At 50.2% G+C, this 57,671-nt stretch carries 51 protein-coding genes and 2 pseudogenes; 18 read left to right on the top strand and 35 right to left on the bottom strand.

The genetic code is table 11. The features are described 5' to 3' along the window. Positions 1-94: 94 nt before the first annotated feature. Entirely contained in the window at positions 95-973 is an 879-nt protein-coding gene (locus KCG43_RS15395; RefSeq protein ID WP_218386026.1) for an MBL fold metallo-hydrolase, read from the bottom strand. Between the two features lie 105 nt (positions 974-1,078). Between KCG43_RS15395 and KCG43_RS15400 the strand changes: the two genes are divergently transcribed. Beyond that, a complete protein-coding gene (locus KCG43_RS15400; RefSeq protein WP_218386028.1) occupies positions 1,079-1,912 on the top strand; it encodes a LysR family transcriptional regulator in 834 nt (277 codons plus the stop codon). A 37-nt stretch (positions 1,913-1,949) separates the two neighbouring features. Here KCG43_RS15400 and KCG43_RS15405 read toward each other — a convergent pair whose 3' ends face one another. Then, positions 1,950-2,192 (bottom strand): DUF1127 domain-containing protein, encoded by a 243-nt coding sequence (locus tag KCG43_RS15405; protein WP_192017676.1) that lies wholly within the window; start codon positions 2,190-2,192, stop codon positions 1,950-1,952. A 102-nt stretch (positions 2,193-2,294) separates the two neighbouring features. Here KCG43_RS15405 and KCG43_RS15415 point away from each other — a divergent pair, with 102 nt between their 5' ends. Beyond that, positions 2,295-3,233: a LysR substrate-binding domain-containing protein gene (locus KCG43_RS15415; protein WP_192017677.1), complete on the top strand. Its 939-nt coding sequence runs from the start codon at positions 2,295-2,297 to the stop codon at positions 3,231-3,233. A 109-nt stretch (positions 3,234-3,342) separates the two neighbouring features. On the opposite strand, the gene KCG43_RS15420 is transcribed toward KCG43_RS15415, so the two are convergent. From KCG43_RS15420 to KCG43_RS15465, 10 genes are all read right to left on the bottom strand, one after another. Next, complete coding sequence (locus KCG43_RS15420; protein ID WP_218386030.1) at positions 3,343-3,918, bottom strand: flavoprotein; 576 nt, start codon at positions 3,916-3,918, stop codon at positions 3,343-3,345. A gap of 77 nt (positions 3,919-3,995) precedes the next feature. Further along, a complete protein-coding gene (locus KCG43_RS15425) occupies positions 3,996-4,820 on the bottom strand; it encodes a metallophosphoesterase (protein WP_218386032.1) in 825 nt (274 codons plus the stop codon). A gap of 10 nt (positions 4,821-4,830) precedes the next feature. Further along, positions 4,831-5,373: a group II truncated hemoglobin gene (locus KCG43_RS15430; protein ID WP_218386034.1), complete on the bottom strand. Its 543-nt coding sequence runs from the start codon at positions 5,371-5,373 to the stop codon at positions 4,831-4,833. A gap of 2 nt (positions 5,374-5,375) precedes the next feature. Continuing rightward, on the bottom strand, positions 5,376-6,260 hold the full coding sequence (locus KCG43_RS15435) for a GNAT family N-acetyltransferase (protein WP_218386036.1): 885 nt from the start codon (positions 6,258-6,260) through the stop codon (positions 5,376-5,378). Positions 6,261-6,267: 7 nt separating this feature from the next. After that, entirely contained in the window at positions 6,268-7,404 is a 1,137-nt protein-coding gene (locus KCG43_RS15440) for an acyl-CoA dehydrogenase family protein (protein ID WP_218386038.1), read from the bottom strand. Next, positions 7,401-8,177: a thioesterase II family protein gene (locus tag KCG43_RS15445; protein ID WP_218386041.1), complete on the bottom strand. Its 777-nt coding sequence runs from the start codon at positions 8,175-8,177 to the stop codon at positions 7,401-7,403. Before KCG43_RS15445 ends, KCG43_RS15440 begins: the two co-directional genes overlap by 4 nt. Then, complete coding sequence (locus tag KCG43_RS15450; RefSeq protein ID WP_218386043.1) at positions 8,164-9,798, bottom strand: GMC family oxidoreductase; 1,635 nt, start codon at positions 9,796-9,798, stop codon at positions 8,164-8,166. Before KCG43_RS15450 ends, KCG43_RS15445 begins: the two co-directional genes overlap by 14 nt. Beyond that, on the bottom strand, positions 9,795-13,256 hold the full coding sequence (locus KCG43_RS15455) for a non-ribosomal peptide synthetase (RefSeq protein WP_218386045.1): 3,462 nt from the start codon (positions 13,254-13,256) through the stop codon (positions 9,795-9,797). Before KCG43_RS15455 ends, KCG43_RS15450 begins: the two co-directional genes overlap by 4 nt. A 251-nt stretch (positions 13,257-13,507) precedes the next feature. Continuing rightward, positions 13,508-14,953: an MFS transporter gene (locus tag KCG43_RS15460; protein ID WP_218386047.1), complete on the bottom strand. Its 1,446-nt coding sequence runs from the start codon at positions 14,951-14,953 to the stop codon at positions 13,508-13,510. Positions 14,954-15,208: 255 nt separating this feature from the next. Next, positions 15,209-15,871 (bottom strand): metalloregulator ArsR/SmtB family transcription factor, encoded by a 663-nt coding sequence (locus tag KCG43_RS15465; RefSeq protein ID WP_192017685.1) that lies wholly within the window; start codon positions 15,869-15,871, stop codon positions 15,209-15,211. Positions 15,872-16,016: 145 nt separating this feature from the next. On the opposite strand from KCG43_RS15465, the gene KCG43_RS15470 reads away from it, so the two are divergent. Continuing rightward, a complete protein-coding gene (locus KCG43_RS15470) occupies positions 16,017-16,505 on the top strand; it encodes a DUF2938 domain-containing protein (RefSeq protein WP_218386049.1) in 489 nt (162 codons plus the stop codon). Between the two features lie 152 nt (positions 16,506-16,657). Here the strand turns inward: KCG43_RS15470 and KCG43_RS15475 are convergent. Together KCG43_RS15475 and KCG43_RS15480 are read right to left on the bottom strand one after the other, a co-directional pair. After that, a pseudogene (locus KCG43_RS15475) lies at positions 16,658-16,855 on the bottom strand (hypothetical protein); the annotation flags it as partial. 117 nt (positions 16,856-16,972) lie between these two features. Continuing rightward, positions 16,973-17,287 (bottom strand): hypothetical protein, encoded by a 315-nt coding sequence (locus tag KCG43_RS15480; protein WP_218386051.1) that lies wholly within the window; start codon positions 17,285-17,287, stop codon positions 16,973-16,975. A 452-nt stretch (positions 17,288-17,739) separates the two neighbouring features. Here KCG43_RS15480 and KCG43_RS21445 point away from each other — a divergent pair. Continuing rightward, positions 17,740-17,892 (top strand): annotated as a pseudogene (locus KCG43_RS21445) (IS110 family transposase); the annotation flags it as partial. A gap of 139 nt (positions 17,893-18,031) precedes the next feature. Here the strand turns inward: KCG43_RS21445 and KCG43_RS15485 are convergent. The 12 genes from KCG43_RS15485 to KCG43_RS15540 all read right to left on the bottom strand — a co-directional run bounded on the left by KCG43_RS15485 (position 18,032) and on the right by KCG43_RS15540 (position 34,391). Beyond that, on the bottom strand, positions 18,032-18,928 hold the full coding sequence (locus KCG43_RS15485; RefSeq protein ID WP_218386054.1) for a helix-turn-helix transcriptional regulator: 897 nt from the start codon (positions 18,926-18,928) through the stop codon (positions 18,032-18,034). A 1,338-nt stretch (positions 18,929-20,266) separates the two neighbouring features. Further along, entirely contained in the window at positions 20,267-21,901 is a 1,635-nt protein-coding gene (locus tag KCG43_RS15490) for a methyl-accepting chemotaxis protein (protein WP_218386056.1), read from the bottom strand. Between the two features lie 23 nt (positions 21,902-21,924). Continuing rightward, entirely contained in the window at positions 21,925-22,185 is a 261-nt protein-coding gene (locus KCG43_RS15495; RefSeq protein ID WP_218386058.1) for a hypothetical protein, read from the bottom strand. Positions 22,186-22,605: 420 nt separating this feature from the next. Continuing rightward, the gene (gene nirD / locus KCG43_RS15500; protein WP_192017693.1) at positions 22,606-22,938 is read right to left on the bottom strand and encodes a nitrite reductase small subunit NirD; all 333 of its coding nucleotides are present in this window, start codon (positions 22,936-22,938) and stop codon (positions 22,606-22,608) included. After that, complete coding sequence (gene nirB / locus KCG43_RS15505; RefSeq protein WP_218386216.1) at positions 22,935-25,463, bottom strand: nitrite reductase large subunit NirB; 2,529 nt, start codon at positions 25,461-25,463, stop codon at positions 22,935-22,937. The genes nirD and nirB overlap by 4 nt, the downstream gene beginning before the upstream one ends. Positions 25,464-25,510: 47 nt before the next feature. Then, entirely contained in the window at positions 25,511-26,335 is an 825-nt protein-coding gene (locus tag KCG43_RS15510; protein WP_192017694.1) for an ABC transporter ATP-binding protein, read from the bottom strand. Between the two features lie 25 nt (positions 26,336-26,360). Next, a complete protein-coding gene (locus tag KCG43_RS15515) occupies positions 26,361-27,332 on the bottom strand; it encodes an ABC transporter permease (RefSeq protein WP_218386061.1) in 972 nt (323 codons plus the stop codon). Positions 27,333-27,344: 12 nt separating this feature from the next. After that, positions 27,345-28,688, bottom strand: a complete 1,344-nt coding sequence (locus tag KCG43_RS15520; RefSeq protein ID WP_370630702.1) for a CmpA/NrtA family ABC transporter substrate-binding protein — start codon at positions 28,686-28,688, stop codon at positions 27,345-27,347. A gap of 295 nt (positions 28,689-28,983) precedes the next feature. Next, positions 28,984-29,598: an ANTAR domain-containing response regulator gene (locus KCG43_RS15525; RefSeq protein ID WP_218386066.1), complete on the bottom strand. Its 615-nt coding sequence runs from the start codon at positions 29,596-29,598 to the stop codon at positions 28,984-28,986. Positions 29,599-29,676: 78 nt separating this feature from the next. Next, positions 29,677-30,528, bottom strand: a complete 852-nt coding sequence (cobA, locus tag KCG43_RS15530; protein ID WP_192017698.1) for a uroporphyrinogen-III C-methyltransferase — start codon at positions 30,526-30,528, stop codon at positions 29,677-29,679. Then, on the bottom strand, positions 30,525-33,197 hold the full coding sequence (locus tag KCG43_RS15535; protein WP_218386068.1) for a nitrate reductase: 2,673 nt from the start codon (positions 33,195-33,197) through the stop codon (positions 30,525-30,527). Before KCG43_RS15535 ends, cobA begins: the two co-directional genes overlap by 4 nt. 273 nt (positions 33,198-33,470) lie before the next feature. Next, positions 33,471-34,391: a DMT family transporter gene (locus KCG43_RS15540; protein WP_218386071.1), complete on the bottom strand. Its 921-nt coding sequence runs from the start codon at positions 34,389-34,391 to the stop codon at positions 33,471-33,473. Between the two features lie 91 nt (positions 34,392-34,482). Between KCG43_RS15540 and KCG43_RS15545 the strand changes: the two genes are divergently transcribed. Next, positions 34,483-35,382 (top strand): LysR substrate-binding domain-containing protein, encoded by a 900-nt coding sequence (locus KCG43_RS15545; protein WP_218386073.1) that lies wholly within the window; start codon positions 34,483-34,485, stop codon positions 35,380-35,382. Positions 35,383-35,396: 14 nt separating this feature from the next. Here KCG43_RS15545 and KCG43_RS15550 read toward each other — a convergent pair whose 3' ends face one another. Further along, entirely contained in the window at positions 35,397-36,389 is a 993-nt protein-coding gene (locus tag KCG43_RS15550; protein WP_218386075.1) for a hypothetical protein, read from the bottom strand. Between the two features lie 368 nt (positions 36,390-36,757). Between KCG43_RS15550 and KCG43_RS15555 the strand changes: the two genes are divergently transcribed. The 7 genes from KCG43_RS15555 to KCG43_RS15585 all read left to right on the top strand — a co-directional run bounded on the left by KCG43_RS15555 (position 36,758) and on the right by KCG43_RS15585 (position 43,043). Beyond that, on the top strand, positions 36,758-37,156 hold the full coding sequence (locus KCG43_RS15555; protein ID WP_192017703.1) for a DUF2170 family protein: 399 nt from the start codon (positions 36,758-36,760) through the stop codon (positions 37,154-37,156). Next, positions 37,153-37,839 carry a PspA/IM30 family protein gene (locus KCG43_RS15560; protein ID WP_218386079.1) on the top strand — a complete coding sequence of 229 codons (687 nt, stop codon included), beginning with the start codon at positions 37,153-37,155 and terminating at the stop codon, positions 37,837-37,839. Before KCG43_RS15555 ends, KCG43_RS15560 begins: the two co-directional genes overlap by 4 nt. Positions 37,840-37,907: 68 nt before the next feature. Next, positions 37,908-38,936 (top strand): potassium channel protein, encoded by a 1,029-nt coding sequence (locus KCG43_RS15565; RefSeq protein WP_218386082.1) that lies wholly within the window; start codon positions 37,908-37,910, stop codon positions 38,934-38,936. Positions 38,937-38,953: 17 nt separating this feature from the next. Next, a complete protein-coding gene (locus tag KCG43_RS15570) occupies positions 38,954-39,589 on the top strand; it encodes a YjfK family protein (protein WP_192017706.1) in 636 nt (211 codons plus the stop codon). A 43-nt stretch (positions 39,590-39,632) separates the two neighbouring features. Beyond that, entirely contained in the window at positions 39,633-40,049 is a 417-nt protein-coding gene (locus KCG43_RS15575) for a DUF350 domain-containing protein (protein ID WP_192017707.1), read from the top strand. A gap of 11 nt (positions 40,050-40,060) precedes the next feature. Next, complete coding sequence (locus tag KCG43_RS15580; RefSeq protein WP_192017708.1) at positions 40,061-40,672, top strand: DUF1190 family protein; 612 nt, start codon at positions 40,061-40,063, stop codon at positions 40,670-40,672. Positions 40,673-41,066: 394 nt separating this feature from the next. Further along, complete coding sequence (locus KCG43_RS15585) at positions 41,067-43,043, top strand: BCCT family transporter (RefSeq protein WP_218386083.1); 1,977 nt, start codon at positions 41,067-41,069, stop codon at positions 43,041-43,043. 292 nt (positions 43,044-43,335) lie between these two features. Here KCG43_RS15585 and KCG43_RS15590 read toward each other — a convergent pair whose 3' ends face one another. The 6 genes from KCG43_RS15590 to KCG43_RS15615 all read right to left on the bottom strand — a co-directional run bounded on the left by KCG43_RS15590 (position 43,336) and on the right by KCG43_RS15615 (position 49,977). Then, complete coding sequence (locus KCG43_RS15590) at positions 43,336-44,085, bottom strand: sulfite exporter TauE/SafE family protein (protein WP_218386085.1); 750 nt, start codon at positions 44,083-44,085, stop codon at positions 43,336-43,338. Then, entirely contained in the window at positions 44,085-44,609 is a 525-nt protein-coding gene (locus KCG43_RS15595; protein WP_218386087.1) for a cupin domain-containing protein, read from the bottom strand. Before KCG43_RS15595 ends, KCG43_RS15590 begins: the two co-directional genes overlap by 1 nt. A gap of 24 nt (positions 44,610-44,633) precedes the next feature. Continuing rightward, positions 44,634-46,376 (bottom strand): FAD/NAD(P)-binding protein, encoded by a 1,743-nt coding sequence (locus tag KCG43_RS15600; RefSeq protein ID WP_218386088.1) that lies wholly within the window; start codon positions 46,374-46,376, stop codon positions 44,634-44,636. A gap of 66 nt (positions 46,377-46,442) precedes the next feature. Then, positions 46,443-47,720, bottom strand: a complete 1,278-nt coding sequence (locus KCG43_RS15605; RefSeq protein ID WP_218386091.1) for a pyridoxal phosphate-dependent aminotransferase — start codon at positions 47,718-47,720, stop codon at positions 46,443-46,445. Continuing rightward, positions 47,713-48,507 (bottom strand): iron-containing redox enzyme family protein, encoded by a 795-nt coding sequence (locus tag KCG43_RS15610; RefSeq protein ID WP_218386093.1) that lies wholly within the window; start codon positions 48,505-48,507, stop codon positions 47,713-47,715. The genes KCG43_RS15605 and KCG43_RS15610 overlap by 8 nt, the downstream gene beginning before the upstream one ends. A gap of 573 nt (positions 48,508-49,080) precedes the next feature. Continuing rightward, on the bottom strand, positions 49,081-49,977 hold the full coding sequence (locus tag KCG43_RS15615; RefSeq protein WP_192017813.1) for a LysR family transcriptional regulator: 897 nt from the start codon (positions 49,975-49,977) through the stop codon (positions 49,081-49,083). Between the two features lie 118 nt (positions 49,978-50,095). Here KCG43_RS15615 and KCG43_RS15620 point away from each other — a divergent pair, with 118 nt between their 5' ends. The 4 genes from KCG43_RS15620 (at position 50,096) to KCG43_RS15635 (ending at position 54,735) form a co-directional block, all read left to right on the top strand. Continuing rightward, complete coding sequence (locus tag KCG43_RS15620; protein ID WP_218386095.1) at positions 50,096-51,331, top strand: MFS transporter; 1,236 nt, start codon at positions 50,096-50,098, stop codon at positions 51,329-51,331. A 230-nt stretch (positions 51,332-51,561) separates the two neighbouring features. After that, the gene (locus tag KCG43_RS15625) at positions 51,562-52,629 is read left to right on the top strand and encodes a poly(3-hydroxybutyrate) depolymerase (protein ID WP_218386098.1); all 1,068 of its coding nucleotides are present in this window, start codon (positions 51,562-51,564) and stop codon (positions 52,627-52,629) included. A gap of 330 nt (positions 52,630-52,959) precedes the next feature. Further along, positions 52,960-54,144 (top strand): acyltransferase, encoded by a 1,185-nt coding sequence (locus KCG43_RS15630; protein WP_218386101.1) that lies wholly within the window; start codon positions 52,960-52,962, stop codon positions 54,142-54,144. Between the two features lie 159 nt (positions 54,145-54,303). After that, the gene (locus KCG43_RS15635) at positions 54,304-54,735 is read left to right on the top strand and encodes a hypothetical protein (RefSeq protein WP_218386105.1); all 432 of its coding nucleotides are present in this window, start codon (positions 54,304-54,306) and stop codon (positions 54,733-54,735) included. Positions 54,736-54,944: 209 nt separating this feature from the next. Here the strand turns inward: KCG43_RS15635 and KCG43_RS15640 are convergent, their stop codons facing one another. After that, complete coding sequence (locus tag KCG43_RS15640) at positions 54,945-55,811, bottom strand: LysR family transcriptional regulator (protein WP_218386109.1); 867 nt, start codon at positions 55,809-55,811, stop codon at positions 54,945-54,947. A 104-nt stretch (positions 55,812-55,915) separates the two neighbouring features. Between KCG43_RS15640 and KCG43_RS15645 the strand changes: the two genes are divergently transcribed. Further along, a complete protein-coding gene (locus KCG43_RS15645) occupies positions 55,916-56,629 on the top strand; it encodes an AzlC family ABC transporter permease (RefSeq protein ID WP_218386217.1) in 714 nt (237 codons plus the stop codon). After that, on the top strand, positions 56,619-56,927 hold the full coding sequence (locus tag KCG43_RS15650) for an AzlD family protein (protein ID WP_218386112.1): 309 nt from the start codon (positions 56,619-56,621) through the stop codon (positions 56,925-56,927). The genes KCG43_RS15645 and KCG43_RS15650 overlap by 11 nt, the downstream gene beginning before the upstream one ends. A 72-nt stretch (positions 56,928-56,999) precedes the next feature. Here KCG43_RS15650 and KCG43_RS15655 read toward each other — a convergent pair whose 3' ends face one another. Beyond that, positions 57,000-57,428 (bottom strand): N-acetyltransferase, encoded by a 429-nt coding sequence (locus KCG43_RS15655; RefSeq protein WP_218386115.1) that lies wholly within the window; start codon positions 57,426-57,428, stop codon positions 57,000-57,002. Between the last annotated feature and the right edge of the window lie 243 nt (positions 57,429-57,671).

A 57,671-nucleotide genomic window follows, 5' to 3' on the forward strand; every position in this document is an offset into this window, starting at 1 on the left:
TTTCACCACTGAAAACGTGGTCAGCACAGCGAAAGAGCTGCTGGCGTAAGTTAACCAGACACGCACCCAAAGCCAGTCTGCGGACTGGCTTTTTTTATCTGTAGGTCAATACACCACCTTCGGATACCACATCTACTGGTAATTGACTCTGGTTTGCTAATTCTACTAATACGCTGACAGGTTCAAGATACAGCGCATAGGTAGAGTGATGAATCGGCAACGTTCTTCCCGGCTGCAACTGCAAAATTGCCTCCCTAACTTCCTGAGCACCCATTGATATCATTCCCAGCGGTCCGGTTGTCCCTACCCTGCCGACATGAGGCACAAATACATCTGGCTGACCCAATTTACGTACCGTACTGATCAATTCTGGAGTCATGAAACTGTCGCCACTCCAGTAAAGTGATTTTCGCCAGTCGCCCTGCTCAAAAGTCATCCAGTAACCATTACCATGGCCCAGCAACGATTCCATTGCTGGTGCTAGCGTATGATAAGCAGGTATAGCCGTTATCGTAACTTTATGGCTGCCATCTTCTAATCGCCAAGTATCACCCCAGATTAACGCCTGACTGTTGCTGAACTTCAGCGAAGACATTAAAGCAATATCAGACTCAGGTATCACCACAGGTAAGGATTTAGGCAAAATCTCACGCGCCACCTGATCAAAATGGTCTTCATGCGTATGACTGATCAGTACAGCATCGACCTGCTGGAGATCGAAATCAGGCAATGGGGCTAATCGAGCATGATCCTTCACATTTGGGCCTTGTTTAAGATCAAACGCTTCATTAGGATCCGCCATTCGGTAAGCTTTCTCTCCTTCACCCAACATAGGATCTGTCAGTAATTGTATGTTTCCAAACTCAATCAGCATCGTTGGTCCACCCAACCACTGTATATTCAACTCATTTGCTTGAGCTATGGGCAAGCTCATAACCATAGCAGCAGCAATCGCAACCCGTTCAAATCTCATTTTTATTCCTTTTTACTGTTCATCGACAATAAGTGAAGAATACGCTGAGATTTAGTGGTAAAAAATATGAGATATTCGATACAACTTGGCTGATTATTTTAGACAATGAACTTACTCGCCCCTTTTAACAGCTTTATACTGGTCGCTGAATGTTTAAACTTCTCAGAAGCAGCGAGGCGCCTGAACGTACCCAGAGCAACAATCAGCGCACGGATAAACGAACTGGAAAAACAATTAGGTGTCCGGTTATTTCTGAGAAATACACGGCATGTCTCTTTAACGCCAGAAGGCGAACAATACCTGCTGGCCTGCAAAACAGCTTTAAATACATTAGAGGCGGCAGGGGCACAATTTACGCAGGCAGCAACACTGGCAGGAGACATCCGTTTATCCGTACCGGCAAGTTTACCAAATGCACACTTTCTCTCATTGTTACAGTCTTTTCACCACAAATACCCGCTAATTCGCATCGAATTAGTATCAAAAGATGATGTACTGGATTTGGCTGAACACCGGATTGATATTGCCATCAGAGGCAAAGATCCTGTCAATACTGAACTTATAGCCAGACCGCTGCCACCGGCCGAGATGCTACTGGTTGCCAGCCCTGAGTGGCTGGCAAAACATGCGCCAATCAGTGAATGGCATAACGTCGAACTGCATGACCCGCTTGGCCTTAGCCCGTTCAGCGGCCAAAACCCAGCCATTCGTTCTTCCAATCTGGAACAGTCGTTATCCTTATGTCTGTCTGGTACTGGTATCGCACTACTGCCATTGCCGCTTTGCCAAAGCAGCTTGCAATCATCTGCCTTGAAAGCCGTTCCTCCGCCTGTACCTTTACCCTCCTTACCGCTGTTTCTGATTTATCAGCAACGTCGGCTACTGCCTCAAAGAGTTAAAGTGCTCATCGACTTTCTGCTTTCAGCGATGAGACCCTAACCAACCAGACACTGGTGATTCAGCCCAGTATTCTGGGCTACCCGCCACTGCGCCTGAAAACCTGTCGCCGTATCTCTTTTCCATCAGTCAAAGATTTTCGCAGTTCTGCGTCGACAATATTCTGATCCAGCCCTATATCATCCAGTAAATAGTCAGGTAATTCACTTAAGTGGCGTAAGTCACGCTCCCGCTGACGCCAGCGTCGATAATAAGAAAAGCCAGACTTAATCATATTCACCACTTCTCTGCTCGCGGTAAACGCAAGCTTATATGTTGTCATCCCCATATCAACCACCTATCATCATCGAAAGATAGATTTATCTTCGACCAGAGTCAGCCGTTCCTCAAACGATAGATCCTGACAGTCAGTTAAGGAAAACTAATGTCATCGCCAAATGAACTCCGACACCGTATGCCACCATTACAGGGTTTATATTATTTTTATCAGGCGGCACATTACGGCAGTTTTAAAGCCGCTGCCGAGCACCTGCATGTCACTGCGGCTGCCATCAGCCAGCAAATCCGGTTATTGGAGGACTGGCTGGGTACCGCCTTGTTTTACCGCCAGCACCGGCGAGTGGTGCTGACCCCGGAAGGTCAGACTCTGTTTGAGCACAGTCAGGAAGGCTTCAAACACATTCAGAATGGCGTTTGGCTGATCAACAATGACCCGGAACCCCAGCGTTTATCCCTGTCGACACTGCCCTCTTTTTCCGTCCATTGGCTGGTACCTCGCATGACAGCATTTCGTTCGGATCATCCAGACATCTCTGTGTTAGTTGAGTCGAAAAATGAACTGGTGGATTTTGAGCAATCTTCGTTAGATCTCTGCATCCGATACGGTGAAGGCTGCTATCCGAATTTAACCTGTCAGTGGCTGATGGATGACTTGCTCTACCCCGTCTGCCATCCGATTTATCAGAAAGAACATCAGATTTTTGCGGTTGAGGACTTACAAGATGCTCATCTGATTGGTGATCTTTTACCGGATATGGATTGGGAACGCTGGATGTCGATTGTTGGCGTTAAAGGTGGTTCCACCTCATTGGTATACGATGGTGCCAGCTATGTGCTTGAAGGGGCCTTGTCTGTACAGGGTGTTGCGCTGGCTCGGCACAGCCTGGCTCACCGATTTGTCGAAGATGGCACCCTGGTACGTATCGGTAACATTGCGGTACGGCCCAATTACAGTTATTTTCTGTGTGCACCGGAAGGTTATTTTAAACGTGAAAAGATCCGGTTATTCAGTGACTGGATTCGCCGGCAGGCAGAAGCGTTTCAGCACACTCGGCCTGCCGATCTGGTTATCAAAGAAGCATGAAGGCAGTAAACAAGGGGGGGGATAACAAGTACTGTTCGCTATATCTATCCCTGTCACTGTCTCTGCCTCTGCCTCTGCCTCTGCCTCTGCCTGAACATTTTACTACCTGCTATTTTTTTAGCGCCGCCTGTAACAGGGCAATGACAGCTTCAGGAGCAGGTAACGAGGGATGACCAACCATACGACTGAGCGACGCATCAAAATTCTCATGCCAAACCGGTTCAACCACGTCATAACCGTCTTCTCGCAGTTGCTGGACATTGCGCTGAACCGCCGGCTTCTTCCACATTACTGCTCCCATCACGGGCAAAAAGCACACGGGCAAATCCGCTGCCAGGATCACGGTCGTCAACCGATTGGTCGCACCGCCCTGTGCCGCAGTCGCAAGTGTATTTGCTGTGGCTGGCATCACAAACAGCACATCATGATCGGCGACGATCCGGGAAGGTTTATCCGTCGGCCAGTCCCGGGGCTGCTCACCCGCGATCACCCGGTCACAATACAATGCCATGCTGGATGCGGGTATGAATGTTTCTGCCGTCGGTGTCATCAGAACGGTCAGTTCACAATCAATTCCCCCTTTGATCGCCTGTAAATATTTTGGCAACAACATAATATCCACAGAACCTGATGCTCCGATCAGTATCTTAGGCTTTGCTGTTGGTTGGTTCTGGAGCTTGTCCATATTTGATTTCCTTATTTATTGCCGAATCTGTCCCTGACACAGCTCAACATTTCTGTAGTGCTGTTCGATCTGAAGCCTTACATCAAGAGCGTGTCGAGTACCGTTAACATGCCGGATGCATCACGGCCATGCCTGTCTTTCGGGTAACCTAAAGACACTTCAACATGCGGTATTCCTTCCAGTACCGTGGAACCATGCATATGAAGATGCCCGTACACGACTAGGCAGACCGGATAACGGCTTAACCAGGATGCAACCTGTTGTGTGCCGCACCAGATTGAAAACTCCTGCGGTTGCACAGACTGAGTCAGGACCTGCAGCATTGGAAAATGATTGATAAATATCATGGGAAGCTGTCCCGATACTGCATTCAGTCGGGCTTCTGTGTACTGAACACGCTCGGTACACCAGCTTCGGATATCCGGATAGGGATACGTTTTGAGAAAAAACGCGTCTGAGCAAACCGCACCTGCCCGTCTTGCTCTCTCCAACCCCTGCTCTGGCGTGAAGTCAGAAGGGTGGCGAAACGAGTAGTCATACAAGGTGAAAATAGGGGCAATCAAAAATGATTGCCCATTCTCAGCGGTATAAACCGGATAGTCATCCTCCGGGGTCAGGACGCCATATTGGTGGCAAATCTCGATAAGCTGGCGATATCGCATTTCACCGGGTAACGCCATCGGCTCTTTGGGTGTACACCAAAGCTCATGATTACCGGGCACCCAGATGACCCGGTAAAACCGCTCGGCGACCAATCGAATAACCCACTCAAAATCGGTGAGATCGTCGGCCACATCACCACCCAGAATAAGCCAATCCTCGCAATGTCCAGCGCACAGTGCTTCTACAGCCCGCCTGTTTTCCGGGTGAGAGACATGCAAATCACTGACAGCCACCAACATAGCTTTGCTCCTAAAGTGTGCCCGGAGGCGCTTCTCCCCATCCCCATCTGGGCACGGTATCTCGCTTCGAAGGCTTAGCGCCCGGTTGTGAATTAGCCATTGCCCTGCGAGATCCCCACTCTATGTATGCCGTAAACGCTGACCGGAATTCCGGATCACTTGGCAGTTCAATTTCATCCGCACTTTGCATCATCAAAGATACCCAACGATCACGCTGTTCCGCCTGAATCGAACGCCCCCTGTGCTTGCGGATCATATTTTTGAACCCTCCTCTGTCATTGGTATACAGGGGCTCACCGCCAAAGACTTCTTCAAACCACATAGCAACATGGACATGGTGATCTGGTGGCATATGCTGAAAAAGGGGCTGAAGTAAGTCATCTTTTTCGACTTTTGCGTAAAACACTTGCAGCAAGTGACGGATCGCGTCGCGTCCCCCCATCCACTCCAGCAATGTGGGTGTTGATGTACTCATCGCTTGGCCTTGTTCAGCTGTCTCAACGTTCTCAGCCATGGTTTCTGTCATAGTTTCTGTCATAGTGTTTTCACTCATGATTAACCAAGCTCCAATGACGCAATGCACCAAACCTTGTGCTCCTGCTCTTTCGGCGGCTCGCCGCGATACATACGAAGTGTATGGAAGATGGATTCAAATCCATGCTTTTCTGCCAGCTTGATCAACGTTGGATCTGCTTTTTCAGGGACATCTAATGTGACTTGTCTCCCCTGCGGTACAGCGGATAATGCCGCGACGAACAGAGGTTCCACCAGATCGGGAGTATTGGCGAACAGCGGACCAACCCGGTAACCGTCTTGCGACTGACGGACTCCAACAATGCCTGTCACTTCCTGACCGGTTCTGCAAATGAAACCGTAACGTGTTTCACCGATAAACCAGTGTTTCAGTAAGGCACTGCGGTCGATACCAGTACAGCTTTTATCGTATGCAACGATATCGTCGATATCCGCAGCCTGTACCAACTCAATATAATCGGGACAATGGTAATCCTGCTGTACCTGGCCCACCATGCGCAGGTTATTCCGGCCCCCTGCAAACCCCCATTTTGCATAGTTATCAACCTGGGCCGGCATTCCATCCAGTCCCATGCAACGATCCCCACCGTGGGCGAATGCACTTTGGCATAGCTTAAGACCATAGCCTTGCCCACGGTACGTTGGGGAAACCAAATAGTGCCCGAGGAAACTAAAGCTGGACGAATAATTAACGATTGACATCGCAGCAACAGGCTCTTTACCCAAATAACCGATAAAAAAGCCCTGATCATCAACCTCAAAAAAGGCGTTGGCATCACCAAGGCCCATGTCCCAGCCTTCATCTTTTGCCCACGCCATCACCGCTTGCCATTCCGCCAGAGTAGCGTGCTCTACATGCCAGACGCTGTTGGATGTTTCCGTTTTGTTTTTTACGATATCCATCATTTCCTCTCTAAAGCCCCATGGATTTACTGACGACTTCCAGCATGATTTCACTGGTGCCGCCATAAATTTTCTGAACCCGGCTGTTGACCCACAATTTGCCGATCGACGAATCGCTCATATAAGCACTGCCGCCATGCAGTTGCAGACACTCATCCGCCACTTTGTTCTGCACTTCTGTTGCCCACCATTTCAGTCGCGCCGCATCTTCCAGACTTAGCGATCCCGCATTAAAACGTTCAATGGCGTCATTGAGATAGCTGCGGGTGACTTTGATTTGGGTATCCAGTTGCGCCAGTAGAAAGCGGTTGTACTGAAACGCTCCGATCGGCTGACCAAACGCCTTGCGCTGTTTCACGTAAGCCAGCGTCTCTGCCATCATGATTTCCGCGCTCGCCACCGCCACGGTACTGATACTTAAGCGTTCGCGTGTCATGCCTGTCATAAAGTAATAGCTGCCAAGATTTTCACGCCCAAGCAGGTTACTTTTGGGTACGACACAATGATCAAACGCTAAATTCGCCGTATCACTGGCATGCCATCCCAACTTTTTCAGCGCTTCACCCTGAGAAAATCCGGCCATGCCTTTTTCCACCACTATCAGGCTGATTCCCTGTCCCCGCGGCCCGGCGTCAGTCTTCACCGCGACGATAAACAGATCCGCATTCACGCCATTGGTGATAAACGCTTTACGGCCATTGAGCACATAGTTATCGCCGTCTGCTATCGCTTCCATGCGCATCCCGGCCGAATCTGAGCCTCCGCCTGGCTCTGTTATGGCAATAGCGGCTATCCGTCGGCCACTGCACAAATCCGGTAACCAGCGCTGTTTCTGCTCTTCGGAAGCAAACTGGTTGAGATAACTGGCAATCACATCGTTATGGGAAATCACAATCGGCGCTGTCATTCCAATTGCCAGCATTTCTTCAGTGAGTGCCAGCGCGTAGCGATAATCTGATTTATCTTTTCCTCCCAGATCCTGGCTGACGCCCATCCCCAGCAAGCCATGTGCTCCCATGGTTTGCCAGAAATCGCGGTCAACCAGGCCCTGCATCTCCCATTTTTCAAGATGGGGCTTCGCGTAATGGTCAAAACACTCCCGGCAAGACAGCCGGAATTCCTTTAGCTCATCTGTGGTTGTACTCACTGAAACACACTCCAACTGTCCATTTTGTTTTCCGCCGCCAGCCTTAATGAGGCTTCGGTATCCATTGCCTGCTGAATCACAGGCCAGTGCCGGTAAACCGCAAAATGATCGCCATCCACCCGGATCATGCTTGTACGTTCCGAGGTATGCTGCCGCCACTTCTGAAGCTGCTCCTCAGTAACGTGCGGATCGTCCGATGCGGCCACCAGCAGCAGGGGCTGCACGACTCGAAGATCCCTGAGCGAAGGAAACTGACTGCGCACCAGAAAATCACTGCGTAACTGAGCCACATAGCGCCTGGCCAGCGCCGGTTCACTCAGCACAGTGTTCGGTGTTCCCTGATCCTCACGCATTTTTTGCAGCAGCGATTCATCCGACCATAAGTGCAAATCATCGATATCTTGCTCACTGGGCGGGACTGATCCCGACACCATGCTGTACACAGGCTTGATCCCATACTTTTTATGCATAACGTCTGTGACTGCTACACTGAGCACACCGCCGAAGCTGTGGCCAAATGTCGCCCAGCCCTGAATCCCCTGCTGCTGCTTTTGCTGAAAATCGCTAAACAGGGTATCCGCCAGTTTTTCAGCCAGCGTATGCAGGCATGTCACCTCAGGTTCACGACCCAGCATCCCACGTCCGGGTATTTCAACCGGATGTAAAACAGCCGTCCCCTTGTCCTGATGAAGCTGGCAGAAAGGGCGGTAGACATTGGCACTGGCTCCGGCATGGGGGAAGGCATACACAACCATATTTTTATTTGCTGACATCCAGGCCTCCTGTTTTCAATGCATGCGCGATACGCTCTGCCACCATGATGGTGGTTAAATTGGTCGGCATGGAGGGAATCACAGGAAACAGTGAGGCGTCGGCAACAGTCAGACCACTGACCCCGTACACTCTGCCGTTCTGATCTGCCGCGCAATCCGGGTGATGTTCTGGCCCCATCCGAACCGTTCCGGATGCGTGCCAGCCCGGGTTGAGCATGTTTTTTACCGCGCTGTGCATCACACGATCACTGTTAATCATGGCGTCAGACCAGAACTGAATCCCATCCAGAAAGCGGGCAACATCCGGGTCATGCAGTGCGCGCCACATTTGCCGTACAGCACCTACCATGCGGTGAACGTCCTGCTCGTTTTCACGTAACGGGAGCTGGATAGATGGCAGCACTTCTGCCTCGCGGCTGGTGATAAAAACCTGTCCCCGCGCAGCAGGCTGCATCAGCATGGCAGAAGCGCCAACGATCATGGGATACTCAAGCCTGTGCCTGAATTTGGGAACGGTATGACTTTCGACATTGTTGAGCAGACCAATCTGGACATCGGTTTCCTCACCTGCACCACTGCAAATACGGGCGGCAATCTGGCGCCACGGCAAGCCACGACGGCAGACACCGGCTTTGGGAAGCGCCCAGATCACCAGAGAGGCATGATCCTGCAAATTGCGGCCAACGGCTGGCCGGTCAACCCGCACAGGAATGTTCAGGGAATCCAGGTGGGCCGGATCACCAATTCCGGAACGCTGTAACAGAGCAGGGGTGCCTATTGCTCCTGCTGCCAGTACAACTTCACTGGCTTCAAAGCTATGGCAGCGCCCCTGATAAATCGCTTCAATGCCTGACACCGCCGTCCCGCTGAACCTGATGGCAGAGACAAGAACGTCTGTCAGTACCGTTAAGTTCGGTCTGTCCTGAACCGGTGCCAGATAAGCCTGATAGGCATCCAAACGCTTGGCCTGCTGTTTAACGTTGGAAGGTACAGGACCGATACCGGGTGCTTCGCCAGCATTCAAATCTTCTACATAAGGAACGCCTTGCTTCTGGCAGGCGACAGAGAAAGCCAGATCTAACGGATGCAAGCTGTCTGTGTCGGGACGACGCAGTACCATAGGCCCCTGATCGCCATGCAGGTCATCACCAGAAAAATCCGTATCGGTTTCCAGACGGCGATACCAGGGTAGTACGTGTTGCCACGACCACTGCGGACATCCCATCTCTGCCCAACGCGCAAAGTCACGAGGAAAAGTCCGCAGTGCAACGGCGCCATTCACTGCTGATGATCCGCCCAGCACTTTCCCCACTCTGTAGTCAAAGGGAGGCGGATATGTCTCCTTCTGTTGACCACGAACCCGGTCACAGGCCGGGCTAAGGCTGCCTTTTAATTGCGCTTGATACGACCAGTTGTAACCTTCGAGCACCAAACGTGATGCATCAGCAAGCGGACTGTCAGCAAGGTGAGCATCTGACTCGGGTCCGGCTTCGAGCAACAACACCCGTTTATTGCTGTCTTCCGTCAGGCGGGCTGCGAGCACACAGCCCGCAGACCCTCCACCGACAATGATGAAATCAAACTGGCTCTGAGCCAGTGGTTCTTCGGCTAGAGCACTCATCCCAGACTGACTCCATCCAGTTGTTTCATTGATTCAATAATCTGGGCAAACTGACGGATGCTGGTGTTCATGAAGAGGCCTTCGATCAGATCCTGTTCCTGTACAGCCGTGACCTTGAACTCTTCGCGCAGCGTGCTTAACAGCGCCACGGCAATCAGCGAGTCTCCGCCAACATCAAAGAAACCGGCATTCACATCCAGATCATCATGTTGAAGCAGATCCCGCCAGAGATTGAGCAACCGGCTTTCCGTAGCAGAAACGGGGGTGCTCTCTGCTGGCTGTGCATGCTCTTCCGGCCAGGGTGCCGGCAATGCTTTTCGATCTATCTTTCCGTTTGCGGTGAGTGGCATGTAAGGCAGAATAACGAAGTAAGTGGGCACCATATAGGGTGGCAAGGTGCTTTGTACCTGCTCCCTGCAGCGCTGTTTCAGGGTTTCATGGTCATAAGAATCCGCGCTCTCATGCAGTACCAGATAGGCGACCAACTGCCGTTGTCCCGATTTAGGGTGAGCCGGCGCATCAATCACAACATGGTTGACAGCTTGCAAACCCAGCAAAGCAAATTCCACTTCACCCAGCTCAACCCGGTAGCCATTGATTTTCACCTGGTTATCTTCCCTGCCCAGAATTTCTATCAAGCCATCCTGGATATAGCGCCCCAAATCCCCTGTTTTATACAGACGCTCTCCGGTTTTCGGATGGGTGAAAAATCGCTGCGCCGTTTTCTCCGGATCGGCCCAGTAGCCTTGAGCAACCCCTTCACCCGCGATATACAGCTCACCAATCCCCCATTTGGGACAATCTTCCAGCCACTCGTTAAGCACATGAAAGCGCTGGTTGGCCAGTGGCTTACCATACGGAATGCTGACCCAGTCTTGCTCAACATGCTCAATGGGATAGCAGATAGACCAGATGGAGCCTTCCGTTGCACCGCCAAGGCTGATTACCTGAGCGTCCGGCAGTGCGTTGCGGATCGCATCCGGTAAATCCACCGGAATCCAGTCTCCGCTCATTAAAATCAGTCGCAACTTGCTGCTGGCTAGCAGATCACTGGCCCTGTCAACCATCACTTTGACCGGAGCAGGAACGCTGTTCCAGATTGTGATGCCGTGATGAATCAGAGTCTCACACCAGATTTTGGGATCGTTCTGGGCATCTGCAGCCTGGAACACCAAACGGCCACCTGCACCCAACACCCCGAAATAGTCATACACAGATAAATCAAACCCTGCCGGTGCAATAGAAAGGACGGCATCGTCGGCTGTAACCTGGAAGCGACGGTTAATGTCCTCAAGGGTATTGACGGCATTGTTGTGACTAATCATGACGCCTTTCGGCTCGCCGGTAGAGCCGGAAGTGAAAATCACATAGGCCAGATCATCAGCGCACTGAATGGGTGACACAGTTGCCAAAGGTGTGTCGTCCGGCAGGGTATCCAGATCTACTCTTAAAAAAGACTGATATTCGTCAGGGTTGGTGAAAACCTCTGTGCTGGTCACGACCGCTTTGGCCTGACAACGGTTCAGCAATTGCAGTCGCCTTTGTTGCGGTAAAGCAGGATCTATCGAGACATAGGCGCCGCCTGACTGCAAGATCCCCAAAATACCGACGATCAGTTCAGGCCCTTGCGGCAAGGACACCGCTATGATGTCTCCGGCTTCAATAAGCGCAGATTCCCGTAAGGTCGCTGCCAGTTGCGTTGATTTGTCAACCAATTCGCCATAAGTGAGATGGTTATCACCTTGCTCTATGGCAACAGCATTCGGACGATTTTTCGCCGCATCCAGCAGCCCGTCCTGCAGTAGCCTGAGGCTTACATCAACAAAAGTGTCATTCGCCGCCTGGCGTTCTGCCCTGTCTGTTTCAGGAATGCTCACCACAGCGCCGGTTTTCTGCCAGATTGTTTGCTCTGAGAGCGCTTGATCTGAGACAGCTTCATCTGAAAGAGCCTGATGCAGCAATTCCAGATAAGCGTCCATCATGTCTTCGGCCAGGTTGGGCGGGAACAAGCCATCCACATAATTAAAGTGAATTCCCAGACCTTGCTGTTCGAGGGTGATCTGGTTTTCCAGCCAGATCTGCGGTGTTTGATTGCTGGCATACACCTGCTTGCTGTCTGGTCCCCGCCAGTCAGGCACCCACTCTGCTAATTCAGGGGTCAATGTATTACTGAATACTACTGGCATTGAGATTGCGCGATTTTCCTGTTTACGACTGGTCAGCTCGCGCAACACTTGAATACCATTAAATGAGGCATGCAACTTTCCCTGATAAAGCAAGGTTTGCACTTCTAGCATCCGCTCTGAAAAAGTCCTTTCCGCAACACAAGAGACTGGCAATAGTTGGGGCTGAAGAAAATTTCCTACCGTTTGGTCAATCGCATCTTCGTAAGGCCTGCGTCCCATCTGGGTCAGTGTCAGGGTGAAATTCTGGCGTTTTGACCACTGACGAATGACCTCGGTATAACACCCCAGTAACAAGGCTTCCGCTGTCAGGCCATGCTTATCAGCCGCTTGTTTTAATGACGCTAAGGTCTGCATAGGTAACAGTCTGGAAAGGCGTTGAATATTGGGTTGTTCAATTTGTTGCGGGGAAATCTTGAGTGGCAGTTCAGGCGCTGGGGGAAGATGGTTTATGCGTTCAAGCCAGAATTGCTGGTCGTTCCGGCCCTGCGCCTCCCCCTGAAGTATGCGCTCTGCGGCGACATAATTCAGGAAATCCGGTAACTTTACCGGTGTGGCATCTCCCTTCTGCTGATATTCACTCCAGATATCTTTCAGCACTAGCCTTACACTGATCACATCAAGAAACATGAGATCAAAATGGCAATGCAAACGCCATGCCTTTTCCGTTAACCGGGTGATTCGTATTTCAAATGATGGCGCCTCGTCTAGCGTAAGCCGTTGCTTTTCCATGCTTTGGCGCAGTGTGGTGAGATAGGTGTCCTGCTCTGAAGCTTCCCAGGCACTAATATCTTTTGATTTAATGCAATACAGGCTGCAAGCCGGCACAATTTTTTGTTTGCCGCCAGATACAGCAACGGCCCTTAGCATGGCATGCCTGCCGATGATCTGATTCACGGCATACTTGAAACGCTCCTCATCCAGAGCGTCGACATCCAGTTCCAGATAGTAACTGCTGGATAATCCTCCGAGATCCAGGCCTGTATTCCGTCCAATCAGATACGCATACTGGATGTCTGTTAATGGCTGTTCCTGTGGTTCAGAAACAGCGGTTGTTTGCTCGGCCAGTGGCTGATGCAAGGGCAGTTGCCCGCGGTACAGGGCATCAAGATATTCATCTTCCCGGTCTGCTTCGTGCGACGCTTGCCCGTCCTGCCTGAATGACAGACGGCCGTGATTTTTAACTATCTGTTTATTAACAACCTGTTTATTAACGACCTGTTTATTAACTACCTGTTTTTTAAGGGTTAGTTTGCCAACTTGATCAACGTTCATAATGGGTCATGTGTCCTTAGTTTGTATTTCAATATTTGCATTTAATAAAATTGTTATTATCTAAAACGCAAAAACCTATCTACTCGTTACTATGCAACAAGTAGATAGGTTACAAACTAGAAGGCGATATGTTATTCGGTCAAATAATCAATTGATTGTTTTTTATGCGCCTGTGACATATGTGATCAAAGACAATACTTACAGCAACTAGAGATGTCGCTCTTTAAGCACTTTATTGCTTCATATCACGGCTAACCTGATTGCTCACTCGCTGTTTGCACTGTCGATTGATATCGACGCCTGGTGATCAACCATGCCAGCAAGGCTGCCGCTACATAAATGCCCGCAGCTGTAGCAAACGCCAAACTATATCCCCCGACCACATCAGAGGCTATGCCCGTAATTGCCATCAAAGAAGCCAATCCGAATGTGGGGCCTAATTCCATAGAAGTATTCATCACACCTCCCGCCAGACCGGCCTGATGCTGAGGGACATTCATGGTGGACAACACAGCTGATCCCGAAAACATGAGCGATGTGCCCAAAGTCAGAATAACGATGCCCGGCAGTAATCCTGACACATAGGTGACTTCCTGATGAATGCCCGCCAGCAGGCTTAACCCGACAGCACCAATCACTAAACCGCTGATTGTTACTTTCAGTGCCCCCAGACGCCCGACAATGCGGCTTGCCGCCTGATTCATGATCAGTAAGGTTAAGGTATAAGGCACAAAGGCGCCTGCTGTTTCAAGCGGAGTCCAGCTTTGCTGAATCTGGAGGAACAGGGACAACAGGAAAGTGACCAGACCCATACTGGCGGCAGCCAGAAGAATACCCACCAGCCCCACGATACGGTTTGGCTCACCGATAAACCCTTTTGGCAGCAACGGATCATTGACACGCCGTTCAGCAACCAGAAACAGGGCGATAAGACAGAGGCCCACCAGTACGGGGACAAAAACGACAGGGGTTGACCAGCCCAGTTCGCCGCTGGCTATCAGACCATAGCTACCAATGGAAATACCCAGTGTAGCCAGCAAGGCGCCGAGAGGATCAAGCCCGATCTTATGTTTAACTGTCTGGCTATCCTCGTCTTTCGGTAATACCCATTTCACAGCCATTAATCCGATAATGGCGATAATCACAGGAACAACAAACATCCAACGCCAGGAAACCCAGGTCGTTACCACGCCTGAGGCCAGAAAACCCACGCCACCACCAAGCACAGACACGCCTCCCCATGTTGCCATTGCTCTCATAAAAGCGCTCGGATCCGGAAACAGTGTGCGCAAAACAGCAACAGCAGCAGGTGCTGTCAAAGCGGCACCCACTCCTTGCAAAAAGCGCATAGCAACCATCATGTTGAAGTGGGTTGAAAAAGCCGCAACCGCAGAAGCCAGACCAAAGACACAAAGGCCAACTGTGAATAGTTTCAATCCGCCAAATCTGTCGGTCAACCGGCCTCCGAACAACAACAATCCGCTGAAAGGCAACCCATATGCAGTGCTGACCAGAAGCAAATCTGAAGCCTGCAGCCCGAATTCACGCCCTATATCCGGCAATGGAATGCCTATCATAACAATGGTGAAAATCAGTGTCGCCTGCACCACAGCCAGCAGGGGGAAAGCCAGTTTAGAAGCAGACGACAGGTCCGTATCCATTGCCACCTGTGCATCCTGTTGTTCCTTGAGAGTCATCCCGGAATCCTTATGTAAATAGCCAACGAACGTCTGTTGAACCTTAAAACATCATTCAATTGAATTATTGATTGATGTTCAGCATAGGATACGGATGACCTATGTGTCAACGTTCAACTGATATTCTGGATGTTTATTCGGGGGGCTTGCTCTGGATGCTTAGAAAGACAGGTTTCTCACCGAACCCTCTCAGTGTGAAACCTGTCTCAATAGGAAACCCATGTCATTATAAACCATTAAAACACTCAGTTTTGATCAGGTAGCATCGACTTTAAAGCCGGCCGCTTTCCATTCAGGTACACCATCGTTTAAACGGCGGGCAGATAAACCTTTTTCTTTGAGCGCATTAACCGCAGTAATAGATAACGAACAATAAGGGCCACGGCAATAGGCCACAATTTCCTGCTCTTTCGGCAGCTCTGACAGTCGCACTTCGAGCTCGCCAAGGGGAATATTGATAGCGCCGGGCAAGTGCCCCTGTTCGAATTCTTCTTCAGGGCGTACATCCAGTAAAGTCACACTGTTTTCCTGCATTCGGACCAGTAACTCTTCCCGCGAAATGGCTTCCACATCCTGCTGATGATGCAAAGTGCCTTTAACCAGCATTCTGATCTCTGAGTGATTAAACTCGGCAAACTGACGCAATGCCATCAAGAGTTCAACAACAGGCGCATCAGCGAGACGATAAAACACATGCTTGCCTTCACGGCGGGTCTGGACATAACCATTTCGCTTGAGCTGCTGCAAGTGCTGGGACGTGTTTGCCACAGTCAGATCCGCCAGTTCTGCCAACTTTTCAACGGACTTTTCCCCTTGGGCGATATGTTCCAGCAGTATGAGCCGGTGGGCGTTTCCTAATGGCCGGGCGAGGTCAGCCAACTCTGAATAAATATGATACTGATTGTTTATTATTGACATAGAAGATTAACTGCCCCATCATTCAATCGATTTATTGAATTATATAGCATTATCAGTGGATTGATACCGCCGCTGCCTCATTTGCTGACATTTTTATAGTTAACCGCGCAGCAGCCTGCGATAAACCAACAAGGAGAGAACCAAGATGGAACCTGATTTCATTCTACGCGCCATCGCTCTGGGTATAGGCGCCACCCTGGTCATGGACCTGTGGGCACTTTTCCTGAAAGTCTGTTTTAAGATCCCTTCTCTGAACTATTCCATGGTTGGCCGTTGGATCGGACACTTCCCTAAAGGGCAATTCACCCACGCCAATATCGGTAAGGCAGAACCCGTCGCAGGTGAAACACTGCTTGGCTGGACAGCACATTATGCGATAGGCATTTGCTTCGCCGCCGTGCTGCTGTGGGGCTGGGGACTGGAATGGGCGGCCTCTCCGACCTTACTGCCGGCGTTAATTGTGGGTGTGCTGACTGTAGTTGCGCCATTTTTCCTGATGCAACCGGGTATGGGAGCTGGTGTGGCTGCCTCCAAAACACCACAGCCCAATACCGCCCGATTACGCAGCCTGCTGGCTCATACCTCATTCGGTGTGGGGTTATATTTAACGGGGATAATATTGTCAGTTTATTGAATGCCATTTCAGGACGGGACAGACAGAGTCAGCAAAAAGCCCCCGAACCATTCGGGGGCTTCATCAATTTGAATCAAACTGTTTCTGCATCATAACTGGTTGAGATTTTCACGGCCGCCGAGTGATTCAGCTTGGCGCGAGGCCAATGTCACTCACAGCGAAAACATCGGAGAAATACCAGTATCCTGCCCGTTCATGAGCAATGCGCCGATCACCATCAGCAACACGCCACCAAGTAACTGAAGAGCATAACCGGCCAGTTGCCACCCTGCCTTCCTGTGACTGTTGCCAGTCATCAGATACCGCTGAACCAATTGTTTCCCTGTGAGTGTCATGATTGCAATCATGTTGATATCGGACTCGACTGCCCGGATCACCACGACGCCAGGCGAGATCCTTGTATGGCAAAAACGTCATCACAATCTTTCAGTCAACTTCTTAAGAAAGATAACAGATGCCTTGGTTTGTTATATGCAACTTGCTAATAGTTGCTTTTGAAGCTTTGTATTTTCACAGCCAATAATATCTAGGCCAATGACAACCTCATTAGACGAATAGACCAACATGACCGTATACACTTTGTCTCCCGTAGGGAACGAATCTTCAATATTTTCGCCATCTGCTGAAGTGAACGCTATGGTGAATGCTGAGTCATCAGATGCAAATGATTCGCAAGTTTTAATCTTAAGTTTGTTAAGTTGGCGGGCGAATTTATCCAAACCGTCCGCTACCAAAGACGCGTGAACCTCAGCATAAAGATCTGGAAGGTAATCCTTAAACACTAAATCCTCCGTTGTATATAACGAATGACATGGACTCCCCCTCATCAGGCTCTGCCACACTAGGTAAGTCTGACTACGAAATTACCGGAGGCCACCATGTCACATTCTATTTATGGCATTGATTTCGCCAAACATAGCTTCAGTATCCACGGTGAAGATCATCAAGGCAAGGTGTTGATCCACAGACCACTTTAAAAAGACATCAATTCTTGCTGATCATATGTCGCGCTTGAGTTCGGTGCTTCTCTCATCATTGTCTGACGCGCGCCAGTTACTCTTTGCTGGCACAAACAGTAACCAGAAATGCCTTTGTTTCTCTGATGTTGGCCGGGGCGGTTGTAGGCGCTCCCGGCGCCGACAACCTAAAAATACATCCATGTATTTTTCCCCTGATCTGTGAATACATCTAAGTTTTAAAATCGATAGTAGAAATTTGCTACAGGGCACAATAACTGGCTAAGCTCGGCCATACGCCAAAGATCATGGCGTCGAAGTATGTGGCACCTTTCAGAACGGGTGCCAAAAACGATCTCAATGACGCCGTTGCCATTTGCACAGCTGTCATCCGTCCTTCAACGCGCTTCGTCCGGATCAAATCGGCCGACCATTGACGAAACCCTCGGGCGCAATCCCCACCGAATCCCAATCGAGCAATTTGCTTATTAAGGCTGTCCGGGCTTGTTCAACACCCGGATAGAAGTGTCGGCTGCGCGACACGTATCCTTATTTGTTAACTGGCTTATGTTAGTTATCTTGTAGTTTCCACTTGATAATTTCTTGAGCTTTCAGAAAGCTTTTTCCATGACAATCTCCATAATTGGCAGAGATCGGATAACTATGATTAATATCTGTTAAATCATCCCACCATGGATCTTCTGATCGACCCAGCTCTGTATATACACCAGGATACTTATCTCCGCGGAATAACTCTTTGAAATCATCTTCATCCAGAGTTAGACCACCGCACTTCGAATAATAACCTTTTTCATCGCGAAGTGCCTTAACTAGCTCATAAAAGCTAACCAGCTGTCGCTGACCTCCAGCCCCTACTTCATCACTTATATGCCATGTTCTGTGAAATATTTTAAATTTGTAATCATTTAATTTCACCATTATAAATGCTGGCGCTTCTTTTGAGTTTTTACGAACAAAGAACACTAGCTTCGGATTAAGATTTTCGATAACCTCTAGATACCACAGTGGTTCTCCAAGCGTCTGTTCATCATTAGAAAATGGTGCTCTCTTACCCTCTATAACCCAAGTTTTGTTAACACCAAAGACATCACAAAACCGCTCAATAAACTCAAATGTAGGCTCTTCCTTGCCTCGGAAAATATCTTCAAGTTCACTGACTTTATGTAGCTTCATGATTTGAGCTAATTGTGCAATAGTAAACTTCGAATACTCTCTTTTCTCGTTCATTAGTTCTAAAACTAAAACTAGCCGTTGGGAAATTTGACTGACTTCTGTTTCTGGTTCGGTTTGTTCCATTACAGGAGCTTCTATCTCGATCACTTGATCCTTTTTTTGTCCTGATTCTATCGGCTTGTTATTGAAAAAGTGGGTATAAAATGCAGTAACAACCACTACTCCAACTCCGGAAAACAACCACTCTTTGTTCTCGACAATGATTTCAAACACGTTCAACCTTTAATCCACTAATAAATATAAATTACTCGCAATTCTACGCATTCACACATTATTGGACAATGAGTTGAATAAAAGATATCGATCTCGGGTTGCTTCCTTGCCAGTTAACATTTTATTCAACGACACCATGTCGTATAACTCTGTCATATAACTCTTTCAATCAGAAATAACTTAAGATATTGATTATATTTAATTAAATACGCTTAACCAGATAAATCCATCAGTAAGATACACGACATCATGTCGTATATCCTACTCAATCCACTTCTTCTAACCAACTGATATTTAATACTTTTCTTGTATTTCATGACTTACCGCAAAAAATCAGCGACACATAAGCTAATGAAAAAAGCGACATCGGTCACTTACCCAGTACAGAGAAGCCATAGAATTGCACTTGCCGCATGGATTCCCGCCTGCGCGGGAATGACAGTAAGATATTGAATTATAATTAATTTAAATAGATTTTGGCGTGTACTATAAAAGTAGAAATGAAAAGTTCGAGGCTTGCCTCTCCCCCAGGGAAAAATTCAGGACGAATTTTTAGGTTGTCGGCGCCGGGAGCGCCTACAACCGACCCGGACCACACCAAAGAACAACAAGGCATTTCTGGGTACTCTTTTTGCCTCAAAAGAGTACCTGGCGCGCATCCGGAAATGGTGAGATTGTCACTAAACGTAAGCGCGACATACCCGCAAAATCCTCAGAATTACCCCAAACCACGCTACCGCCAAAGCGCTCTATCAAGACCCCCTAAACATCCCGTTTCCAAGACTAGAGCACGGCTTCAGGGTTGCTGTATTAAATCAACCACAGTGTGATTTCAGGCAACAAATCAGTACAACGGCCTTGTTTTGCAATGTCTTCACCGCAGACGAGCAACCTGAAAGTACGCTCGTCTGGGTTAACTCAACCTGAAAGGTTTGCCCGCTTTGCCGGGCAACAAAAAAATGCCCGGACAAGCACTGCACTGCCCCTCTAACCAACAATGGGGCAAAAGCCTGTCACACATTCCTTCACCAACACAACTCTTGAAATTCATAGCCCTGGCTATCGCACCCCAACAAAATACATTTCTAATTTATTATCATATGGTTAAGTCGTCATTCCCGCGAAGGCGGGAATCCATATCGCACGGTATCAGAAGCAAATGAAGATCGGATGCATTCATTTAACCCTAGGTTATATTCTCCACCGTCACTGGCTCCCCGCCTTCGCGGGGATGACAGGGAGAGGCGGGGATGACATTTTCTACCTTTATATCGATGAGTTAATCAAAAAGTCACCGCAAAAACGAATTCCATATATTTCACAATCCAAAGCTGGCGATTAGGCCAGCTTAAACCGGTTGATCATCGTCATGAGATCAGCAGAGACATGGATTAACTCATCGCTTGCCTGCGCCATTTGGTTTGACTCTGTCGCCACCGACAGGGACATATCCTTCAGGCTGACCACATTGCAGTTAATGTCGTTCAGGGTCAGGGTTTGTTGCTCTGTGGCGGTGGCGACATGCTGGTTCATCGCCTGAATGGTCTGGACTTCGCCATTGATGATGTTCAGGGCTTCACCGGCTTCGATGGAGATTTTCGACGCGTTACTGGCTTTTTCTGTGCCTGTTGCCATCACTTTCACCGCATTTTCTGCGCCGTGCTGAAGTTGCTCGACGATTTTCTGGATTTCCAGCGTCGATTCCTGAGTGCGCTGCGACAGGGTTCTGACTTCATCGGCAACCACGGCAAAACCGCGTCCGGCTTCCCCGGCACGGGCGGCTTCAATCGCGGCATTTAATGCCAGCAGGTTGGTTTGCTCGGCAATCCCGCGAATTACTTCCAGTACGGTATCCACATTGCGGCTGTTGGCGGCCAGTTGCTCTACCACCTTGCTGGCCTGGTCAATATTATCCGCCAGCAGATTGGCTTCTTCGACATTTCTGTCAACAATGGTTTTTCCATTCAAGGTGCCTTTGGCCGCTGACAAACTGGCGTCGTTAGCTTCGACCGTGCGGCGGCTGACTTCTTCTACCGTCGCCAGCATTTCGTTCATGGCGGTTGCCAATTGTTCAACATCGTTTTGCTGCTGGTTTAAATTGCCATCGACGGTATGAATTGATGACGACACCTGATTGGCAGCCGTCGCAACCTGAGTGCCCGCCGTACTGATCTGCACCATGATCTGCTGAACCGATGCGACAAACTGATTGAAATACCGTGACAGATCCACCAATTCCCGCGCGCCTTCTTCTCTGAGGCGCTGGGTTAAATCGCCTTCACCACGGGACAGGGCTTTCATCGCACCCACGGTCTGTTTCAGTGGCTTGGTAATTGAACGGATCATCAGCGCAATCAGAACAGACAGCACGACCAGCATGATACCGACATTCGTCAGTGAGATAATTTCAGCTTTCTGTACATCCGTCTGCAGCGCCTGCATATTCATACCACTGCCAACCAGCCATTGCCACGGGGCGAATTCCAGCACATAACTGGTTTTAGCCTCAGACGCATTGGTACTCTGGCCACTGTGCCAAGCATAATCGACAAAACCCCCGCCGTTTCTGGCTTCGACATATAACTGACGCACAAACTGAAAGCCTTCCGCATCTTCCAGACCCATTGTATTGGTGCCAATCAGGGACTTCACGCCCGCCAGTTGAATCCCGTTTCGGTCGTTCACAAAGATATAATTGCCCTGATCAAACCGCATGGCTGCAATGGCCGCAATGGCGTCAGACTTCGCCTGAGGTTCACTCAGAACACCGGACTGACTGAGCCCGTGGTAGTACTCAATCACGCTGATAGCACTCTCGACCAGATTCACCACTCCCCGTTCATAATTGTCTCGCATAAATTCACGCGATTTGCTGGCATTCACAAAGGTATTCACCACTAATCCTACGGCAAACAAAGCCAGCAGCATCCATATTCGTGCAGCAATACTTAATCCAGAAAACCAGCTTTTCATTCTGTCCTCTCCTTTGCCCGTACTCACTGACTATCATGCGGTGCAGCCAATCCCTGACCTTCCGGACAGAGAGGATGCTGCCGATGCAATTCACGCATTTTGTCCTGATTCATTGCCAAGTCCTCACCGCTATGCGCAACAAAGTGATTCACAGCATCTTCGAGTGTGGTCAGTAAAATGTGCGACCGAGCTTGCTGTTGCTCAACCGTTTCTTTTTCTGCTTCTGCGTTATTAGTGGCTTGTTGAATGTGCTTATCCCTGGCCTTCTGAAATACCTGATTCATACGGTTTCCTTATTGTCATGAGGTTCAAAACAATCAATACCGACACTGTGCAGCCTACAGCCCGAATGCATCCGCAATGATCAATAGCCATTTCCCGCCAGCGTATTTTGAGAACATTTCCAAAATGTCTTTTGAGAGTCTTCCTGTATGAATAGATGAGCATAGAAGTAATGGGAAAAACGCTGTTGTGAAATTTGATAACGCTCAAAATTCACACAAAAGGTACAGATTGACTGACAATAAAATTGGTAATTCCCAGAATGATGTTTTTTACCAGCGTCAATTTTTCGACAATGTAAGCCATTGAATGAAAAAGCCAGCCATGAGGATCCTCTGGCTGGCTCGTACCGCGTCACGCAATGATGCGGGCTTTTTTTATTCTCTGAGTGAGGTGCAATTTGTCGTATTAACCGGGTGCGTTTATGAAGTTGTGTCTATCCACACCTCCCCTTTCTCTACTTTCACTGGCCAGACAGGCACACTGACGTCGGGCTGTTCCAGGCACTGGCCGGTTTGCAGGCTAAAATGCTGTTTATACAGGGGTGAGGCCACACACACTTCCCCTTTGATGTCTCCCACTATGCCTCTGGCAATCACAAACGCCTTACCGATGGGGTCCCAGTTATCCAGCGCAAAGACCGCTGGCTCTTGGGTTGGCAGGTAAAAAAGGGCCAGTTGCCGCCCTCCCACTATTGCGCCCATACCTGAATTGGTAATCAGGGCATCCAGATCGCAGACTTTATCCCAGCTCATGCGCCCTCCTGTTCTGTTTGCTGAATTAACTCCGCCTTAGGATCGACCATCCGGACCGGAATACGCTGACCGCGTTCGCGTCGGTAATCCGGTGTTGCAGCGGCGTCACCTTCATTGACAAAGCGGCGGAAGCGGGCCAGTTTTTCCGGCGTTGACAAGGTGGTTTTCCATTCACATTGGTAGGTATCCACCACATGATTCATTTGCGCTTCAAGCTCGGCGTTGAGGCCCAGGCTGTCTTCCACCACTACACTGCGCAGGTAGTCCAGACCGCCTTCCAGATTTTGCAGCCACACTGAGGTGCGCTGCAGCTTATCGGCCGTGCGGACATAAAACATCAGCACCCTGTCTATCATGGTCACCAGCTCATCGGTAGACAGATCAGACACCAGCAGATCCGCATGGCGCGGGCGCATCCCGCCGTTGCCGCAGACATACAGGTTCCAGCCATTTTCTGTCGCAATCACACCGATATCTTTACTCTGTGCTTCGGCACATTCCCGGGTACAACCGGACACGGCAAACTTGAGTTTGTGCGGTGAGCGGAGGCCCTTGTAACGGTTCTCCAGCATAATGGCCAGGCCCATTGAGTCATCCACACCATAGCGGCACCAGGTGGAACCAACGCAGGATTTGACAGTTCTCAATGACTTGCCGTAGGCATGACCGGTTTCAAATCCGGCGTCAATCAGCGCCTGCCAGATATCCGGTAACTGTTCGAGCTGAGCGCCAAACAGATCGACACGCTGGCCTCCGGTGATCTTGGTGTACAAATCATATTGTTTAGCCACTTCCCCTAACACAATCAGTTTTTCCGGCGTGATCTCGCCGGCCGGTATCCGAGGCACGACAGAATAACTGCCGTCTTTTTGCATGTTAGCCAGGAAGGCATCATTGGTGTCCTGTAGCGGCTGATGCTTGGCATCCAGAACATGTTCATTCCACAAAGAGGCAAAAATCGAGGCGGCGGCGGGTTTACAAACATCACAACCCATCCCCTGACCATGGCGGGCGATCAGCTCGTCAAAACTGCGGATTTGCTCGACTCGGGCAAGATGAAACAGCTCCTGACGGGTATAAGCGAAGTGTTCGCAGATATGGTTATTAACTTCCATGCCCAGGGCGGCCAGCTCTTCATCGAGTATGGCTTTCACCATAGTGCTGCAGCCGCCGCAGCCTGTGCCGGCCTTGGTGCAGCTTTTTAATTCAGACAGCTCGTGCGTCCCGGCCTGAACCGCGTCGGCAATGTCACCGCGTGTCACATTGTGGCAGGAACAAATAATGGCACCGGCGTCTTTGCTGCCCTGCAAAGAAGAGCAATCAAACAGCAGCTCGGCCGGATGAGCAGGCAGCGGCATGCCATTGAGGTAGCATTGCAGCAAGGCATCATAGTCCTGATTATCACCAATCAGGATCGCCCCCAGCAGTTTGTCGCCGGCATCATTCACCACCAGCTTCTTGTAGACACCGGCGCGCATGTCCTGCAGCACCATCTCCTGGCAACCTTCGCCCTGACCCAGCGAGTTGCCTATGGCAGACACATCGACGCCCATCAGTTTCAGCTTGGTGCTCATATCCGCTCCGCTGAACCGGCTGTCACCGCCAAGAATCTGGTCTGCCGTAATACGTGCCATGCTGTAACCCGGTGCCACCAGCCCAAAGATTCGCTGCTGCCACAGGGCGCATTCTCCGATGGCGTAAATATCCGGATCGCTGGTCTGGCAGGCATCGTTGATCACAATGCCGCCGCGCTCGCCGATCTCCAGACCACACTGGCGCGCCAGCGTATCCTGCGGCCGGATACCGGCAGAGAAGACGATCACATCCACTTCCAGCGGCTCATGGTCGCTGAAGTTCATTCTGTGAAAAGCGGTTTCACCATCAGTGATCGCCGTAGTAGCACGCTGAGTGTGGACCTGCACACCCAACTCAGACACTTTGCTTTTCAGCAGCGCACTGCCTGCATCATCAATCTGCACCGGCATCAGCCGGGGCGCAAATTCCACCACATGGGTTTCCAGACCCAATAAACGCAATGCGTTTGCCGCTTCCAGCCCGAGCAGGCCACCGCCCACTACGGCACCGGTTCTGGCACCGGCACAGGCGGTTTTGATGGACGACAAATCATCCAGGGTACGGTAGACAAAGCAGTTGTCCCGGTCGCTGCCCTGCACAGGCGGCACAAAGGGGAATGAACCGGTTGCCAGCACCAGCTTGTCATAGGCCAGCTGGGTATCGCTGGCGAGTGTCACTCTTTGCTTGTCGCGATCGATAGCCACAACCTGCTCACCGAGCAGCAACTCAATGCCATTGTCCTGATACCACTGCTCACTGCTGAGCAGCAGATCCTGATGTTCGCTGCCGGAAAACAACGATGACAGATGCACCCTGTCGTAAGCGACAAAGCGCTCTTCACCCAACACAATGATCTGATAACGCTGATGAGCGTTCTTCGCCACCAGTTGTTCAATAAGGTGATGGCCGACCATGCCGTTGCCCACCACCAGTAATTTTTCTCTTTGCATCAACATAATACTCTCCTGCACATTCGCGATGTCACTGCTGCGCCCGATCAGGCCACTTTCTTGTTGCTTTTCTTGTCCGGGATCGGCTCCACTTTGCGTTGTTTCTCATAAAGGAAACGCAGCACGCTTTGTCTCAGCCGCTGATAAACCGGATCATCGGCCAGCGCGACCCTGTCCCTTGGTCGCGGTAAATCGATATCCAGCACCTCACCGATCGTCGCCGCCGGGCCGTTGCTCATCATCACGATGCGGTCTGACAGCAGCACCGCCTCATCAACGTCATGGGTGATCATAATGACGGTGTTATTCAGCTCGGCCTGAATTGCCATCAAAGCATCCTGCAGATGCGCCCGCGTCAGCGCATCCAGCGCGCCGAAGGGCTCGTCCATCAGCAGCACTTTAGGCTGCATGGCCAACGCCCTGGCAATGCCGACCCGTTGTTTCATCCCACCGGAAATTTCATCCGGCCGCTTGTCGTGGGCGTGATCCATCTGCACCAGTTGCAGGTAATGCATCACTTCATCACGGATCGCGGCCGACGCTTTGCCTTTGCAGGCCTGCTTCACCGCCAGTTCGACGTTCTGGTACACCGTCAGCCAGGGCAGCAAAGCATGATTCTGAAACACCACAGCCCGCTCAGGGCCCGGACCGTCAATTTCACGGCCTTCCAGGATCACCCCGCCGTCAGTTGCATCGAGCAAGCCCGCAACCAGATTAAGCACAGTGGATTTACCACACCCTGAGTGACCAATCAGAGAAATGAACTCTCCTTTATTGATGGTGAAGTTGACGTCTTTCAGCGCCACAAACTCGCCGTTTGGCGTCGGAAATCGCATTCCCAGATAACTGAGCAATAAATATTCGCGTGACATGGTTCTCTCCTTGTCTTCAGCTGACTCAGCGCAGGCTCAGCTGTTTATTCCATGAAAAATGTCGTTGCAGGCTGAGCATGCCGCGATCGAGCAGCAAACCAATAAAACCTATGGTCACAACGGCCACCATGATTCTGCCCAGTGATGCTGAGCTGCCGTTTTGAAACTCATCCCAGACGAACTTGCCCAGCCCCGGGTTTTGCGCCAGCATTTCAGCGGCGATCAGTACCATCCATGCCACACCGAGTGACAAGCGCAGACCGGTGAAAATCATGGGCACAGCAGACGGCAGCACTATGGTTCTGACATGCTGCCAGCGCGACAGCTTGAGCACCCGGCTGACGTTGAGCAGATCGTTATCGACCGCTGTGACGCCCACAGCCGTATTGATCAAGGTCGGCCACAGGCTGCACATCGCAACGGTAAACAGTGAATTGAGAAAAGACTTAGATACCAGCGGATCGTCACTGACATAGAGCGCACTCACCACCATAGTGACGATGGGCAGCCAGGCCAGCGGCGACACCGGTTTTAACAGCTGAATCACAGGGTTAAAGGCCGCGTACAGGCTCTTGTTCAGCCCCAGCACGATCCCGGCAGGAATGGCTAAAGCAGAAGCCAGCAGGAAACCGGCGGCCACTGTCAGCAAACTGGTGCCAATCTGATCAAAGAAAGTCGGTTTACCTGTGTACTCACGGGTTTTCACCTCTGCCTGCGGATTTTGCGCCAGCGTGGCCGCATTGCGTTTTTCCTGACGCTCGTAGAACGCGGCTTCGCGGCTGCGTTCACGCTGATGTTCGTCCACCAGACCGCTAAATTGCTGCCAGGTCTGCGCGGGACCAGGTAAGGTTCCCAGCGAGGTATTGACCTGACTGGCCGCCAGATGCCAGATCACCAGAAAGACAAGCAGTCCCAGTGCTGGAAAAGCCAGTCCGCGACTGAAATGAATCACCTTGGCCGGTTTCGGGATAGCCGGTAATGTGAGAATCGATGCCATGAGCGGTACTCCTTACAGTGTGTCGTCGCCTTTCAGACCAATCGCGAACTTGTTGAGGTAGGCATTGGGCTGTTGGCCATCAAAAGTGATCTGATCGATAAAACCTTGCTGCGGAGGACGGAAACCGTCTTCCTGATCAAAGTCAGGAAAATCGGCCGCAGTCAGCTTGCCTTCTTCGATTAAGGCTTCAGCGGCCTGACGGTAGATATCCGGGCGGTAGACTTGTCTGGCGATCGACATATACCAGTCATCAGATTTCGCTTCAGGGATCTGCCCCCAGCGACGCATCTGGGTCAGAGTCCAGACGGCATCACTGTAATACGGATAGGTGGCGTGGTAGCGGAAGAACACATTGAAATCCGGCGCCGGGCGGATATCGCCTTTTTCATATTCGAAGGTGCCCGTCATACTGTTGGCAATCACCTTGGCATCTGCCCCCACATACTGGCTGCGGGCGAGTAAGGCCACCGCTTCTTGCCGGTTGGCATTGTTTTTTTCGTCAAGCCAGTGAGCAGCCCGGATCAGGGCTTTCACCACACGAATATGGGTATTGGGATAGGCATCTGCCCAGGCTTTGCTGACCCCGAACACTTTCTCCGGGTTGTTACGCCAGATGTCGTAATCGGTAATCACCGGCACGCCTATACCTTTGGATACGGCCTGCTGATTCCAGGGTTCGCCGACGCTGTACCCCTGAATGGTCGCGGCCTCCAGCGTCGCGGGCATTTGCGGCGGTGGAGTGACGCTCAGCAGCACATCAGCCTGACGCTGGCCGCTGTTATCGCCGTGGGCCGGATCGTAATACCCCGGATGTATTCCCCCGGCAGCTAACCAGTAACGCAGCTCATAGTTGTGTGTGGAGACAGGAAACACCATGCCCATGTTGAACGACTTACCTTGCGCCTGATACGAGGCAATCACAGGTTTAAGCACGCTGGCACTGATTGGGTGCCGGGGGGTGCCGTTGTCTGTTTTCGCTATGTTCGGCTTGATCGCGTCCCAGACGTTATTGGCAACCGTAATGGCATTGCCGTTGAGATCCATGCTGAACGCCGTGATCACTTCCGCTTTGGTCCCTATACCTACGGTGGCGCCAATCGGCTGTCCGGCCAGCATGTGGGCGCCATCCAGCTCGCCGTCAATCACTCTGTCCAGCAGCACTTTCCAGTTGGCCTGAGCTTCCAGTGACACGTACAGGCCTTCGTCTTCGAAGAAGAAGTTTTCATACGCCACGGCCAACGGGGCCATATCGGTCAGCTTGATAAAGCCGAACTTCAATTCATCTTTTTCCGGCGGACCTACCTGGGCCTGTGCCGACAGCGATATCAGACTGGCACTTGCGATGCCGGCTATCATCCATCGATTGATCGATTCCATATCCAAACCTCTTCCATAGATAAAAAACAAAGCGTTAAAAACAAAAAACGCCGCTCTCCCCGAAAGGAGCAGCGACGTTGCTGTATTGATCAATTTTTTCAGTGGCGCGTGACGTTAGCGCGGGTTTATACCGGCTAGACCACCTTACCTTTAATTCACCAGTCTCTGCTCTGTAGATCCCCGCCTACGCGGGGATGACAGGCTAATGCCACCGGCATTCTCTCGCTCTCTCGTCATTCCCGCGCAGGCGGGAATCCATTAGCGTATTACCGGGTCATAAACGGTTCAGGCTCAGCAGCAGGTTTTTCGCAATCTGGCCTAAACTCTGGCTGTTGTGCATGGCGGCCTCACGAAGCAGGCGATAGGCTTCTGCCTCATCCAGCCCCTGATGCTTCATCAGCAGTCCTTTGGCCTGCTCCACCAGCCGCCTGTCCTCAAGGCGGCGATTCAGCGTCGCCAGCGCATTTTCCATCTGACTCTGGCTGTCCCTGACCTGGCATGCCCTTTCTACCCATACACTCAGCGCCGTTGCTGAGTCCGCCGGTAAAAGCACATAGCCATTAGGTGCAGGGAGCCGGTCGATATCCTGATGCTCAAGCTGCCGGAGCAGTACCACCAGCGGCCACCGTTGGCTGTCTGCATGGTCTACCAGCATCCTCAGCTCGGCATCAGCTCTGGCCCAGTTGATCACCAGTGCACTGCCCTGCGTCTGTGCCGTCAGTGCCGCAAGCTGGCTGAAGCGACAACCGATAACATTGTCATATCTGGCCGCCAGTTCGCCGGTCAGCTTTGCCTGTTCCCGGGTACAGTCGCTGCAAACCAGTATCTGACTGATGTCTTTATGGCTGGCGGCAACTTGCTTTCGATCTGACTTTTCTGGCTTGGCCATTGGCCTGTCTTCCTTGTACACAATGGTTCAACACGCATTCATACATAAAGAAGCAAGCAATCAGCCACTTAGTCAAAATCAGCCGTAAAATACCTCTTTAGGGTTAGTCTCAGCGGCATCGTTGCAGTTAAGTGCTTGATTCAGGGTTGCACGCAGTTCAACCACATCGCCGATAATGAGTAATGCCGGAGACTGTCCTTTTAACTCCTGCCCCAGTTTGGTGAGCTTGCCCAATGACGACACATGGACTTTCTCCTCCGGCGTGCAGCCTTTAATGACCACAGCCAGCGGGGTGTCCTTGCTGAGGCCACCCAGTGTCAGGCCGCTTTGGATCTCTCTGGCCTGCTCAAGCCCCATATAAAAGACTATGGTTTGCCCCGCGCCGATTAACTGCGCCCAGGCAGGTAACGCGCCGGACACCACATGGCCGGTGACCAGAGTGACTGAACGGGACATTTCTCTGTGCGTCAGCGGGATAGAGGTGGATGCCGCGCAGCCAATGGCAGCGGTAATGCCGGGCACGAAATCAAACGGGATTGCCTCTGCCGCCAGCGCCAGCCCTTCTTCCCCGCCTCGGCCGAAGATCAGCGGGTCGCCGCCTTTCAGGCGCACCACATAGCGGCCTTGTCTGGCCTGCTCTATCAGTACCTGATTAATGGCTTCCTGCTTCATGCTGGGCTGGCCGCAACGCTTACCCACATAGATACGCTCAGCATCCGGGTTCGCCATCGCCAGAATGGCATCGCTGACCAGGCGGTCATACACCAGCACTTCTGCCTGCTGGATGGCCTTGAGGGCTTTTAAGGTCAGCAGTTCAGGATCGCCCGGCCCCGCTCCCACCAGACTGACGGAAGGGCGACGCGGCACTGACTGGAGCCGGGTTACCGTCGCTGCGCTGTGTGTCGATATCATTGGTTTTACTGTACTCATACCTGTTCTCCTTCCGTCACTGCTTCTTCCGTGTTCACTTGCGTCTGTCTGAGCAGCGCCTTTACTTCGCCAAGGCAAGACCCGCAGTTAGAGCCGCATTTCAGTTGCGCCTGCAATCCCGCCAGGCTGGTCAGTCCATTGCGCTCAATGGCTTGTACAATCTGTCTGTCCGTTACCCTGAAGCAGCTGCACACCAGTTTTGAGGGGGCCTGTCCCTGCATCGCCAGTGCCAGAAAAGCACTGACCGAAAACGCCTTATCAAACAAGCCGGTATAGGGCTGGGGATCAGACCGGAGTGGCTGCTCGCTCACTAGGCACATGGCGGTTAACCGGCTGTCGGCTGTCATCAGAGCCGTCCAGTCGCCGTTACCTGTACCGTCCATCACCAATGCCTGCGGCGTGATGCCATACAGATGGGATTTAGACAGCGGCGTGCGGCAGGCAAAGCGCCAGATATTGATCGTTTCTCCGGTCTGGAAACTGAGGAAATCTGTCTCAAACGGCGGTGGCAGCGCGCCCATCCAGATCCCGTAACTGGCTGCCCGGGCCGGTGACAGCGTCACAGCCGCCGATTTAAAGGCAGGCTGGCCCGACACGGGATCAACCTCAGGCGCAACCATCTGATTGACCCGGCTGGCAAAACCAAATTCCCCTGCCCAGTGCATCGACATGTAGAGCTGGTTTGACGACAGGCCATCATCGACCGCCAGCTTGGCCAGCATGCTGTTGCCGTCATAACCCAGTGACACCAGCTGTCCTTCGCTGAGCTGATATTTACTGGCCGAGAGCGGATGAATATACACAGTCGGCTCCGTTTCGCTTTCGGCCAGCCTGGCTATGTGCCCGGTGCGCGTCATGGTGTGCCATTGGTCGCGCTGGCGTCCGGTATTGAGCCACCAGACGCCGGGCTGGACCTCTTTTTCGCTATGATGAACAGTGATCAGATTGGCGCGGCCGCTGGCAGTCGGAAAGACCCCGTCACTGAACAGGTGTGACTCTCTGCCCAGCGGCCAGCGCTGCGGCTGCCAGTTGGCATATTCGGCATCTGTCATTGACGCTAACGCTGAAATATCAAACAGATAAGGCGAATTTTGGTTAATGCGGCTCAAGGCCGCGTATTCGCGATACACATCCGCCACAGTGGCGAAATCAAACCCGCTGAAGCCCATTTCTTTAGCCACTTCACAGATAGCCCACCAGTCGGCTTTGGCCTCGCCGGGAGGAGGCAAAAACGCCCGCTGACGGGAGATCATTCTTTCAGAGTTTGTCACCATGCCGTCTTTCTCGCCCCAGCCGGCCGCCGGCAGCAGCACATCGGCAAATGCCGTCGTGTCCGCTTCCGGTGAAATATCAGACACCACCACGCACTCACAGCGCGCCAAGGCTTCCGCCACTTTGCAGCTGTCAGGCAAAGACACCACAGGATTGGTCGCAATAACCCAGACAAACTTGATCTTGCCCTGATGAATAGCCTCAAACAGCTCAACCGCTTTAAGCCCGGGTTGAGTGGCCATATTCGGCGCCTGCCAAAAATCGCCGACTGCTGAGACAGATTGCGGATCAAAGCCTCTGTGAACCGCCAGCTGATTTGCCAGCCCGCCGACTTCACGGCCGCCCATGGCGTTGGGTTGCCCGGTCAGCGAGAATGGTCCGGCCCCCGGTTTACCGATTCGCCCGGTGGCCAGATGGCAGTTAATAATCGCGTTGGCTTTGTCGGTGCCGTTGGCCGACTGATTAATACCCTGACAAAACAGGGTCAGGGTACGCGGGGAATCTTTGAACATCGCATAAAAAGCGTTGAGCTGCTCCCGGCTCAGTCCCAGCGTCTCAGCGCAGCGAGCCAGACTGTAAAGGTCACGGCTGATTTCAGCTTTCAGCGACGCAAAGCCCTCACAATGCCTCGCGATAAAATCGTCATCCAGCGCATGATGATCAGACAAATAACGCAACAGGCCGTTAAACAACAGCACATCGCCGTCGTTCGCAATCGGCAGATGGAGATCGGCCTGCTCCGCCGTTGTCGTGCGCCTGGGGTCGATCACGACCAAACGCAGATCCGGGTTTGCTTCACGGGCCTGCTGAATACGGCGAAACAGTACCGGGTGCGTCCAGGCGGTATTGGCACCGACGATGACGATAAGATCCGCTTTTGCGATATCGTCATAATGAACCGGTACCAGATCTTCACCGAATGCCCGGTTATGCGCCGCTACCGCCGAGGACATACAGAGCCGTGAATTGGTGTCGATATTGGCTGTACCAATAAAGCCTTTCATCAGCTTGTTGGCGACATAGTAATCTTCTGTCAGCAACTGACCGGAGACATACATAGCCACACTGTCCGGGCCGTATTTGGCAACCGTCTCCTTCAGCTTCTGTGCGATAGCGCCGGTGGCAGCAGACCAGCTGACTTCCTTGTCCCCCAGGCGCGGATACAGCAGGCGATTGGGTATGTTCAGGCTTTCTTTCAGCGCAGATCCTTTGACGCAGAGCGCCCCATGATTGGCAGGGTGAGAGACATCACCAACTATTTCAGGCTGCTTGGTCAGGCTGCCGGGCTGAAACTTGCCTTTCACCGCCACACCACAGCCTACACCACAATAGGGACAGGCAGATTTCACTGCTTCACCTTGCTTACATCCTGCAACCTGACCGGCTGTGTTGCTCATATTCTTCTCCTTCGCGTCCCGCTTAGCGCCGGTTTCAGGCATAAAAAAAGCCACGCCCCCGGGAGAGGACGTGGCTGCAATGCCTAAAACCAAAGTATCAAGTGTTGAATGTCGTGTACTTTGGTTGTATTGCATCTTGTGTGCCAGTTTTCATCAAACAGCCAAAGTTGTTTTATTTCAGATGATTACCGCTGATAACACCACCACCACATGATGTCGCGCAGGTTAAGACAGCCAATCTTAGTGCACAACTGCACTGAGTTGGGGAGCCCCTTAGCCAAGCCGCGCCTGCCGCTGCCTGAACCACACCGGGCCGAACGTGTTGAACAGGGTCGCCAGTACAATCAGGCTGACACCCACCACTTTGTTCCACACCAAAGTCTGCTCAAAGAAGCTGATCTGCCAGATGAAAGCAAACAGCAGGTTGGTCAGAATAAGGGGCGCCAGGCTGGAGCCGGATTCCACCAGGCGGTAGGCTTTGACCCGAAAGACCTGAGTATTAACGATGCAAACGGCCAGCAACAGCAACGAGGGTAACAGCAGCGATTGCAGATCGGTTAACTGCTGCCAGCTGGCTGCCAGCCTGTCAGTGCTGTGGGTAAAGAGAACCAGCGGCAGCAACATCAGACTGGCGAGCGTAAAGCACCAGGCATTTAAGCCAAAGGCCGACATGCTCCCTTTACTCACCCGGTACAGGCTGACCTGGGATCCGGCATTGAACACCCCCGCCGCTACCCCGATGATCAACTCCGGCCGCAGGGCATAACCGCCGGCATTACCTGCCATTAACACCACCCCTAAAAAGGTGATCATCAGATTCATGACTGTCATCGGCGGAATCCGGGTGTGAAATAACAGTTTTTCTAACACAGGAATAAACAGCGGACCGGTACTGAACAGCACCACAGTTTCCACCAGACTCAAATGGCTCAGTGAAAAGAGGAAACATAGCTGAGCGGCAGCAACGCAAAAGGCTCGGATCCCCAGTGACTGCCAGAGCTTTTTGCTGTCGGGTACGGCCCACTGAGTCAGCGACATCAGCCACATCAGTAACACGGCTGGTATTGAGAATCGCAGAAAACTGAGCATTTCTATGCTGATCTGATCACTTAACAGTTTGGACACCAAACCGTTTACCGACAGACTGAAGGTGGAAGCCAGCATGAAAAAAAGAGGGCGCAAATCTGTTGTCATTAAGTACTCCTTAGCTGGTGAGGAGTCTAACGAGGTTACAAATGATAAAAAAGCGAATAATATTAACCAAAACTGTTAGAAAAACTTACAGATGAGAAAACTCGTAGCACTGAAATCACTCTATGCTTTTGTAGCAGTGGCAGAAACGGGCAGCATGACTGACGCCGCTGAAGTCCTGCATGTCAGTCATTCGGCTATCAGCCAGGCGATAAAGTCACTGGAAAACCAGCTTGGCCTGCCGTTGTTCCAGCGGGTGGGCCGCCGGGTGGAGCTGAACCGAAATGGCCGCAAATATTACCGCCAGGTGGCTCCGGCACTCGAACAGATAGTGTCAGCCGGTGAAGCCTTGCAGCAGCAGAACCCGCACCGGCTGACACTGAACATGGTGAACTCGCTGGCGCTGCACTGGTGGATCCCCAGAGTGCCCGATTTTCAGGCTCTGGCGCCTCAGATTGATATTCGTATTTCTACCCTGACCCATGTGTTTGATCTCGACAAAGAGGGGGTAGACGTTGCTTTGATCCACGGCCGTTCGGATGACTGGCAAGGCTATCATTGCGAAAAACTCGGTGACGACCAATTGATCCTGGTTTGCGCGCCGTCACTCATCGATACCGGCAGTGCTCTCAGCGCAGACGCCATGCTGTCGGCCCATCACCCCATTTTTGTCACCAACCCAAGGCGTGAGAACGACTGGCAAATCTGGTGTCAGGCCAATCAGTTGCCGGTGCCGGCACAGCGCCACAACCTTTGCTTTACCGCTTCGATCCAGGCGGTGCAGGCAACGCTGAGGGGATTGGGTATTTTGGTCACTCATCGCCTGTTTGTCAGAGATGAAATCAGGCAGGGACTGCTGACAGAAATCGGCCCGTCGGTGCGCAATCCATACCAGTCCTACTATTTTGTCTGCCAGAAAGATAAGCTTGTTCAGGAAAGCGTATTGACGCTGCGGGCCTGGCTGCATCATGAATTCCGGCTGGCCAGTGCATAAAACACTGGCACCGATTACTCTTCTTCCGCCAGCAGCAGGTAATCTGAGAACAGGAAGTTGCCTAACAGCATTGACTGATTTTCAGCGCCATCGAAATAATCCAGATAAAAGCGCACCAGTACATAGCCGGGAGAATCCCCCTGACCGAGATCTAAAATGTTGAGGGGGATTTCCAGCGCTTTGTCCTGCTGATGCTGAAGTACGACAGGCTCGGCCAGAATCACAGTCTCATCATTCTCCGGCCCCAGGCTCATCCCTTGTGCGGGAACCGTGAGCCTTGGCGGTACATGCTCGCCGGGATAACCCGTCTGGGCCGGGGACGTGACAACAAATACCCGCTCACTGCGCACACCATTCAGGGTCGCCTCCCTTGCCCCGTTGTTGGTAAAGCTGAAACGCAGTGTGGGCTGCAACCCGGCATTCACCTCATCTTCTATATAAGCCACAGGTTGGGGTAAATCACTCAAAGGCAGGTTGGATAACTTTCCCAGTTCGTCGTAGCGGTAGTAATGCTGCTCACCGTCATCATGGATATAAATATCCAGCCGTGACAGCAAACTGCCTTTGGCGTCCGGATCGCGTTTGATATGGTATATGTACAGCGCATTCTGGCGCGTATTCGCCTGTAGCAGCCCTTCAACCACCAACTGAGAGGGCGAGGCAAACTGCTTCATCTGATCCGTATGCTGAAGATAACCGGGATCGCCGCATAATAACCAGGGAGGCATGATGGCTGACCAGCGCTGGCACTCACCAGACATGGGATCTTGTTCAGTCGACGTCTCTCGCTCAGCAATCAGGGCGTTATACTCTTTCTGACTCATGATGATCAGTTCGGGCAAAAGGAACACCGACTTTTCGCCCGAAAACGGCGCCAGTTCAATGCCGGAAAGGTGCAACTCAGCCGGGCGGGTGTTATGTGTGTAAATATTAAGTACAACAGCACCCAGGATCATAGCGAGCAACAGCGGCAGTATGAACCTTAACAACAGATTTTTTTTGGTCATGGCGACAACTCAGCAATCAGCACCAGGAGATTGTGCTAAGTATAGCCTTCATGCGGGTACTATTATTTGCGGCTCTGACCGTTACGCTCGCTGAACCAGTGCCGCGATAGATTCGCCGGAATAAATAACACCTTGTTTCTTCAGGTACGTATCACAAAATCACACGATAAAAGGCAAAACCCGCATTCAATTATGAGCAGAAGGGCATACTCAGTCGCTCATTTAACCTATATTAGAGCACTCAACGGCACCTTTATGTTCCTGTCCTGTATCATCACCAGTCAGGAACTTCATCAGGTGGCAACAGTCGAATGCTTTTGTGCGACTGTATAACAGATGTATTTTTTCTAAATCTAAGGATGCTGACTATGTGGCAACTCTCCGATCTGGCTCCCCTGCTGTCTGACCATGACGGTTGGGAGGTCGACGTACAGGGTCAGGCGTTACTGATCCATAATGAAGACAACATTGAAGCTTTTCTGGCGGTTTCAGGTGAGCAGATTCTGGTTGAAGTCTTATTATTTGACGCCGGACAGGTGAAAGACACCGATGCACTGAACCGTGAAATACTGCGTACACATAAAATGTTCCCGCTGTCGACCATAGGTATCAACGCGATCAACGGCAATGACTATTACGTTGCCTTTGGTTCACTGTCTTCCCAGTCAAAAGCAGAAAGCGTTGTGATTGAAGTCGCCACGCTTTTCCGTAATGTTGAAGCCTTTATTGATTTGTACCAGGACTTCCTCAAGGAGCAAACGGCATGAGTGTCTGGAAAAAACTCTTCACCGCAATGAAAGGCGGTGCCAACGAAGCCGCAGAAGCCGTCGCAGACAGCCAGGCGCTGCGTATTCTCGATCAGGAAATCCGTGAAGCCAAAGCGGAACTGCGCCGCTCTGATGAGGCACTGGTTGGCATAGTAGCCAAACGTAAACTGTCTCAGCAAAAAGTGGAAAGCTTTAATCTGGGGATCACCGAATACGAAGCCTATGCCCGTAACGCGATGGAAAAAGGCCAGCAGGACTTAGCGCTGGAATGTGCACAGAAAGTCGCCAACCTGCGCAATGAACAGCAGGCAGAACAGACGTATCTGGATCAGTTCACTCAATCCGAGCAGACACTGAGAACCAACATTGCCCAGGCCAAAGATAAACTTCGTCAGCTAGAGCAACAAGTGGATGTTGTAAAAGCCAATGAAGCGGTGCAAAAAGCGCAGTCTGCGGTGTCATCCGGTCATGTTGGTGCCAATGCCAAAATGCATACCGCAGCTTCGTCGCTGGAGCGTCTCAAGCAGCGTCAGGCAGAAAAAGCCGCTCAGCTGGAAGCTTCTGCGGAAATGGCAGCCGAACAATCAGGCAGTGCGCTGGACAAGAAACTGGCCGACGCCGGAATCAAGAGCGGGGGCACAGCCTCTGCCGAAGATGAACTGGCACGCATTCTTGGTCGATAATAAGCGGTAACTCCGGGGGCTGAGGTCATTGCTGTGGCTGCTCAGCCCTTAGGATTGAGGAGAAATGCATGTCTATCTGGTTGTTGGTCCGCCGTTGGGCCCATCAACAATTCAATCAACTCAATGGCCGAAATCTGCTCATTACGCTGCTGTGCTATGTCGGCTTATCCTGGCTACTTCTTGAACTTGCGGGTGAGCAGGCGCTTACACACTCATTGACTCACTTTTTCTACTATCTTGTCGTGACGGCTTCTACCGTCGGCTACGGTGATTATTCCCCGGCAACTCAAGCCGGAAAGTGGGTGGTCGCCCTGTTCGTCATTCCGGGCGGTTTGGGTCTGTTCGCCATCGGGATTGGCCGCCTGGCTACGCACTTTATTAGCTATTGGAAAAGTGGCTTGCTCGGAAAACGGAGAATTAACGTGGAGAACCATATTCTGGTACTCGGCTGGAATAACCAGCGAACCTTGCACCTGATTAAAATGCTGCAGCACGAAGAACGACAGCGTCGCCATATTGTGCTGTGCGTGCGCCCTGAAATGGAAAACCCGTTGCCGGGTGAGATTGATTTTGTACGTGTTGTCAGCTTTACTGACACCGCTGACATGGACAAAGCCGGTGTCAGCACAGCAAGCTGTATCATCATAGATAACGAGCAAGACGATGTGACGCTGGCGGCGGCACTGTATTGTTCAAGCCGCAATCCCGATGCGCATTTGCTCGCCTACTTCACGGATGAAGGACTGAGCGACTTGCTGAAATCACATTGCCCCAAAGCCGAATGTATTCCGTCCGTGGCGGTGGAAATGCTGGCCAAGGCCGCTGTCGATCCGGGTTCCAGCGAACTGCACCATGAACTGCTGAGTACCCATCACGGCATGACCCAGTATGCGGTACGCTTTCCTGAGACCGCTTCCCCGACACAAGTCAGCCGACTGTTTACCCTGTTCAAAGAAGAACACGAGGCCACTCTGATAGCCATTGATCGCGGGCTGGGTGTGGAATTGAATCCGCCGCTGGATCTGGCCGTATTACCCGGTGCCAACCTGTTCTATATCGCCGATGAACGTGTCAATGATTTCAACTGGCCGTCTTAAACCGGCAAGGAGTAGCTATGTTCGACTGGTTAAAAAAACGCAAGCAAGCCGCAACCACTGAGCCGACAGCCCCCGAGCTCATCGGTCTTCGTTTAGGCGGTGCCTTTGAGCTGGATGATTTGAAACTGCGTCTTACCGAACCGTCTCTGATGATTGAAGGGGCTGCGCGTACCCAGCTCATCCAGGCTGTTGGGGAAGTCTGGCTGGACGAACAAACACGCCTGGTACGCTATTACACCGATGACGAAGGCTTTGTTCAGGTGCTGACCCACGGTGCCGGTGATGCTGATGTCAGCGAGGTAAAACTGTTTTACTTCTATGACAGCAAACCTGTCGATACAGACAGTGAATGGCAGCATTTACTGGACAAAGGGATAGTCAAAGGCCAGTGGCAACTGGAAGACTTCACTTATCAACAAGTGTGGGAAAACAGTCGCCCTGTTGCTATGACAGAGAAAACCTGGCTGCAGAACGGGACGGCCAGCTCTACCGATCAGTTTGTCATGGTGTACGAGCGAGACGCAGAAGCCGGGATGAAAGAAGTGCTTCTGGTGTCTGCAGAAGAGAAAATATTCAACAACAGAGCTGAACGCAGCCTGGTGTTGAGCACAGGATTTGACCTCAGCCCGACAGATTTTAAACTTATTGGCTGAGTCAGATAATAACCACTAAACATTTATAATTTCAGGGATTTCCATGGATCTTTTGACACAATCACTCGCCGGGCTAGGCTCATTTGTCGCTTATTTTGCTATCTCTATCGTGTTCTTAATGCTGTTCAAAGTCATCTTTGTCCGCATTACTCCTTATGACGAATGGAAACTGGTCAAAGAAGAAAAAAACACCGCAGCAGCCATTACCCTTGCCGGTTCAATTCTGGGTTACGCACTGGCGATTTCTGGTGCTGCCAGCAACTCAGTGAACTTCATTGACTTTGCTATCTGGGGTGTCGTGGCATTACTGGCGCAGATGCTTGCCTATGTGATTGTCCGGGTTGGTTTCATGCCCCGTATTGCCGAGCGCATTGAAGCGGGAGAAATTCCTGCCGGCCTGCTGATGGCTGCCACCTCAGTGTCAGTTGGCCTGCTCAATGCGGCCTGCATGACCTATTAAGGGGGACTGTCATGAAACGGACTAAAGACGTCAATCTTTCCGGCATGCGAAAACAATGGCGTCCCTTTGCCATTGCGCCTGTTACCGCTGCCATTACAGCGGGATTGCTGACAGGTTGCAGCGATCCGCAGGAAGATGCCGTGATCTACCATACGGTCAATGACTGTAAAGATGACAACCCGGGCTATTCCGAACAGTGTGAAGCGGCCTATCAGAATGCACTCAAGGAAGCTGAGCGCACGGCACCGAAATACAAAAACTTGCAAGAGTGTACCACTGAGTTCGGAACGAACTCTTGCATGAAATCAACGGAAAACAACTGGTTCATGCCTGCAATGGCCGGCTTTATGTTTGCCCGATTGCTGGACAGTAACCGCGGTTACTACAGCCAGCCAATGTTCAGCTCCTACTATCCGGGCAGCCGTTATTACGGCCGCTGGACCACTTCCGACGGCTACGACTACGGTTCATACCGCTATAAAAAGTCAAAGATCAAAGTCGGCCCGGAGCAGATGAAACCCAAGCCTACCGTCAGCCGCACCATCTCGCGCGGGGGCTTTGGCTCCAGTGCTGCAGCAAAATCCAGTTGGGGCAGCTCTTCCAGCCGGAGCTGGGGGGGATAATAGGTTCCGACTTGATCCAGAGCGCCGACAGGCGCTCTTTTCATTAAAACTTACAGCTCAAAACAATCGTCCACGAATTTTTATCAGCCACCCCCAAACTGATATATTTTCCTTAATAAACAACAATATATATTAACACTTAGAGCATAAACGCAAAAACAGACCAAGATCACACTTTGAACACTAAGCAAAATATTGATAATATCCTCACGTTTTTCATAAGCAGAAAATCTGAAATACCTGCTTTACATGAGGTCTAGACGCAGTATTTTGCGTCCAACATGGCCTATTTCACTGTCCGTTAAATTGATCTACATCAATTTTCACTAAGGCCTCTGCCACTATCATGGCGCTCCCCTAATCGGACATAGCAACCGTAAGATTTGAAGGATTTATGGAAATTAAGTCAGATTTAAATAAACCGGTATTTTTTACCTCGGCAATTTTCATTGCCGCGCTCTCTTTTATAGGTGTGATGTGGCCGCAAGCCATGGAATCCTATTTTAAAAACATTCAAGGCTGGATCATCACACAGGCTAGCTGGATCTACATCCTGGCTGTAGCCATCTTTTTGATTTTCCTCATTCTGGTCATGTTCAGCCGCCTGGGTGATATCAAACTGGGGCCCGATCACTCCGAGCCTGATTACAGCTACAGCTCCTGGCTGGCGATGCTGTTTTCCGCTGGCATGGGCATTGGCCTGATGTTCTTTGGCGTCGCAGAGCCAGTCATGCACTTCACATCTCCCCCGGTCGGTGATCCGCAATCGGTAGAAGCGGCACGTGAAGCCATGAAGATTACTTTTTTCCACTGGGGACTGCATGCCTGGGGGATCTACGCGCTGGTGGCACTGGCGATGGCCTACTTTGCGTACCGCCATAAACTGCCACTGCTGCCACGCTCTGCCCTGTACCCTATCCTTGGCGACAAAATCTATGGCCCTATCGGTCATGTGATCGACATTTTTGCCGTGATCGGTACGCTGTTTGGTGTGGCTACCTCTTTAGGCTTTGGTGTGGTGCAGGTCAACGCAGGTTTCAACTATCTGTTTGATATGCCACAGAACACCACAGTCCAGGTGCTCCTGATTGCCGCCATCACCCTGATTGCCACCGTCTCCGTTGTCATGGGCCTGGACGGCGGTATCAAGCGTCTGTCGAACATCAATATGTTCCTGGCCGTTCTGCTGCTGGCCGTTGTCATCATTGCGGGTCCAACCGCTCTGATCATGAAGTCTTTTGTACAGAACACCGGGGCCTACCTGAGCGATATAGTCAATAAAACCTTCAATCTCTATGCATACGAGCCGAAGGAAGACTGGATCGGTGGCTGGACCTTACTGTACTGGGGCTGGTGGGTGTCCTGGTCACCGTTTGTGGGTATGTTCATCGCCCGTATTTCACGTGGCCGTACAATCCGCGAATTCCTGGTGGGCGTACTGCTGATCCCATCGCTGTTCGGTTTCCTGTGGTTCACCGCCTTTGGTAACACAGCGATCGATGCCATCATGAATCACGGTGCAACTTATCTGAGTCAGGCGGTGAGTGAAAATGTGCCCGTTGCCCTGTTTAAGTTCTTCGAGCACATGCCTATGTCGACGGTACTGTCAGTCATAGGTGTAGCACTGGTGATCACTTTCTTTGTGAGTTCCTCCGACTCAGGCTCGCTGGTTATCGATACCCTGACCTCAGGCGGTGCGGCTGAGCCACCGGTCTGGCAGCGTATCTTCTGGGCCGTGATTGAAGGTGTGGTGGCCGCTGCGCTGCTGGCTGCCGGTGGTCTGTCTGCCCTGCAAACCATGACCATTGCCAGTGCCTTCCCTATCATGATTCTGATGCTGCTGTTCTGTTACTGCCTGTTCAAAGCACTGCGCAATGACTACATGCTGCAAAACAGTATCCAGACACACAACACCAGCGTGCAGTACACTCAGGCCAGTGTGAGCTGGAAGTCCCGCATTTCGGCCATGGTGAACCATCCGAAGCAGGATGAAGCTGAGAATTTCATGACCTCAACGGCCATACCGGCTTTGAAAAACCTGGTCGAAGAAATGAAACTTCAAGGTCTGGCTGTCAAGCTTCAGGTTTTAGATGAGTCTCGTGTCCGGTTAGTGGTTGAGAAAGAAGATGTGGAAGATTTTGCCTATGGCATTCGCCTGCGCCACTTCGCACTGCCGACCTATGCTAACGAATCGTATGACAATTACTACCGTGCAGAAGTCTTCCTGCTACAGGGCGGCCAGCAATATGATGTGATGGGTTACAACCAGGAACAGATCATTGCTGATGCGTTAACCCAGTACGAACGCCACATGCACTTCCTGCATCTGGCAACGTCGGAAAACATTCAGGAAGAGCCGGCCCTGTCATAAGGTTTCAGCTTTCTGAAAATACTGAAAAAGCCAGCATCGCAACACGGTGCTGGCTTTTTTATATGGGATGTCACTTGATAATAACGTGGTCAGGAGCTTCTTACTTTTTCTTCGCCAAACAAATATTTTTCTTAATTCAGTACCACCAAAGTCTATCGACCAGTCTTAACAAAAAATCCTTTTCCACTTTTTCATTAGTGTGTATTGCTTTCGGCTAACCATGCGATTGCAGAAAGCAGAAAGCTCAGATTAAGATGCGTGAATCTCGATAAGCGGTACACAAAATACGCCGTCAGAGCTTAAGTTGACTAATAATGATGTAGACACCTAAAAGAAGCAGTGAGGAAAAAAATATGCGCTGGAAAACAATGACAGATAAGCGTTGACGTATCCTTCCGCCCATTGCCATTCCGATGAACGCTGGTAGTAAAGCCAATAAAGAAAGGCCGCTGGCAGCAAATGTCAGTATATTTTGCAAAAACAAACCCAGCATCAGCCCGGCAGAGGAAAAGGTGAATAAGATACCCATTGCCTGAACCAATTTTTCTTTGGGTAACCCTGCTGACTGCAGGTAGAACACCCCGGGCACAGCAGAAGAACCCGTGAGGCCGGTAAATATGCCATTACAGGTTCCCATTGCCAGACCAAAAGCATTTTGCCACTTAGCCCGCACAGACAGACGCACATTGAATAAGCCGGTTACAGCGTACAAGCTCAACAAAACACCTAAACAAAAAGACATATAGGCGGTATCAACCATCAGTGCCAGCCAGCAACCGACACCCACTGAAACCGTGGCGGACATGAAAAACAGCCAGTGTTCGCGGCTAAGTGACCGGGCGTGCTTACCGGTAACAGCCTGATAGATATTGGTCAAAAATGCAGGTAATGCGACCATCGACATGGCAGAATGAATGCCAATGACAGTGGTCAGCAAACCCAAAACCACAGGGGGCAGGCCGAGGCCCACCACTCCTTTAATCATGCCAGCAAGCGTAAATACCAGCATGATGATAACGATCGTTGTTGTGTCATACCCCATCAAGCGATCTCTTCTGGCATCAATGGATATACCGATTCAACCCCATACCTGGCAAAATATTCCAGTGCCTCGATCACATCACTGTTTTCCTCCTCGGTAAGCTCCTCAGGTCTGTTCTGCGCAAAGCGGCGAGCCAATCCAAGGATGTCTTGCTTACGATCCTCAATGTAAACCTGCGTATTATCAGCACTTTGTAGCAGCGTATCGAATAATAAAGCCTGCATTTCCTGTGTGTCTTTCACGAATTCAATATCAAAATTGCCAAGCTGTACGAGCACATACCGGCTTTTTTCGCCTTCAGGAGCACCATTGGCAAACCTGTGCTTAACTTGTGACGGTATCTGAAATGCTTTCCCTTTAGGAACCGTAAATAGCTTTCCCAGTTCAGGCAGTTCAATACGGATCATCCCTGCTGAGCAAAAAATCATATCTGAAACCGTCTGATGAAAGTGATAAGGTACCGCTTCATGATCCAGATTAAACAGGCTAACGCGTATCTCGTCCTGATAGTAAAACTCTTTCATTTCCATAATTCCATTTTCCTATATTTATTTTTGGCTTGCTGATTCAGCAACCACAAGTGCCGATTGACCAGTACAAAATACAGACCATTCCTCTGACAACCACATCGCCGCTTCAACAAACGCTGCTGAAAAGTTCCTTTCGTTCTGCCAATATCGAGTCAGCACCCCATAAGACGCAATAAAGGGGGAAGGGATAATCTTTCCCGTTTCCGGATCACGGCACATCACACCATAAGACTCATCACTGTCGAGCATGATCCCCCCAGTGGAATAATGACCTTCCATGTTGGCAAGCAATTCTTCACGCTCTGCTAACGCAGCGACAAGTCTTGACGGATGCAGTGAGAGACGAAAGTCTTGCCCGGATGCACGAATCACAGTATCGACATGCCTTGAAACGTCATGATCATCTTCAATAAACGTTAATTTGTAGTGGTTGTCATGAATGGCAGGGTTAGCAGACGCCTGATAGCCCATTTTTACTGACTCCAACTTTCCGGATTCAAATAAAGCGATAAGCTTTTCTGCATTCGACTGAGGAATAGGTACAGCAATTCGAATAAAGTGGGTATCAAGCTCTTTGTCGTAGATTTCTTTTTCAAACTCATTCAGATGACGATAGAACTTCATTCTGCGAGCCTTAAGAAGAATCGTATGAATCAGGTTATTTTCATGCGGGCACATCACATCAAACCTGAGTTTTTCGTAAGCACTTTTGAACTTTGGTTCTATAATATCCTGCCAACCGATCTTACCGGATGTGGCATCTCTCAGTTCACAATCGATCATGGATAAAATATCAGTCAGACCCAACTTTCTGCCGAGAATCCGTTCAAGCTCACTGAACGAATCTTCCGTAAGGTACTGAAACTGATAATCAACTGATTCCCCCCGCACAGCAGGAAAAAATCCACATCGACTACCAGCCACAATAGTTACAGATGCTTCGTCAGATGCCGGCGTGTAAGCAGTCACATGAGCGCTGTCGGAGTAATGAAACTGCCCTGACTCCGCGAGTGACATTATGGCATCAATCCCACTCGGCCCCATCCCTTTCACAAAACATGTCAGTGTTTTGCCTCGAACGCTTTCAGACCATGACGTCAGACTGGTCCGGAGTTTCGCATAAGGATACGGACTGTTGAGAAACGTATCTGATATCATTGCCCAATCAGTATCTTCAGGCACCCAGTGACCAGTAGAAAGCAGCAGCTTATCTATTCGAGACAGTACTTCTTTGCCACTGCCATCGGAACGTTCAATGACCACGCTAAACTTGCCCGAAAGCCTGTATCCGTCGACCGCGCGGTATCCGTTCAATGATGTGACTTTTATGCCATGGCGACGCGCTTTAAGCACTGTGGCTTTGAAGCGCTCCTCAAGATACACACCAAAGAGTGCTCTTGGATAAAAGGCTTCAGGATCAGGTTCCCACTTACTTAACAACACTGCCGGATGCGTTTCCCGGATAAGAGCCGGAAACTCAGAAGCCAGACGGAGCCGGTTTTCACTCAGCCAGTCATAAAAATCATTCCCGGCAAGCGACATCATCCGGGCCTGGTTATTACAAAGATGGCTGGGTAACAATTCATACGGCGCATAGGGATAACCAGGACCATTCACCGGGCGCTCTTCAATAGTGATGATTTCCACAGACGTAATACGATGCTTGTTATCGATCAAGGCATTAACCAAATGAAAGAATGCAGCCGTTCCGGAAAAACCGGTCCCTACGATACACAACCTTGCTAGATTTGCTTCAGACATAATCTCCCTCTTGAATCATCCCCCGGGAGCAGATTCGCTTGCTTTCGGGGGAAATCCAACCTGAATTTACAGGCTTAACAATGCATTCCTGATGCGCTCAGCGGCTTGACGCAACGTGGACTCAGAACGTCCCGCATTCAAGCGGATAAAGTGCTTTAACTCAGGTACTCCTTCAGCAAAATGAAGGCCACCTATAGAAGCAACCCGCGCACGATCCAAAATAAATTCCTGAGCGCTGCCATATCCCAGCGTTGCTATTTTTTCCCCGTAACCAGAAAAATCAGCAAAGATGAAAAATCCTCCTTCAGGAATCGGCACACGGACTTCCGGTATCGCATTCAATTTTTCTACAAAACCTTCAAGATTTAATCGGGAATTAATCGCTCTGGCTTTGGCAACTTCATCCATACATTCCTGCATTGCGGCATGTGTAGCGACTTGAGCATAGGTTGCTGCAAACGAGTTCAGGTTGACCTGTACTCTAGCCATCATTACCAGTTTTTCCGCCGTACTGCAGATATAACCGACACGATCGCCATGCATCCCGTATGTTTTACCTGGTCCGGAGACAAAAGTGGTGCAGTCTCTCATCGCATATTCAACACCGTTTTCAAAAGTCACAGTGACATTAGAAATCGTGGCCGGGCCGTTAAGAATGTGTGATTCATAAGGGCAATCAAACAGTACTTGAATTGGAGGCTGATTATTTTGCTGACGATGCAGGTTATGCCGTGCGATCACTTCAGATAACGTCGACAGGTCCTCATGTCGGTAAATTTTGCCGGAGGGGTTCAGACAATCGCCAAGAATAACCATTTTGGTGCGATCTGAGATTGCCTGGTCCAGATCTTCCGGTGTGAGGGGGTTGTCATAAAAATCCCTGACCAGAATGCCTTTCATCACCCCCCCATGCAGCTCAATCATATCAGCGTAATGCGGCCAGTTAGGCAGAGGAACTATCACCTCATCTCCCGGGTTTAGCAATGTATGAAAAACCACAGTGATGGCCCCTTTAATCCCTCCTGGAGTCACCATGATTTCATTCTCAGGAGCATATTTAACACCTCTGAGGCGGAAAATACGTTCACTGATTGATTGCCGCAGAAAACCAAACCCAGTGACAGGTGCAAACTCATGAATCGTACGTGGCTGTGTCTGGATGAAGCGTATCACAGCTTCATTGATACGATCGTCAGCCAGATCATCCAGCGTCCCTATACTGAGATCGATCACTTCCTCACCTTCTGGTGCACTGGCATTCAAAGCCGTAATTTTTGCTTTAGTCCCATGTGTGACAGACTCTCGCAACTTCATCGCAGTAGCAGAAAAAACACTCTTAAGCATAGGTATTTTCCCCCTGAGCGATAGGAAACGCGTCTAGCTCTGCTGCCTGACGATACATGGCCAACCACATAGCCTGTTGAGCTTTAAACATTTCTGTTGCCCCGTAGATAATCTCATTGAGATCGCTTTGAGAATGGCAGTTGTTAATCACACAGTTTCTCGCATCTTCTGCATGTCTTTCTTCAACTCCGTTGTCCACATGAGCATTGAAATACACTTCAACTTCATTCTTGTATTGATCTTCTTCAAGATGTGCTCTGCTCAAACGGAATGCTTCTCTGAACGCGGTCAGCATTCTATCTGCATGCGTTTCCAGCGCCATAACGACCCCCAACATGCGTGGATAACTGTCTGTCAACAATGCCTGTATGCGCTCTCGGTATGCCAGGGTTTCAGGAATAATAAATGGACTATTTTTCGCATCCTGTACTTTCAGGGACGCAAGTTCATACTCTGCTGCGCCAAAAAGATTCAGAGCATTTTCCATGAATATTTCATGGCAATGGGCTTTATTCCCCATCCCGGTTTCTTCGCCCAGGATGTACGAAAATAAAATCAGGGTATCCATGTCATTCATCGCCGCAGAACGGGCACAGACCTGTGCAATACCTTTAACGGTCAGCTCAGTTCGGTAAAAAAAGTTTGCTCGGAACAATTCATAACTGGCAGGTGTCCATGGGTGCTTTGCCAGATGCCTGAAGTAACTGTTTTCAAAGATTGAATGGTTTTCCAGATCCGTTAAAAAACTATCCAGCTTGCCAGTGTGCAGATGATTTTCGTTTGACATTTTTGCTCCTTGATTCCACAAATTATCGGGCCTGATTTTTATGAGCCCCTCATCTTGTTAACAAAATAATGCAGAAATGATAACAATTGCACAATACACTAAATGCATAGTCACCTGGTTTGATATTAGTCACATTTCCTATCGGTCAATAAAACAGCAGATCACGACGCCAAAATTGCGCTTTTAAACAATAACGACAACGTGAGACACCTTTACTCACTGAGTCAGCCAGTGCAGGGCACTTAAGATGGGATGAAGAAGAAGTAACAGAACAGGAAGACACCGTTCGTTGAGTTTTTGATTAACGCTGCACGATCTGCCCGGCAGTCTAGCGATGTAGTGACCGAGTCATATAACACATAAGCAGTACCCGAGCTGGATCTTCAGTTTCGGCATCTGAATACTGGCTTTTCTAACCTTTGCACTTTGGCTTGCGATTTCAACCCAGGTCTTGCCTCTTGGTTAATCAAAGACATCCCGCATATCAATGATCGTTGAATTGTTACTTACTACGGTTGGTATACCTAAAATGATCAAGGTTTCCCGGTACGCTCAGCATTCACAATGTTTAGCTCACTGAGTGCTCAGGTGTTTTTGCAGATGCTCAACGAAGATTGTGATTTTTTTAGCCAAATGTTTTCGCCCGGCATAGAAAGCATAAAGAACCAGAGGCTCAGGTTCAGCGTCTAGCTCTATGATCTGCAATGTGCCTGCGTTAATTTCATCGGTACACGATTCCTCAGGCAATATCGCGAAGCCAAGACCTGCCAGCGCACCAAACTTTGCCATGTTGCCACTGTTTACTTTAAATGACGATTTCACACTCTGCGTAAGCAACTGACCGTTTGAATGCCTGAATACCCAGGGGGAACCATTTAGCGCCGTTAAACTACTGATACAAGGCAAGTGGTTCAAATCGGCCAGTTTATGAGGACGGCCATGCTGTCTGATCAAGTCCGGTGCAGCGACCACTGTGCTTCGCAACCTGACTATCTCTTTCGCGACCCAGCTACTATCGGTAATTTTTCCACGGTGATAGCTCAGGATCAGATCGAATCCATCCAGTAAACTCTCTTTAGGGCTCAGGCTGGTTTCACAAGATAGCGATATTGCAGGATGCTCTGCACAAAAAGCCACAACTGCCTTTGCAAGTACCGGGATATCTGGCATCAGGATTCTGAGTTGACCCGTTACCGTTTGAGAGTACTGATTGACGTCTTCAAGCGCATCATTCAGCGCCGCTAACAAGACCCGCGTCGTAGAGTAAAGCTGCTCACCCGCCTCGGTTGGGGTCATACGACGCGTCGTTCTTTCCAGTAACCGGGTATTGAGCTTCTCCTCCAGTAAAGCGACATGACGGCTGACATTTGATGTTGGTAAACTAAGCTGCTCTGCTGCCTTTTTAAAGCTGTTGTACTCATAAACACAGTGAAAACTTTTCAACCACTGCTGCTCGATCTGCTCAATCATTTATTATCCCGAAATACTGGATTATCAAACCAATAAATCGCACTTTATTACTCAATTCGGGTTAATACAATAAGATCTTTCATAGGAATTTACTCCTCAAGACCAGAAAGGCTTAACAATGCTCACTTCATTTTTTTCATCACGTCGCATGTCTGATTGCAGTCTCTATATCTGCTTTATGATTCATTTTCTGGTTGCACTGGATGCATTAGTCATTGTGCCTTTCAGCTCGATAATGGCACTGGCAGCGAGTGTTCCAGCTTCACAGTCTGGCTATCTGACGTCTGTTTACGCTATTGCCGCAGCACTTACTTGCCTGATGATAAAAGGCTCACAGGATATGACTCGTGAAAGAAAAAGAATCCTTTTCTATCTTGCTGGTATAGCTATTACAACGCTCATTACCTCAATGCTGGATGACTTTGCTCTTTTGCTGTTGGCTCGGATATTTACGGGAGTTTTTGGCGGAGCATTAGCTGTTGTAAACCTGAATTATTTAATATTGATGTCTGATGAAAAGAAAAAAAAGAAAAACACGGCAATTCTAATCAGTGCATTTCCGTTAGCGCTCGCTCTTGGTGTACCTGGCCTCATCATGGTGTCCTCAGGAACTCACTGGCAGTTTGGCTTTCAGCTATTAGGAATGGCTTTCATATTGTCAGCCTTCTTGTTTTTATTCGTTCATTTAACCTCTCCCAAATCGTTGCCGACCCCAGGATATACAAGAGTTACTAAGCAAAATACGCCAATTAGCTCACTCCGAAATCACAAGATATTACTTTTCTCTGCTGTGCTGATTTTCACCGCCATTTTGAGCACTTTTGTCGTATCAACCCAATACCCTGTCATGCTAACGATAAACCTCGATATACCTGAAAAGCTTCTGAGCCTTTGTTACACAATAAGCGGGCTGGGTTCTTTTGTATTAATACAATATTACGCAAGAGCAAGAATGAGTGATATTACAGTTAGCAAGTTAATAGGGCGGCTTTCATTAGTTATGGCGATCGCTGTAGCATTGGGCTTTCATACAGAAAATGTAAATCTTGCCGCACTGGCCTTTGTCATTTTTATCATTGTCAGCTCTGCTCGCACTCTTATCTTAATTACCGAATTAATCAGCGCTCTCACGCCACAAGATCGTGTGATTATCATCGGTCTGCAAAACTCGCTGCAACACTTTGCGGTTGGTCTGGGCGGCGCCTTAGGTAGCCTGTTTGTTACCTCGCAAGCGGATTTATCGGTAGATTTTTCAGCAATGACCTATGTGGCAATCGCCTTAATTGCCTGCACGCCTGTGCTATGGAAAGGCAAGTCATTGATTAGCTTTGATAAGGTCAATCAGACGGGATGAGCCGTGTGCTATCTGAGAATAACCGGCTCTAAAAAATCGCCGGTAGAGACATAACCACAATTAACCCAGGCAGTGGCTGTCAGTTCAGCCACTCTCAAAATCACCCGCCTTTTTGATGCAAATATGAAATTCATATTTGCGCAACACATTGCTTATTTGCACCTATACTCCTTCCAGACTCTCGCTTAAAGCGTACGACAGGACGTCATCTAACCAGACAGGAGTTCAGGATGCTGCGCACTCTGCTACAACGTTTATTGACCTTTGCCATGCTGTTCTCTGCTTCAGCTCAGGCAACAAACGTGCTGCTTCCGCCATTGAATGCACAAGCCAATCAAACCTCGATTTCTGGTCTGTCGTCCGGTGGTTTCATGGCGGCGCAATTTCATGTGGCATTTGCTGAATCACTGGTCGGGGCGGGGATTGTTGCGGGTGGTCCCTGGAACTGCGCGGGCAATAATCCCTTTGTGAACCCACTAATCAACGCGACGACAACTTGCATGAACCCCTGCGCAAATAGCCTGAGTGGCTGTTCGTCAACCCTGTTTCCCAACAGCGGATACTTAGCGGAGCTGGCGAAAGTAACAGCCAGCAACGGCCGGATAGACGATACTGAGCACCTCAGAAACGATCAGGTTTACCTTTTTTCAGGCCGGCTGGATGAAACAGTCGTCACAGGTGTGGTCGATTCCGCCGTGACCTTTTACCAGAAACTGGGAGTGCCTGAAGCGCAGATCCGCTATAACAACAGCGTTGATGCCGGCCATGCCTTTATCACCAGCGATCCGGCAGATACCCCCTGCGATCTCACACAAGCTCCTTATATCAATAACTGTGACATCCCGCAGGCAATGCGAATTCTGGCGCACATTTACGGCCCGCTGAATCCTCCCGCTGCAGCGCCCGGCGGTGACTTAATGGCCTTCGATCAAAGTGAATTTATCAGTAGCCCGCACACCAGTATGGACGACACGGCGTATGTCTACATTCCCACCAGCTGCCGCTCGGCATCCTGCAAAGTGCATGTTGCTGTCCACGGTTGCCGCCAGGGCATTGCCGCTATCGGCACGACTTACATAAAAGAAACCGGCTACCTGAACGTTGCCGATACCAACGAGATCATTGTGCTGTTCCCGCAGGTGAAAAAGTCTGAGTTCATCCCCTACAACCCCCGCGGCTGCTGGGATTTCTGGGGTTACAGTACTTTAAGCCAGCCGCCCTACAACTATTACACCAAAGACGCCCCGCAGATGAAGGCAATAAAGGGAATGATAGATCGTTTGGTCAGTGCAGGATAATCAGTCCAGTGCGAGAAATGCCGTATCAATCCTATTTCCCTGCTACTGGTCAAAAACAATAAGGGCGAATAAGCAGAGCATTCGTTCAAATTCTTCTGCAGCAGACGCCTTCTTTCTAATGCTGCTTTTAACTGCCAATATTTCAATTAGTTACAGTGAATACGTCGCGAGAGTCACGATTTTAACCTCCCATCGCCCCGCAGAACGCAATGCAACAAGACACTTATTATTTCTCGCCATAAAATAATCTCAGATAATGTCAGGACGGCCAATGCCCCCGTCACGTGGCCAATTGCTGCAAGCACAGAAAACATAAATCAGGACAAATACATGCAACGTCAACTCCCTTTATTAACACCGATTCGCGGTATTGCCGCGCTCATCGTCACCTACTTTCATGCGCGTTTAATTCTGTTTCCGCAATGGAGAGACAGTATTGCGGAATCCACACATTTTCTTGAAAACGGCTATCTCTGGGTGGACATTTTTTTCATCTTGAGTGGTTTTGTCATGATGTATGTTTATCAATCCACTTTCGCCACAGGCAGTAGCTTGAAAAAGTGGCGAGGATTTATGTGGTTGCGTTTCAGTCGTATCTACCCTCTGTTCTTTGTCACCCTGGCTGCACTCTTTATCTGGGAATATTACAAATCTATTCACCAAATCGGCTTTTATGCCGGCCCGTTATTTGATGCCTGGGGTGCAACAGGAATTCCACCTTTTTCCGGCCCGTTTAACCGAACCGAAACCCTGGTACCAAACCTGTTTCTGGTAAATGGTATCCTTTCCCAGCCTTTAAGCTGGAACATTGCCGGATGGTCGCTGAGTATTGAATGGCTGTGCTATCTGGTCTTTCCATTGCTCATGTCAGTGCTCTTGCGGCCAGCAAAGAGTAATGCCTGGCTGCCAGTCCTGATTATGATGGTACTTGGCGGTATGGTTAGCATGCATGGAACATTAGATATCACTTCAACACTGAATGCATTTGTCCGAGGCATTTGTGGCTTCACATTAGGCATGTGGTTATCCCGAATCTCATTCAGTCCCAGAATGAAAAGCTGGGTGAATCATGACGGGTTACTGATTGCGCTCATCATTGCTTTAATCTCAGTGCTTCAGTTCAGCATCAGTTACACAGTCACTATGACAACTTATGTGCTGTTTGCACTTTTGGTACTCGTCGCGGCCAATCAGCAGAATCGTTCTTCGTTGTTACTCGGTTTACTCGATAACAAAGTCACGCAATTTCTGGGCGATATCTCTTATTCCATCTATCTGTGGCACTCAGTATTACTGCTGGCCGGTGTGGAGATTCTCCACCATATCAATCCTGACTGGACGGCATGGTGGTATGCGCAAACATCTGCGACAACCGTGCTGACAGGTATTTTTATCTTTACCGCTGTACTAATTATTGTGTCTGTATGCAGTTACTACTTGTTCGAACGTCCATTGATGAAATGGATGCGGGGAATGGGAGGCAAACGCACTACGCCAGAGGTGTCAAAAGCATAACCGCTGAATACAATCACAGTGGCTGAGATTCAGCCACTGACAAACTGGCAGATTAGAACCAACCAGCCATACTGTATGCAATCAGTACAGCTGTGTTAGCCTTTGGCTGTACGCTCCGCAACACGACACTGGACTTCTTGAAAGCAGTAGGAAAATTATATGACGGCATATCTTACGAATAGTAATCCCCTCAAGTTATTACTCTGTGGCTTATCGCTGATGCTCTCTGCCGCCGCAGCTGCCGATGATATTCGCACTGAACGCGTTCAATTTCAGAAAGGCACTAACGGCGCGGTGATCGAAGGGAGTATAAAAGGCTATGAAGTCGTTGACTACGTGTTGAATGCCAAAGAAGGCCAGCAGATGAACGTTAGCATGGCAACAAAGAACACTGCTACCTATTTCAATATTCTTGCACCGGGTGAAAACGACGCTGCCATGTTCAACGGCTCAGTCAGTGAGAACCAGTATGAAGGCAAACTGCCTGCATCTGGTGACTACAAAGTCCGGGTTTATATGATGCGCTCTGCCGCACGCCGGAACGAAGTCGCTGACTATAGGTTAGAAATGATGATCAATAGCGGAAAGTAATTCCTGCTACACGGGATTAGGCCGTATAAGTGTACTCAAGCGCCTAATTCCCGTAGCCCTCCAACCTTCGTCAGTGTGTTCATCGGGGTCGCCACCAACAACGCGATAAACCTGAGTCGAAATACGCACTTAAGTAAGGCATTGTGCCGGATAACCAGCATTATTAAATGACCCAATTAATACTGAGGAGGCATCGAGCCAAGTGACAATCAAACGGCAGATAGCCTCAGCGTACGAACCAATAAGTCATGAAGGTAATCTACCGCCGGAGAGCCTTTTGATTTTTTACTCCGGTATACAGAAACTTCCATGGGCTCTAACGGCCCCAAACCCTGCTCCTCTCCAAGTATTTCAAGGTGAGGAGGCACACTGCACTGAGTGAACACCGCTATGGCGAGTCCACTTTCCACCGCGGCAATCTGGCCCGCCAGACTCGAACTGTTATACACCACTTTGTAAGGTTTGCCTTGCAAAGCAAGGGAGTGTATTGCACTTCTTCTGGCAAGACTGGCACTTTCATAGACAGCAATCGGCAGTGTTTCCCGACGCCAGATTTCAAACTGAGACGCGCCCACCCACACCATAGGTTCATGGAAAAGAAGCGTACCCCGGCTCGGGTTGTCTCTGGAAACTAGGGCCAAATCCAGATCATTATTCTCTACCCTGGGGATAAGCGAGGTGGACTGCTCACAGTTTAATTCAATCTCTACCCCACCGAATCTCGGGGCGAAATTGCGCAGCACAGGCGTAAGGTATTTTGCTGCATAGTCATCCGGCACCCCTAATTTGACTTGGCCGACCAACTCTTCACCATGGAATGCCGCTTGTGCTTCTGAATGTAAATCCAGTATCCGCCTGGCGTATCCCAACAACATCTGGCCTTCTGTGGTCAGTTCACTATGCCGGCTCCCTCTGACGAGCAATTTTCGTCCGACGGCATTTTCTAACTTTTTCAGTTGCATGCTCACCGCAGATTGCGAACGGTGAACGGATGTCGTTGCATTCGACAAGGAACCGGCATCAACGACCGCCACAAAGCTCTTTAACCAATCTATCTGTAAGTCCTGATAACTCATTTATTCGATTTTCGAATGGATGATTTTTGAATTATGCGCTTTTCGATTTTCCCATTCCAGTTTATTGTTTCGACAATCTCAGATTATTCAAAATGATGGTTTTTATGCATACGCAAGAGTTGAAGCTTGAATTGAATGCGATACAACAAGGCTTTGTCAGCTTAGTTCCTATCTCATTGTTCGTATTAGTCTTCGGTGTCGCTTTTGGCTTAGCCGCGTCTCAGGAGGGACTACATGAAGCCGCCGCCGTATTGATGAGCGCACTGGTGTTTGCGGGGGCCTCTCAGTTCGGGGCTTTAGATCTTTGGGGAACCCAGGTGCCTGTGCTCCCATTAGCTATTACAGTCTTTGCCATTAATGCCCGGCACTTGCTCATCGGGGCAACCTTGTATCCTCATATTCGTTCCCTGAATCCGGCCACACGCTATGGCGTCATGCTGGTGGCATCCGATGCGAACTGGGCGCTGTCGATGCGGGCCTTTGCGCAAAATGAAACGTCCAAAGGACTCGGTTTACTGTTCGGTGGCGGGATCGCCCTTTGGTTTTTCTGGATTATTGGTACCTGGATCGGTTTTTATTTCGGCAATGCCATACAAAATCCATCCGCCTTTGGAGCCGACATGGTGATGGGGTGTTTCCTGCTTACCATGGCGCTGGGAGGCAGCAAAAACAATAAGACTTACATGATATGGGCTGCGGCGGCCACATCATCGATTGCCGCTTATCTGTATCTGCCTGAAAACAGTCATGTGATTGTTGGTGCATTCACAGGCGGCATTATGGGTGTTTTACTGGGAGGAGAGAACAATGAGCATTGATACCTCTGAAATGGGTACACTGCTGCTCGTCATCATAATGGCGGTGGTTACAATAGCAACCCGCTGGGGAGGTGTCTTCATCATGTCGTACATTCCCATCAGCAATCGTGTTCAACAGTTTATCTCGGCGATGTCAGGTTCTGTGCTCGTTGCAATCATAGCGCCCATGTTCATCAAGGGAGATACGGGCGCTCAAGCAGCACTGCTGGTGACAGCAGTAGGTACCCTGGTACTGAAAAAACCGCTGCTCTCTATCGCTGCCGGCATAGCGATGGCTGCACTGATGAGAAATATGTAGATGTTCAGAGGGTCGCAGCGGTTATGCAGACATCGCTAAGCTAGCCTGTGTGCCGTCACACTCAGGGCCGGTTTAGCCGGCCTCATACCCCATCACCCACTCGCCTTCGCCTGTGTGCTCATCAACGTTACCGCCGATGACGCGAAAACCCTGAGAGAGATAAAACCGATAACTGACGTCATTGCGTTTGTAGACATTTAGCGACAGCGATTCACGACGTTTTTTAGCATGACTGATCAATGCTTTACCTATGCCTTTACCCTGCACATCGGGTTTGACGAAAATGGCCGCCAGCTGGTTTTCGTACAGGGCATAGAAGCCCTTCACTGTGCCTTTTTCAACCCAGACGTAAACTTCAGAAGCCGGCAGGTACATGCTGCGCATGTTGTCGACCTGAGATTGCCAGTAATTCGGTGAAATGAAATCGTGTGCTTTAAGTGAAGCATTAAGCCAGATATCCAGTACCGGCTCCATGTCTGTGTCTGTAAATGCTCTAATCATTGTGTCTTCGTGTTGTTTGCGTTAACAGGAGTATCACAGCTAACACGGTAGCCTTGCCAGATCACAGATCTCAGAATGAAGGAAATAAATCTTTATACGTCGCAAAATTCCGCATCGGCACTCCATCTTGTAACTGAATCCACAACGGCTTTAACTCGCTTTCGTTAAAATCCCGATCCCATGTTGAAGTAAAAAGCGCTTTCTTCGTCGCTGAAGGCAATATCAATTCCGGTATGCAGGCCG

This window comes from Photobacterium sp. WH24 (genome assembly GCF_019204055.1).
Taxonomy (GTDB): domain Bacteria; phylum Pseudomonadota; class Gammaproteobacteria; order Enterobacterales; family Vibrionaceae; genus Photobacterium; species Photobacterium arenosum.

Bases quoted from the DNA above. Each gene is read 5' to 3' on its own strand.
- KCG43_RS15395 (WP_218386026.1), bottom strand. From the start codon at position 973: ATGAGATTTGAACGGGTTGCGATTGCTGCTGCTATGGTTATGAGCTTG.
- KCG43_RS15400 (WP_218386028.1), top strand. From the start codon at position 1,079: ATGAACTTACTCGCCCCTTTTAACAGCTTTATACTGGTCGCTGAATGT.
- KCG43_RS15405 (WP_192017676.1), bottom strand. From the start codon at position 2,192: ATGACAACATATAAGCTTGCGTTTACCGCGAGCAGAGAAGTGGTGAAT.
- KCG43_RS15415 (WP_192017677.1), top strand. From the start codon at position 2,295: ATGTCATCGCCAAATGAACTCCGACACCGTATGCCACCATTACAGGGT.
- KCG43_RS15420 (WP_218386030.1), bottom strand. From the start codon at position 3,918: ATGGACAAGCTCCAGAACCAACCAACAGCAAAGCCTAAGATACTGATC.
- KCG43_RS15425 (WP_218386032.1), bottom strand. From the start codon at position 4,820: ATGTTGGTGGCTGTCAGTGATTTGCATGTCTCTCACCCGGAAAACAGG.
- KCG43_RS15430 (WP_218386034.1), bottom strand. From the start codon at position 5,373: ATGAGTGAAAACACTATGACAGAAACTATGACAGAAACCATGGCTGAG.
- KCG43_RS15435 (WP_218386036.1), bottom strand. From the start codon at position 6,260: ATGATGGATATCGTAAAAAACAAAACGGAAACATCCAACAGCGTCTGG.
- KCG43_RS15445 (WP_218386041.1), bottom strand. From the start codon at position 8,177: ATGTCAGCAAATAAAAATATGGTTGTGTATGCCTTCCCCCATGCCGGA.
- KCG43_RS15450 (WP_218386043.1), bottom strand. From the start codon at position 9,798: ATGAGTGCTCTAGCCGAAGAACCACTGGCTCAGAGCCAGTTTGATTTC.
- KCG43_RS15455 (WP_218386045.1), bottom strand. From the start codon at position 13,256: ATGAACGTTGATCAAGTTGGCAAACTAACCCTTAAAAAACAGGTAGTT.
- KCG43_RS15460 (WP_218386047.1), bottom strand. From the start codon at position 14,953: ATGACTCTCAAGGAACAACAGGATGCACAGGTGGCAATGGATACGGAC.
- KCG43_RS15465 (WP_192017685.1), bottom strand. From the start codon at position 15,871: ATGTCAATAATAAACAATCAGTATCATATTTATTCAGAGTTGGCTGAC.
- KCG43_RS15470 (WP_218386049.1), top strand. From the start codon at position 16,017: ATGGAACCTGATTTCATTCTACGCGCCATCGCTCTGGGTATAGGCGCC.
- KCG43_RS15490 (WP_218386056.1), bottom strand. From the start codon at position 21,901: ATGAAAAGCTGGTTTTCTGGATTAAGTATTGCTGCACGAATATGGATG.
- KCG43_RS15495 (WP_218386058.1), bottom strand. From the start codon at position 22,185: ATGAATCAGGTATTTCAGAAGGCCAGGGATAAGCACATTCAACAAGCC.
- nirD (WP_192017693.1), bottom strand. From the start codon at position 22,938: ATGAGCTGGGATAAAGTCTGCGATCTGGATGCCCTGATTACCAATTCA.
- nirB (WP_218386216.1), bottom strand. From the start codon at position 25,463: ATGCAAAGAGAAAAATTACTGGTGGTGGGCAACGGCATGGTCGGCCAT.
- KCG43_RS15510 (WP_192017694.1), bottom strand. From the start codon at position 26,335: ATGTCACGCGAATATTTATTGCTCAGTTATCTGGGAATGCGATTTCCG.
- KCG43_RS15515 (WP_218386061.1), bottom strand. From the start codon at position 27,332: ATGGCATCGATTCTCACATTACCGGCTATCCCGAAACCGGCCAAGGTG.
- KCG43_RS15520 (WP_370630702.1), bottom strand. From the start codon at position 28,688: ATGATAGCCGGCATCGCAAGTGCCAGTCTGATATCGCTGTCGGCACAG.
- KCG43_RS15525 (WP_218386066.1), bottom strand. From the start codon at position 29,598: ATGGCCAAGCCAGAAAAGTCAGATCGAAAGCAAGTTGCCGCCAGCCAT.
- cobA (WP_192017698.1), bottom strand. From the start codon at position 30,528: ATGAGTACAGTAAAACCAATGATATCGACACACAGCGCAGCGACGGTA.
- KCG43_RS15535 (WP_218386068.1), bottom strand. From the start codon at position 33,197: ATGAGCAACACAGCCGGTCAGGTTGCAGGATGTAAGCAAGGTGAAGCA.
- KCG43_RS15540 (WP_218386071.1), bottom strand. From the start codon at position 34,391: ATGACAACAGATTTGCGCCCTCTTTTTTTCATGCTGGCTTCCACCTTC.
- KCG43_RS15545 (WP_218386073.1), top strand. From the start codon at position 34,483: ATGAGAAAACTCGTAGCACTGAAATCACTCTATGCTTTTGTAGCAGTG.
- KCG43_RS15550 (WP_218386075.1), bottom strand. From the start codon at position 36,389: ATGACCAAAAAAAATCTGTTGTTAAGGTTCATACTGCCGCTGTTGCTC.
- KCG43_RS15555 (WP_192017703.1), top strand. From the start codon at position 36,758: ATGTGGCAACTCTCCGATCTGGCTCCCCTGCTGTCTGACCATGACGGT.
- KCG43_RS15560 (WP_218386079.1), top strand. From the start codon at position 37,153: ATGAGTGTCTGGAAAAAACTCTTCACCGCAATGAAAGGCGGTGCCAAC.
- KCG43_RS15565 (WP_218386082.1), top strand. From the start codon at position 37,908: ATGTCTATCTGGTTGTTGGTCCGCCGTTGGGCCCATCAACAATTCAAT.
- KCG43_RS15570 (WP_192017706.1), top strand. From the start codon at position 38,954: ATGTTCGACTGGTTAAAAAAACGCAAGCAAGCCGCAACCACTGAGCCG.
- KCG43_RS15575 (WP_192017707.1), top strand. From the start codon at position 39,633: ATGGATCTTTTGACACAATCACTCGCCGGGCTAGGCTCATTTGTCGCT.
- KCG43_RS15580 (WP_192017708.1), top strand. From the start codon at position 40,061: ATGAAACGGACTAAAGACGTCAATCTTTCCGGCATGCGAAAACAATGG.
- KCG43_RS15585 (WP_218386083.1), top strand. From the start codon at position 41,067: ATGGAAATTAAGTCAGATTTAAATAAACCGGTATTTTTTACCTCGGCA.
- KCG43_RS15590 (WP_218386085.1), bottom strand. From the start codon at position 44,085: ATGGGGTATGACACAACAACGATCGTTATCATCATGCTGGTATTTACG.
- KCG43_RS15595 (WP_218386087.1), bottom strand. From the start codon at position 44,609: ATGAAAGAGTTTTACTATCAGGACGAGATACGCGTTAGCCTGTTTAAT.
- KCG43_RS15600 (WP_218386088.1), bottom strand. From the start codon at position 46,376: ATGTCTGAAGCAAATCTAGCAAGGTTGTGTATCGTAGGGACCGGTTTT.
- KCG43_RS15605 (WP_218386091.1), bottom strand. From the start codon at position 47,720: ATGCTTAAGAGTGTTTTTTCTGCTACTGCGATGAAGTTGCGAGAGTCT.
- KCG43_RS15610 (WP_218386093.1), bottom strand. From the start codon at position 48,507: ATGTCAAACGAAAATCATCTGCACACTGGCAAGCTGGATAGTTTTTTA.
- KCG43_RS15615 (WP_192017813.1), bottom strand. From the start codon at position 49,977: ATGATTGAGCAGATCGAGCAGCAGTGGTTGAAAAGTTTTCACTGTGTT.
- KCG43_RS15620 (WP_218386095.1), top strand. From the start codon at position 50,096: ATGCTCACTTCATTTTTTTCATCACGTCGCATGTCTGATTGCAGTCTC.
- KCG43_RS15625 (WP_218386098.1), top strand. From the start codon at position 51,562: ATGCTGCGCACTCTGCTACAACGTTTATTGACCTTTGCCATGCTGTTC.
- KCG43_RS15630 (WP_218386101.1), top strand. From the start codon at position 52,960: ATGCAACGTCAACTCCCTTTATTAACACCGATTCGCGGTATTGCCGCG.
- KCG43_RS15635 (WP_218386105.1), top strand. From the start codon at position 54,304: ATGACGGCATATCTTACGAATAGTAATCCCCTCAAGTTATTACTCTGT.
- KCG43_RS15640 (WP_218386109.1), bottom strand. From the start codon at position 55,811: ATGAGTTATCAGGACTTACAGATAGATTGGTTAAAGAGCTTTGTGGCG.
- KCG43_RS15645 (WP_218386217.1), top strand. From the start codon at position 55,916: ATGCATACGCAAGAGTTGAAGCTTGAATTGAATGCGATACAACAAGGC.
- KCG43_RS15650 (WP_218386112.1), top strand. From the start codon at position 56,619: ATGAGCATTGATACCTCTGAAATGGGTACACTGCTGCTCGTCATCATA.
- KCG43_RS15655 (WP_218386115.1), bottom strand. From the start codon at position 57,428: ATGATTAGAGCATTTACAGACACAGACATGGAGCCGGTACTGGATATC.